We start from the raw sequence: 43,454 nt of genomic DNA on the forward strand, positions 1-43,454 counted from the left end.
ATGGACTGGAACTGATAATTGGGTGGAGTTACTTGAAAAACGTGCTGAAATAAGCGGAAATTTAGTATTGTCTACATCAGCAAAAAATGCATTAAACAAGTTTAAAAAATAGTTTATGTTAGCTAGTTTTATTAATCCTTTACAGGAATTAAATATTGAAGAGAAAATTCAAAATGCCCCAGATAAGGGTTACGAAATAGGAGTGGTAATTGGTACATATTTGCCTTTTGTTGTGTTGGTAGGAGTCGCATATTTTGTGTATTACAAAGCAAAAAACAGAAAAGATTTAGAGGACTAAAGAATTTAATCATGAGTAATATTAGAATAACAAAGCAATTTGATTTTGAAACAGGACATGCTTTGTATGGTTACGATGGAAAATGTAAAAATGTTCACGGACATAGTTATAAACTATCTGTAACAGTAATTGGAATTCCAATTAATGATGTTTCAAATGTTAAATATGGGATGGTTATAGATTTTGGGGATTTAAAAAAAATAGTACTATCTGAAATTGTAGACAAATTTGACCATGCAACAGTTTTTAATAAAAATACTCCACATGTTGAATTAGCTGAAGAATTAGAAAAGCGCGGACACAATGTTATATTGGTTAATTACCAACCTACAAGTGAAATGATGTTAATTGATTTTGCCGAAAAAATTAAAAGCAGATTACCCGTAACCATTAAATTACATTCTTTAAAGTTACAAGAAACGGGAACTTCTCATGCAGAGTGGTATGCGAGTGATAATGCGTAGTTATTTTCCATTGTAAGCGTTCATAGTATTGTTTAAACCGGCAGTACCAAAGGATTTTATAATTTCAGCAGATTTTTCTAAACGTTCGGGTAATAGTTTAAATTCATCTTCGTTCCATTTACCTAAAACATAATCTACTTGTCGTCCTTTAGAGAACTCGTCTCCAACGCCAAATCTAAAACGAGCGTATTTTTGAGTTTGTAGCACGGCGTTTATGTCTTTTAAACCATTGTGACCGCCATCGCTTCCTTTTGCTTTTACTCTAATAACTCCAAAATTTAAGTTTAAATCATCACAAATAATCAATACATTTTCTAGAGGTATATTTTCTTTAGTCATCCAATACTTTACTGATTTTCCGCTTAAATTCATAAAGGTTGAAGGTTTTAATAAAATAAAGGTTCTACCTTTAAATCTGAAAGAAGCAACACTTCCTAATTTACTACTTTCAAAGTTAATTTCTTCTTTAGAGGCAATTTTATCTAAAATTTTAAAACCAATGTTATGACGCGTATCGTCATATTTTTCACCAATATTTCCTAAACCTACAATTAAATATTTTTTCATAAGATCTTCAATAGTTTCTTTTACTTCTTTTTTAAAAAGACTTTTGATAAAACGAATGATTTGCATTTTACAAATGTACTAAAAAGAAAAAGCGTTGCAATTGCAACGCTTTTCTATATTTTGAAAAATAATTTTTATTCTTCTGTAGCAGACTCTTCAGCTCCTTCTTCAGCTCCTTCTTCACCTTCTTCATCTTCGTCATCCTCAGGCATTACAGCACTACGTGCAGTTCTAACTTGAACTACTACTGTGTTTTCTGGGTGAAGTATAGAGAATTTTTCATCAGCTAATTCAGCAACAACTAATTTCATTCCAATTTTTAATTTAGAAATGTCAGCGTTTATAAAGTCTGGTAAATCAGCAGGTAAAGCTCTTACACTTAGTTTACGCATTGCAAAACGTAAAGAACCACCATTAATAACACCAGGAGAAACTCCAACTAATCTTACAGGAATTTCCATTGTTACTAATTTATCATCAAATAACTGGTAAAAATCTACGTGTAAAATTTTATCCGTTACTGGGTGAAATTGAATATCTTGCAAAATAGCATGATATGTTGTTCCTTCTAATTCAATCATTGCAGTATAAACGTTAGCGGTATACACTAAATTTTTGAACGAAATTTCGTCAGCTGAAAAGTGTAATGGTTTATCCCCTCCGTATAATACGCAAGGTACCTTTCCAGCATTACGTAGGGCTTTAGTTGATGCTTTACCCACGCTTTCTCTTTGAGATCCTTTGATTGTAATTGATTTCATTTATTTATATTTATTAATTATTTACATTAAAAATTGTCCGCTAATTGATTTATTATCTTGCACTTTATGCATAACATCTGCGAACAAAGGCGCGCAAGATACAACTTTTATTTTAGAACTCTCTCTTTTTAAAGGAATTGTATCAGAAACTATTAATTCTGTTAATTTAGAGTTTTCTATTTTTTCATAGGCATTACCAGATAAAATAGGGTGCGTACAAACGGCTCTTACACTTAAAGCTCCTTTTTCCATCATTACATCCGCTGCTTTGGCCAATGTTCCTCCAGTATCAATCATATCATCAACAAGTATCACATTTCTACCTTTAACTTCTCCTATTAATTCCATAGAACTAACAACATTTGCTTGTAACCTTTCTTTGTAGCAAATTACTACATCACTTTCCAAATATCTTGAGTATGCGTATGCTCTTTTAGAACCTCCCATGTCTGGAGAGGCCACGGTTATATTATCTAAACCTAGTTGCTTTATGTAAGGTAAAAATATTGTTGAAGCATATAAATGATCTACAGGTTTTTCGAAAAACCCTTGAATTTGATCTGCATGTAAGTCCATAGTCATTATTCTAGTTGCGCCAGCAGCTTGTAATAAATTTGCTACTAATTTGGCTCCAATTGCAACACGTGGTTGATCTTTACGATCTTGTCTTGCCCATCCAAAATATGGGATTACAGCTGTAATATGACGTGCTGATGCTCTTTTTGCTGCATCTAAAATTAATAACATCTCCATTAAATTATCTGAATCTGGGAATGTAGAGCCAATTATAAATATTCTTCTACCTCTTACAGAATCAACCAATGCGGGTTGAAATTCACCATCGCTAAAAGTTGAGATTTTGACATTTCCAAGCTCAAGACCATATGAATCTGCAATTTTCTGAGCAAGATCCTTGCTTTGCCTACAAGCAAAAATTTTTGGAGTAAGTTGATTGTTTACCATTTGTAGTTATGTTGTTGTTTGTTGGGCGCAAATTTAAAACTAAAAATAGAGTTATTAAACAACTTCGTGATTTTTTTAGGATTTTGATGAAAATTATTTATAAATTTGCAAACCTATTCAAAAGGCCTCGATGGCGGAACTGGTAGACGCGCTGGATTCAAAATCCAGTTCTTTCGGGAGTGTGGGTTCGATTCCCACTCGAGGTACAAATAAAAAACCTTAACACTATGATTAATAGTTGTTAAGGTTTTTTTGTTTTATTTCTTATTAATAAATGTTTGAAAAAATATCAAATGTTAATCTCTTGTAGAACTTCTTTTAATAACATTGGTAGGTAGCACAATAGTTTTGTGTTTAATCTTTTTACCTTTTTTAATTGCTTTAATTTCCTTTAATAATAGCTTTATTGCTTTTTTCCCCATTTCATAACCCGGTTGGTCTACAGAGCTAAGTGAAGGTGAAATTACTGAAGCCATAAACCAATTACTAAATCCAATTATAGATATATCTTCTGGAATTTTCACATTAGCTTCATTGAAATATGTTATAGCTCCAATTGCTACCAGATCGGTGATTGCAAAAATTGCATCAACTTTTTTGTTGGATTGGTGTAATTCTTTTGCGAAATTATAACCTTCTTCAAAAGATACCTTTTCACAAGTGTAAACCAAAGATTTATCAAAATGTAATTTGGAATCTTCAAGAGCTTTTTTATAACCTAAAAAACGATCAATTGAATTTTGAGGGTTTAAAGGACCTCTAAAATGAGCTATATCTTTGCATCCAGTATTAATTAAATGTTCAGTAGCTGCATAAGCGGCGTCTCTATCGTTAATAATTACTTTTGAACAATTAATTAATTTAGAAATTTTATCAAATAATACTAAGGGAGTTCCAGATTCAACTATTTTATGAATTGGAGATAAATCTTTTCTATTATTTGAGAGAGATATTAATATGCCATCAACTCTTTTGTTGAGTAGTAGTTCAATTTGTTTCTCTTCTAATTTGTCCGATTCATTGGATTGTAATGTAATAATTAAATAACCTTTTTTTTCTGCATATTCAATTATTGCATTAACAACATTTGAAAAGAAATAATGTACAATTTCTGGAATAATTAATCCAATAACCTTGGATTCTTTAGTTCTTAAATTAACGGCAAAAGAATTTGGGATATAGTTCAACTTTCTTGCTAAATCAATTACAGCCTTTCTAGTTTTTGGACTAACATCAGGATAGTTTTTTAGAGCTTTTGAAGCTGTCGTAATAGATATACCTAATTCTGAGGCTATACTTTTAAGGGTTACTTGTTCCATATGGATCAAATTTAACACATAATTTTTATAAACTAAAATTTATACCGAAATCGTTTTCGGTAAAATCGAAATCGTTTTCGGTAATAAAATTGAAAATAAAATGGTTAAGCGAGCATATATTTGAATGTGAAATTTAATCTTTTTAATCAAAGAAGCATTTAAAAATTAAAAGTATGAACAAAAAAATACTTGTATGGTCAATAACAGCCGCACTAGCTGGGTTTTTATTCGGTTTTGATACTGTAGTTATATCAGGAGCAGATAAAAAATTACAATTATTATGGGGCTCATCAGATGCTTTTCATGGTGCAATTGTTATGGCAATGGCACTTTGGGGAACTGTTGTTGGTGCCATTTTTGGTGGAATTCCTACTAACAAGTGGGGAAGAAAAAATACTTTAATACTTATAGGTGTTTTATATACCATTTCAGCAATTGGTTCTGGTTTGGCAAATGACCCTTGGACTTTTGCTGTTTTTAGGTTTATTGGAGGTTTAGGCGTTGGGGCATCCACAATTGCCGCTCCTGCCTATATTTCTGAAATTGCACCAGCTAATAATAGAGGTAGGTTGGTAGCTTTGTATCAATTTAATATAGTATTCGGAATATTAATTGCTTTTTTATCTAATTATCTTTTAAATGGCTTAGGAGAAAACGATTGGAGATGGATGATAGGAATAGAAGCGTTACCCGCAATAATTTATACATTATTTATGCTTAGCGTTCCCAAAAGTCCAAGATGGCTTATTTCAAAACATAGAATTAGTGAGGCAAAAGATGTTTTGGAAATCATTAATCCTGGAGAGAATGTTGAAAAATTAATGTCTCAAATAACAGAAGAGAATAATAGAGATTTACCAGGAGAAAATATATTTATGAAAAAATATCGTTTTCCTCTTATGTTGGCATTTCTAATGGCTATGTTCAATCAGTTATCAGGAATTAACGCATTCTTGTATTACGCTCCAAGAATATTTGAAGAAGCAGGCTTGGGAGAAAGTACGGCTTTGTTAAGTAGCATAGGTATTGGATTAACAAATCTTGTATTTACTTTATTGGGTGTGTTTTTAATTGATAAACTTGGACGCAAACAATTAATGTATATAGGCTCGGTAGGTTATATCATTTCTTTATCACTTGTAGCAATGGCATTTTTCTTTGGGTGGACAGGAATGGCGGTGCCTATATTTTTATTCTTATTTATTGCGGCACATGCAATTGGGCAAGGAGCAGTAATATGGGTATTTATATCTGAAATTTTCCCGAATCATTTAAGAGCAACTGGTCAATCATTTGGTAGTACAACTCATTGGCTTTTAGCAGCAATAATTCCAGCATTAATTCCAACATTGTTTTCAACTATAGGTGCAAGTGTTGTTTTTATGTTTTTTGCAATAATGATGGTGTTTCAATTGGTATTTGTAATGTTTATGATGCCAGAAACTAAGGGTGTCCCATTAGAAGAGTTAAGTAAAATATTAATTAAAAAAAATGTGAAATAATGAAAAATATAATTTTTGTAATGTTAGTGTTGGTTGCATTTATTGGATGTAAACAAACGTCTAAGAATGATCAAAACACATCACAGAATGTGGAAACTTCTTATTCAGAAGAAGAGCTTTATAGACCAGAGTTTCATTTTACTCCAAAAAAAGCATGGATGAATGATCCTAACGGGATGTTTTTCTATAATGGATATTACCATTTATATTTTCAACACTATCCTGACGGGAATGTTTGGGGACCAATGCATTGGGGACATGCAATTAGTACAGATATGGTTACATGGGTAGAAAAACCAATCGCATTATTTCCAGATGAGAAAGGCTATATTTTTTCAGGAAGTGCAGTAGTGGATTCAAATAATACTTCAGGTTTTGGAAAAGACGGTAAAATTCCAATTGTAGCGATGTTTACTTATCACGATATGGAAAAAGAAAAACAAGGCGACGTTGATTTTCAATCTCAAGCTATAGCTTATTCTTTAGATGAGGGGTTAACGTGGGAAAAATATGCAGATAATCCTGTTATAAAAAATCCAAACATAAAAGATTTTAGAGATCCAAAAATTGTTTGGGATGCTGTAAATAAAAAGTGGATAATGGTATTAGCTGCTGGTCAAGAAATAATGTTTTATAGTTCTAAAAATTTAAAAGATTGGGAGTTTCTATCAAACTTTGGAGAAAATGTTGGTTCGCATAATGGTGTATGGGAATGTCCAGATTTATTTGCTATGCAAACAGAAGGTGCTGATGAGGTTAAATGGATACTTATCGTAAGTGTTGGTAGTGGTGGGTATAATGAAGGTTCCGCAACACAATATTTTGTTGGTGATTTTGATGGAAAAAACTTTTCGATTGATCCTGATTTTAAAAATGATTTAGATATTAATAAAGCTTCTTGGATTGATTATGGAAAAGATAATTATGCAGGTGTAACCTGGTCTAACATACCTGATACTGATGGAAGAAAACTATTTATTGGTTGGATGAGTAATTGGCAATATGCTACAAAAGTTCCTACTGAAAAGTGGAGAAGTTCTATGACGGTTGCCCGAGAACTTAAGCTTACAAAAACCGATAATAAGTATCAATTAAAATCTGTACCAGTAAAGGAAATTTCAAACTACATATCAAAAACAGTAAAGAAAGATATTATAAGTATTGAAAAAGGAAAACAAACCTTACTAACTGATAAAAAACTTGTTAATTTCAAAAGTTTGGATATTCAGTTTACAATTAAAAATTTAAAAGAAGACACATACACGTTTTGTTTTGATAACAAGAATGGTGATACAATAAATTTTGGAGTAAATAATAATGAACAGTTTTTCTTTATTGATAGAACTGCATCTGGAAATGTTTCTTTTTCAAAAGACTTTACTCCAAACATTTCAAAAGCTCCTTATGTTGCTAATGGAAATGACCTTCAAGTTAGACTTTTATTAGATAAAACTTCAATAGAGATTTTTTATAATGATGGAGAAACGGTTATGACAGAAATATTTTTCCCAAAAAATCCTATCGAGGCATTTTCAGTAAAGTCTGAAAATTTCAACTTAGAAATTGAAAACTTGATAATTAATGAACTTAATTTTAACTAAACTATATGAAGAATTATGAAAACTAAATTAACTTTAATTTTAATTTTATTTGCCTCAATTTTAACAATTCAGGCACAAGAATTAGAAGTACAAGGTGTTGTTACATCTTCAGAAGATGGCATGCCTTTACCAGGAGCTTCGGTAACTGTATTAGGAACAACAAAAGGTGTTGTTACTGATTTTGATGGAATTTACTTATTAAGTAATGTTGATAGCAATGCTACTTTGGAATTCAGTTTTATGGGTTTTGCAACTCAAAAAATTGCATTAAATGGAAAAACCAAACTAGATGTTGTTATGGTGCCTGACGCACAATCACTAGATGTTGTGGTATTAACAGGATATACAAGAGAGCGAGCTGTAGATGTTACAGGTGCAATATCTGTAGTTGATTTATCTTCTTTGGAAGGACAAAGCATGAGTTCTGGAAATACGATGCAAGCAATTCAAGGAAAAGTACCAGGATTATTTATTGAAAGATCAGGAGATCCTAGTGGAACAAATGATAGAGTATTGATTCGTGGTGTGAGTACTCTTGGAGATAATAACCCTTTATATGTTATTGATGGTGTGCCAACCACAAGACCAGAGGTTTTTTCAAGTTTAAATCCAAGCACAATAGAATCTGTTCAGGTTTTAAAAGATGCATCTGCATCTACTATTTATGGAGCTAGAGCCGGTAATGGAGTTGTAATTGTAACTACTAAAAACACGGTAAAGGGAGAAGCTGATAAATTAAATATTTCATTTAACTCCAATTTTTCTGTTTTATCTGAAAAGAATCAAAGATATGATATGTTAAATGCTCAGCAAAGAGGTGAAGTACTTTTTCAAGCTTCTGTTAATGATGGTGCAGACCCGAATAGTGGATATGGAGAAATCTATAATTTTGATTGGAATGGAGACTTTAATAACCCTGTACTAAATAGTGTAACTGTACAGCCTTATGTTGGTGGAGATACAAATGTACCGGCAGGAGATACCGATTGGCAAGATGAATTATATGAAACAGGTTTTGTTTTAAATAATGATATATCTATATCTGGAGGATCTGACAAATCATTTACATTATTCAATGTAGGATACTTAAAAAACACAGGAATATTAAAATATACTGGTTATGATAGGTATTCAGCAAAATTGAATAGTAATTACAAGCTTTTTGATGATAAAGTTAGAGTAGGTATAAATACACAGTTTTCTACATCTAAAGAAAGGGTAGCTTCAACTGATGTGGGTAGTGCTCCAACACCAAGTTTATCAATATCTCTTGCACCTACTATTCCTGTTTATACTAACTCTGGTGAATTTGCAGGCCCAATAGGTTCTGGGTATTCAGATAGAAATAACCCTGTTTTAATGCAATATTTAAATAGATGGGATAACAAAAAGAACACATCATTTTTTGGTAATATTTTTGCCGAAATTGATTTAATGAAAAACCTAACCTATAGAACAAGTGTTGGATTAGATTTTAATGACTATAGTAAAAAAGATATTGAACCAACTGTAGCAAATGGTTTTATTACTAGAGCTAATAATAGCTTAACTTATGATACAAACAAATACACTAGTTTAACATTTACAAATACATTAAATTATAATTTAGAAGTAGGTGATCATAAAATAGGTGTATTACTAGGTACAGAATCAATTCAGACAGATTTTAACTCTTTGCTTTCATCAGCAGATGGATTTGCTGTCGAATCTGAATCTTATTTTACACTTTCTGCCGCTACAGGTGCAAGATCTTCAAATGGTATATCAACAGGAAGCAGATTACTTTCTCAATTTGGTAAAGTTAATTATTCATTCTCAGACAAATATTTAGCTTCTTTTACCTTAAGACGTGATGGTTCTTCTCGATTTGGAGAAGATAATAGATATGGAGTTTTTCCAGCTGCAACTGTGGGTTGGAAAATTAGTAATGAAGAATTTTTATCTGATAATGAAATTATATCTAACTTAAAATTAAGAGCGGGTTATGGTACAGTTGGAAACCAATCTATTGGAGATGTTGCTAGATTTGGTTTATATGAAGCCAGATATGGACCTAACCAAAATATTTATCAACCAGATTTCTTCAATATTTATTATAACGTAGGAACAGCCTACGATTTAAACGGATCAAATACAGGAAACCTACCTTCGGGGTTTGTTTCAATACAAGCTGCAAATTCGGGATTGAAGTGGGAAGAAACAAAAGAAATTAATTTAGGTGTAGATTTTGGCCTATTTAATAGTAAAATAATTGGGTCTTTTGATTATTTTACTCGTAATACAGATGGTATTTTAATTCAGCCTCCAATTGCATCAACAGTAGGAGAAGGACAGGTAAGGTTTTTAAATGGAGCTTCAACAAAAACAGATGGTTGGGAACTTTCTTTGGCTCATTCTGGGTCATTGGAAAACGGATTGAATTTTACTGTATCAACAAATTTTGGTGCATTTAAAGATGAAATCACAGATTTGCCTGAGGAAGTAAGAACAGCTTACCCTGGAACGGCAGAAAACTCAATAATTGGACAATCACAATTTTCAATTTTTGGATATAAAACAGATGGGCTATTTCAAAGTCAAGCAGATATAGATTCACATGCTAATCAAATAGGTGCAAGACCAGGAGGAATTAAATTTGTAGATTTAAATAATGATGGTGAAATTAATTCTGATGACAGAGATTTCTTAGGAAATACATTACCAAAATTAGAATATGGTATTCGCTTGGATTTAGATTATAAGAATTTCGATTTCTCAATTTTCGGTTCTGGAGTAACTGGTAGAATAGGCTTAGACCCTTATATTTATTGGAATAATTTTGTACAAGGTAGAGAAAATGCAGGAGTAGGTACATTAAATGCTTGGACACCAACAAATACAGGTTCAGATATTCCTTCTTTATCATTGGTTAATAATGACACGCAAACTTCAGATTATCTTTATAGAAATAATTCATATTTTAAGATTAGAAATATGCAATTAGGATATTCATTACCAAGTGAAATTATCGAAAATTGGGGTGGTATGTCTAGTTTTAGATTGTATGTGCAAGGAGAAAACCTATTTTGGTTTACTCCAAGTGACTACGTAGGTTCAGATCCAGAAAGAACAAGTGTAGATAGAATCCCTAATCCAACATCATTGTCATTAGGACTAAATATTAACTTTTAATAGAAATAATTATGAAAAAATATATAATAACAAGTTACATTTTATCAATTTTATTATTGGTTTCATGTAGTGAAGATTTTTTAGAATACGAACCACAAGGTGTTTTGTCTTCCGATAATGTTGCAACAGCAGAAAATGCAGAATCTCTTGTAGTGGCCGCATATGCTGGAATCGCCAATGATGAAATGGTTGGCCCGTTGACACATCAATGGGTATATGGAAGTGTGCGATCTGATGACGCCTACAAAGGTGGTGGAGGTAGAGGTGATGTAGATATTGTTGATCATTATGAACAATATAATTTAACCAAAGCAGATGATGGTGATTGGATGACTCCAAGAACTTGGACAAACCATTATAAAGCAATATCGCGTGCTAATTTTGCACTATCTGTAATTAATGAAATTCCTGATGCAGAGTATAGTAACAAAGTAATTAGACAAGCTGAACTTCGATTTTTAAGAGCTCACTCTCATTTTATGTTAAAGTTGTTGTTCAAAAAAGTACCTTATATTACTGAAGATTTAACACAAGAACAAATTCTAGAAACATCAAATGATTTATCCAATGATGAATTATGGAATGTAATTGCAGATGATTTCTTATTTGCATACAATAATTTACCACAATCTCAGGATCAAGTTGGGAGAGCTGATAGAAACGCGGCGGCAGCATATTTAGCAAAATTAAGATTATACCAAGCATATGAACAAAATGATAATCACCAAGTAACAAACATTAATAAAACGAGATTACAAGAAGTAATTAATTATGCAAATGAAGTTACAGCAGCTTTGGAAGCTGATTATGGAAATAATTTTTTAGATGGTTTTGATAATGGGCCAGAATCAATTTGGGCAGCACAATTTTCTATAAATGATGGTACTGAAGTGAGCCGTGTAAGTTATGTTACAGGTTTAAATTCTCCGCACGGAACAGGAATATATGGTTGTTGTGGTTTTCACTTGGCAAGTCAAAATATGGTAAATGCATTTAAAACAGATGCAAATGGACTTCCTTTATTAGATACTTTCAATAATTCTGATATTTTTAATTCAATTGATTCGGAAGGTAATGCACCATTGGCTGCAGGAATTACATTAGACCCAAGAATTGACCATACTGTTGGAATTCCAGGAAGACCATTTAAATACAGAAATACAGTAAATGAATCGGGTGATATGATTTATAAATTTTCTTGGGCTAGAGATCCTGGAGTTTATGGATATTTTGGAAACATGAAAGAACAACAAGCGCCTGATTGTGCTTGTTATGTGAAAGAAGGACCATTTGTAGGAACATCGAAAAACGTTGATTTTATTAGATATGCAGATGTGTTATTGTTTAAAGCTGAAGCTATGATTCAATTAGATCAATATGGTCCAGCTACGGATTTAATTAACGAAGTTAGATTAAGAGCAGCGGCAAGTACTTCTTTGCCTATGAATGCAGGAGCAACTGATATTTACAATATTGGAACTTATCCAACTTTCACTTCTAAAGAATTCGCTTTAAAAGCATTAAAGTTTGAAAGAAGATTGGAGTTTGGAATGGAAGGACCAAGATTTTTTGATCTAGTTAGATGGGGAGAAGCTGAGTCCGTTTTAAACGGGTACCTTGCTGTTGAAAAAACAAAAAGAGATTTTCTATCTAATGCTAAATTTACTGCAGGTAGAGACGAATATTACCCTATACCACAGAGAGAAATAGATTTTACAGCTGGTTTATATGTTCAAAACCCTGGTTATTAATGGGTTGAAAAAAATAAATTTGTAATCATTGTTAATGTTTGAGTTTACTGTTGGAAGACAGGTGTTTACTTGTCTTCCAATTTTTATATTCAATTTTAGCAAAACAAGTTATTTAAGAAAAGTCAACAATAAATATTTAATTGAGTTTAGAAGTTTAAGAAGAGATTGTTATGTGCAAATTGTATGTAATAAATTACTTTGAAACTAAAGAATAGTAATATGAAAAATCAAATACAATTAATTACATATATAGATAGGTTGGGGTGTGAAAGTATATCGGATTTAAATCTTTTATTTAAAAATGAGTTAAAAGGACTCTTTGGAGGTTTACACATTTTACCTTTTTACTACCCTATAGATGGTGAGGATGCGGGTTTTGACCCTATAGACCATAATTTAATTGATCCAAGATTAGGTGATTGGAATGATCTAAAAGAATTAAGTAAAGAAGTTGATATTATGGCTGATTTAATTGTAAATCATGTTTCAGCAAAATCAGTTCAATTTCAAGATTATCTTCAAAAAGGAGAAAAATCGGAGTATGCTTCTTTGTTTTTAAATTACAATACAGTCTTTCCAAATGGAGCAACAGAAGCCGATTTGATGACAATCTATAGACCTCGTCCAAATCTTCCTTTTTCAATGTTTAAATTAAATGACGGATCGGTTAAATTAATTTGGACAACCTTTACTAGCAATCAAATTGATATTGATGTAAATAACGAAATTGGAATCAAATATTTGGAAAGTATTTTAAATACTTTTGAAAAAGGTGGAGTTAAAATGATTCGTTTAGATGCTGCCGGATATGCTATTAAAAAGCAAGGAACATCTTGTTTTATGATTGATGAAACCTATGAATTTATAGGTCAACTCACTGAAAAAGCAAAAGCAAAAGGAATTGAAGTATTAGTTGAAATACATTCTTATTATAAAACTCAAATTGAAATTGCAAAAAAAGTAGATTATGTATATGATTTTGCCTTACCAGTATTAGTTTTAGATACCTTATTCAATAAAAATGCATCTAGTTTAAAAAAATGGTTAGAAGTAAGCCCAAAAAATGCACTAACTGTGCTAGATACTCATGATGGAATTGGAATTGTAGATGTTGCAGGTGAAGGTGACTTACCTGGATTGATTGAAAATGAGATTCTAGATGATATTGTAAATCAAATGCATGTAAATAGTAAAGGAAATAGTCTAAAAGCTACGGGTGCAGCTGCTTCAAATTTAGATTTGTACCAAGTAAATTGCACCTATTTTGATGCGTTAGGAAGAGATGAAAACGCTTATTTAATGGCAAGAGCCATTCAGTTTTTTGTACCGGGTATACCTCAAGTGTATTATGTAGGTTTATTTGCAGGTGAAAATGATATGGAATTGTTAGAAAAAACTAATGTAGGAAGAGATATTAATCGTCATTATTTCACTAAAAATGAAATTAAAGAGCATTTAAAAAGACCAATAATAAATGAATTAAAGGAATTGATGCTTTTAAGAAATAATCATCCAGCTTTTAATGGAGTTTTTAATTTAATTGAAACTTCACAAAATGTGCTAAACATTAAATGGGTAAATGGGAATTATTGGGCAGAGCTTTTTATAGATTTAAAAGCAATGAAAATGGAAGTTAAATTTTCATAGTATCTTAAAGAGTCTAACATTTTAATTAGTAATATTATTTAATTTTATACAAATTAATACAAATGGAGAATCAGCAATTTCAAAGTTCAGGATACAACCATAAAAATATAAAATGGTTAACATATTTAATGTTTATGATGTTTGCTATGACAACGGATGCGGTTGGTGTAATTATTCCTGAAGTTATGAAGGAATTTAATTTATCTATGACAGCGGCTGGACTTCTACATTATGGTCCTATGACCGCCATTGCTTTAGCAGGGATTTTCTTGGGATTTTTAGCCGATAAAATTGGTCGAAAAAAAACCATTGTTATTGGACTCGCTTTATTTGCAATAAATTCTTATTTGTTTTTATTGGGTAATACTTTTGGCTTTTTCTTAATGTTATTAGTTATTTCTGGAGCAGCTATTGGTATTTTTAAAACGGGAGCTTTAGCACTTATTGGCGATATGTCAAAATCTACAAACGATCATACTTCAACAATGAATGTAGTTGAAGGCTTTTTTGGAGTAGGAGCAATTATAGGTCCATTTTTAGTAAGTTATTTTTTAACTAAAAATGTCGACTGGAAATGGCTATATGTAGTAGCGGCTACTTTGTGTGTAGTTTTGATTGTTATTGCATTTTTTGTGAAATATCCAGATACTAAAAAATCTGTTGAAGAACCAATAAATATTAAACGAACCCTATTAATGGTGAAAGATAAATATGCATTTGGCTTTTCAATGGCAGCTTTTTTATATGTTGCAGTTGAAGCAGCAATTTATGTTTGGATGCCAACATTAATCGCAGATTATGAAGGTAGCTATATGTTTATTGCGTTATACGCTTTACCTATATTTTTTATTTTAAGGGCAGGAGGGCGCTTTTTGGGTGCTTGGATGTTAAAACGTTTTGATTGGACAGTTGTTATGGCAATCTCAAGTTTTGCAATTCTATTATGTTATGTTTTAAGTTTTTTAAATGAAACGGCAACAGTTGTTTTATTACCACTTTCGGGATTGTTTATGTCTGTAATTTACCCAACAATAAATTCAAAAGGAATTAGCTGCTTTAAAAAATCTAGTCACGGTTCTGTTGCAGGTATTATTTTATTTTTTACTGCTGCAGGAGCTGCCTTTGGACCTCTGTTAATGGGAGTTGTTAGTGATATGTTTGAGTCAAATGCAAAATATGGGTTTATGCTTGCAACTGCTTTTGCCACAATTCTATTTATTGGATTTCTATTAAATATGATTTATAAACCAACGCATATTCGTATTTCAAAATTAAATGAAAGTGAATATAATAATTTAAGCAATATATAATGTCAGATAATAAATTAAAAGCAATATGTTTTGGAGAAATTTTGTTCGATGTTTTTCTTCAACATAAAAAAATAGGAGGAGCACCATTGAATGTAACTTCAAGATTGAAATCATTTGGTGTTGATACTACAATTATTAGTGCAGTAGGGAATGATGAGAATGGAAAGGAATTAATTGAATATTTCGAAAATTTAGAAATACCAATTAATTCGATTCAAGTAAAAGAAAATTATCCAACTGGAGTTGTAAATGTAAGATTAAATGAAAAGGGTAATGCGTCGTACGATATAACTTATCCATCAGCTTGGGATAAAATTAGATTGACCATTGAAGATTCGGAGTTGGTGAAAAATGCAGATATTTTTGTTTTTGGAAGTTTGGCATCTCGAGATGAATCAACAAAGAAAACGTTGCTACAACTATTAAAAATGGCAAATTATAAAATTTTCGATGTAAACCTTCGCAAGCCTCACTATTCACAAGACACACTGGTTGAGTTTATGAATGAAGCAGATTTTATAAAATTAAATGATGAAGAACTTTATGAAGTTTCACGTTTTATGGGATCTAAATTTAACTCATTAGAACAAAATATTGAATTTATTTCTAAGGTAACAAATACGAATTCAATCTGTGTTACTTTGGGATCTCACGGTGCAGTATTATTCATTGAAGGTAAATATTATCATAATTGTGGATATTATGTAGAGGTTGTTGATACGGTTGGGTCTGGAGATTCTTTTTTAGGTACTTTAATTTATAAACTGTTTTCAAAAGTAGATCCACAAGAAGCAATTAATTGCGCATGTGCCGTTGGAGCTATTGTAGCAAAAAACGAAGGTGCTAACCCATTGATTGATCAAAATAGTATTGATGCTTTTATTAATCCTTAATCAATAAAAGATATATCTTTTATTGATATCGCAATTTTACTCATTTAATTCTTTGGTAAAAGTTGTATAAAATGCCCACTTGAGGGACAAAAAAAACTAAGAACAAATTGTTCTTAGTTTTTTCTTTTTCATAGCAATTGTATTTTATTATATAAAAAGTTTTAAGTTAGTTGTTTTATATACCTAAGCTATTAAACAAACCTTTTATATGTTTTGGATATTCTTCTTGTGTTGTAGAGAAATTAATTTTAATGTTTATATTTTTTTTAATTCCTTCAGTATTCTTTTCGTTTTTTAATGTTTCCTTCTTTTCCATTTTTCATAGTTGTTGTAGTAGGGAGTAAAAATAATTGTTTTCTTTTTTTTATTTAGATATTAATCCGTAAAATTAGGAGGGAAAAACCCTACTTTATAATCAAAAAAAAGTGTTAGTTTTGGAATGCTTAATTTGTACCTAACACAAATGAGAAATTATTTAATTATTGATACAGATTCAAAATCTATTCAAATCATAAAAAATGTTTTGGATGACTATATGGATTTTAATTGCATTGGTACTTCAGCCAACTACGAAGATTCAATGAATATAATTTTGAGAGAAAGCCCAGATTTAGTTTTTTTTAATATTGATAAGGATGTGTTAGAAAACCCGTTTGAATTTGCAAAAGAGTTAAACCTATTTAATGAAGACTTTCCGGTATTTATTGCAATTTCATCTTCAAAGAGCAATTTATATGAAGTTATTAAAAGTGGTTTTTTCGATATTTTATTAAAACCTTTGTCTGAACTTGAAATTCGAAAGACAATTTTAAAAGTTTTAAAAAAAATACCTACTCAAGCCAAGAAAAACATTTGTTTAAAATCATATAAAGATTATCAATATTTAAATACCGATGAAATATTATTTTTAAAGGCAGACAATAATACAACAGATTTTTATATGAATGATGGAAATATTATTAATGCATACAAAACATTAAAAACGTTTGAAAGTATGTTGCCAAACAACTTTTATCGAATTCATAAAAGTTATATGATTAATAAAAACTTTATTTCGCGAATTCAATTTGGTAAATTTACTTGTACTATTAAACGAAATAGATATGAGGTTCCTTTTACTAAAACCTATATTAAATCAATAAAATTGATAAATAAATCCTTATCCAACTATTCCTACCTATCAGTTAGTTAGTTTTTTTAAACATACCTTATTTTAGGTTATACTTCTTGTAAACTGTTAAAAGAACCATTACACACATAAATGGTTCTGTTTCACTAACAAACGGCTGTTATTTGCTAATAAATGGAATTTTAGAGTGATATTTATGTAGATCTACTATACTTTTACAGTATCAAAAATGAACATAAAATATAAAAATATAACAAACTTTAAAAAACTATTTATTATGAAATCAATCAAATTATTTTTCGCATTCGTATTATTTACATCATTATTTGTTTCTTGTACTTCTGACAGCATTTCTGCAGATGAACAATTATATGCAAATGATCAAATTGAACAAGCTAACGGAGGTGAAACAACAGGTGATATTATGAGAACTAGAGATTAGTTTTATTGATTATAAAAAATTATTTAAAGGCCTTAAACATTATGTTTAAGGCTTTTTTAGTAGCTTTGTTTTAAATAATCCCCTTTAATTAAGACAATAAAACACATATTAGTTTTAAAGTTTTTGGTAGTTGCCATAATACTACCAATATTAACTTGTTGCACAAATAAGAATCAAAATTTAAAGGAAACTACTTTAATAAATTACGATAGTATTACATTTTGGATTCAACAAGCTAGATTAAAAAAAGCAACTACTAATCAACAAATAGAAACTTTAAAGAAAGCGTATAATTTGACTAGTAAAATAAGTTCCGATTCAATTAGGTCTATTTATTTGAATAAAATTGCAATTGAATCTGAAACTCAAAATATTGATTCGTTATTTTTAAAAGTTAATGCCGAGTCAATTATGTTAGCAACAAAACTTGGAAATTATTCTATACTAGGTGAAGCGCATTGGAATTATGGGAATTATTATACCGATATTGAGGTTATAGATAGTGCATATTTTCATTTTCATAAAGCTTACGAAAACTTTAAGCTTATAAAGCACGAATATTTTATGGCGAAAATGCTATATAATATGGCATACATTCAGAGTAAATTTAAAGATTATACAGGAAGTGAAGTACTTGTATTTGAAGCAATATCGAGATTTGAAAAAGTTAATAAATCGGAAATGTTGTACCATTGTTACAACCAATTAGGTTTAGTATATTATAATTTGGCAGAGTATGATAAAGCAGTTTTTTATCATAACAAAGCATTAGATTATTTAGATAAAATTAGAAATAAACAAATTTATAAAGAAGGGAGCTTAAGTAATTTAGGCTTAGTTTATCAAAAATTGAATAATTTTGAAAAGGCAATTGATAATTTTGAGTCCGCTTTAGAACAAAGGGAGTTAAAAAATCAGAATCCTTATTTTTATGCACGTATTATTGATAATATTGCTTATACAAAGTTTTTAAGGGGAGATACAACTAACATTGAAAATGATTTTTTTAAATCTTTAAAAATAAGAGATAGTCTTAAAGATGTCTCAGGAGTAGTTATAGGTAAAAGACATTTGTCAGAATATTTTGCAGTAAAAAAAGATACATTATCTGCAATTAAAATTGCTAATGAAGCCTTTAATTTAGCAGATAAGGTAGATAATTTTAGAGATAAATTAGAAACTCTATTATTGCTTTCAAATGTAGATAAAACTAATTCTAGTAAATATTTAAAAGAATATGTGCGTTTAAACGATAGTTTGCAAGTTGAAGATCGTAAAATTAGAAATAAATTTACAAGAATACGTTTTGAAACTGATGAGTATATTCAAGAGACCCAAAAACTATCTCAACAAAAGATACTAATTTCTTTGGGAGGTTTAATTGTAACTTTATTGTTGACTTTTGCTTATATTGTAAGAGTTCAAAGAATAAGAAATAAAGAATTAATTTTCGAAAAAGAACAGCAAAAGTCAAATGAAGAAATTTATTCATTAATGCTTAAGCAACAAAAAAAATTAGAGGAAGGAAAAATAAAAGAGCGTCATAGAATTTCTGAAGATTTACATGATGGCGTACTTGGTAAAATATTTGGTACTAGACTAGGTTTAGGATTTTTGAATATTAAAGGAGATAAAACATCAATGGATAAATTGCAATCTTACATTGATGAACTTCAAAGTATTGAAAAAGAAATTAGAGCAATTTCTCACGAATTGAAGAATGAAATATTAACTTCAAAAGAGAATTTCTTTAAAATAATAGAAGATCTAGTTGAAAAAAAATGTAATTTAGAAAATCTAGAATGGGAATTCAATTATGATGAGAAAATTAAATGGAAATCGATAAATGATAACATTAAAATCAATTTTTATAGAATTATACAAGAAGCTTTACAAAATGTAATTAAGTATGCCGATGCTACAAAAATTGATGTTGCAATTAATTTAGTAGATGGAAATTTAGAGTTAGTTATTAAAGATAATGGTAAAGGATTCAATGTAAATGAAAAAAGAAAAGGAATTGGTTTAAAGAACATGAAATCAAGAGCGATTAAAATAGGCGGTTTTATAGAGGTTAATTCATATAAAAATGAAGGAACTACTATATATGTAACATGTCCAATACAAAATTTTTATTATGACTAGTATTTACAAAGTATTATTAATTGATGATCATCCTATAATCGCAGATGCTTATAGGAGCGCATTTGAGTTTGTTAGCTCAGAAGATGAAAATATTGAATTTGAAATATCAATGGCCTCAAACTGCGATGAGGCAGTAGAAGCTATTAATGAAGCTTCTAAAAATGATGGAATAGATATTGTTTTTTTAGATATTTCATTACCACCTTCTAGTGATGGGAAATATTTATCGGGAGAGGATCTAGGAGTTAAAATTAAAGAATTATTACCAAAATGTAAGATAATAGTAGCAACTACTTTTAATGATAATTATCGAATACAAGTAATTTTAAAAAATGTAAATCCAGACGGTTTTTTAATTAAAAACGATATAAATAAGGACGAATTGGTGAATTCAATAAAGAATATTTTAAACGATACTCCTTATTACAGTAAATCTGTGTTAGAATTATTTAGAAAACAAGCTTCAATAGATTATAAGTTAGATAAAATTGATAGACAATTACTACACGAAATGTCTATTGGAACTAAAATGAAAGATCTTCCTAAAATAATACCAATGTCCATGGCTGGACTCGAAAAAAGAAAGAAAAATTTAAAAGGGTTATTTAAAGTTCTTGATAATGACGATCGAGAATTAATATTAAAAGCAAAAGAAAAAGGGTTTATTTAAAATAAACCCTTTTTGCTATAAAGATGTCTTTGGGGTTGAAATTATTTCTATAGCTGTATCAAAAATAACTACAAATATTAATTTAAAAAAACTATTTGTTACCTTATTTAATAGAGTATCAAAACTTTATGGAAAGTACGTTGCCTAGGTAAGGTAAAAACATAAATATTTAAACATTTCGTTGCAATTGAGCATCTTAAGAAATATTTAACATATTAAATTGAGGGGAAATCAGCTATTCAACGTCTTAGTTAGTAATTATCATTAATTTTGAAATCCTTTGTAAAAGCAAATTAACCCAAATTATGAAAAAAATATTTTCACTCCTATCCCTTTTACTCTTGTTTACAGCAAGTTTTGCTCAAATTCATGAACCAGTAAAGTGGTCAACATCTGTTGAAAAAATTTCAGAAACTGAATTTAATTTAGTTGCCACAGCAACTATAGAAACAAATTGGCATTTATATTCTCAAAATGTTCCAGAAGATGGACCAATACCTACAAATTTTGTATTTGAGCCTTCAGACTCGTATGAGATTGTTGGGGAAGTTTCAGAAGAAGAAGGACATACCGTTGACGATCCAATATTTAATATGAAAATTAAGTATTTTGAAATTAAAGCCGTTTTCAAACAAAAAATTAAACTTTTAACAGAAGAATCATTTAAAGTGGCAGGTGAAGTTGAATTTATGGTTTGTGACGATGCCAGTTGTTTACCTCCTACCTTTGTAGATTTAAATTTTTCTATTGATGGTAAAAAGCCAGCAGTAGCTTCCAATAAAATTGAAAAGAATGAAGATGTTAAATCAAAAAAGAAAAAATCTTCAGATAAAAGCTTATTAACAATATTTATTATTGCGTTTTTCTCAGGTTTTGCAGCATTATTAACACCTTGTGTTTTTCCAATGATACCAATGACTGTGAGCTTTTTTACAAAACAAAGTAAAAGTAAAGCTGCTGGAATAAAAAACGCAATTATTTATGGAATATCAATTGTAATAATTTATGTGGTTTTAGGTTTATTAGTAAGTGTAATTTTTGGGGCAGATGCATTAAACGCCCTATCAACCAATGTATGGTTTAATATTATTTTCTTCTTATTATTAATAATTTTTGCAGTTTCCTTTTTAGGAGCTTTTGAAATTACATTACCAAGTTCTTGGGGAACAAAAGTAGATGCGCAAGCAGATAGAGGAGGTATGATTGGTATTTTCTTTATGGCATTAGCTTTAGCAATTGTGTCATTTTCTTGTACTGGTCCAATAGTTGGAACTTTATTAGTTGAAGCAGCAGCAGGAGGAAGTCAAATAGGACCAATTGTTGGGATGTTAGGATTTTCATTAGCCTTAGCAATTCCGTTTGCTTTATTTGCAGCCTTTCCAGGTTGGTTAAATTCATTACCAAAATCTGGAGGTTGGTTAAATACAGTAAAAGTTGTTTTAGGATTTTTAGAATTGGCATTAGCCTTTAAATTCTTATCAAATGCAGATTTAGTATTACAACTTCACTGGTTAGAACGTGAAGTATTTTTAGCTATTTGGATTGCAATTTTTGGAGCTTTAGCATTTTATTTATTTGGAAAGATACAATTACCACATGATTCACCAATAACACATATTTCAGTTGGTAGATTAAGTTTAGGTTTGGTTGTATTATCATTTACAATCTATATGATTCCTGGTTTATGGGGTGCACCTTTAAATTTAATTAGTGCTTTTCCGCCGGCGCAACATTATAGTGAATCACCTTACGGAGTTGGTTTCACAAAACTAGGTTCTGGAGGTTCTGCAGATAATCATGGAGATTTACCAGAAGGGGCACACTTAATGGCTCCACATAATATTTTAGCATTTAACGATTATGACTTAGGTTTAGCTTATGCAAAAAAAGTAAACAAACCTGTAATGATTGATTTTACAGGGCACGCTTGTGTAAATTGTAGAAAAATGGAGCAAAATGTGTGGGCAAAAGACAAGGTTTTACCAATTCTTAAAAATGATGTAGTTTTAATTTCATTATATGTTGATGATAAACGTAAATTAAAAGATGGAGAAGTAATTGAATCTAAATTAAGACCAGGAAAAAAACTGAAATATATTGGTCAAAAATGGAGCGAGTTTCAAACCATTAAATACAAGGCCAATGCACAACCATTTTATGTGTTAATGGATCATAATGAAGAGAATTTAATAGATCCGGTGGCATATACTCCAGATGTGGATGAATATTATAATTGGTTAAAAGATGGGGTTTCTAATTTTCAAAAGTAAAAAACAATGAAAAAAATTATTTATTTAGTTGCAATAGCAATAACAATATTATCATGTAAGGAGGAAGCTCCAAAAGATTATGTAACATTTACAGGGACGATTACAAACATGAATTCTGACTCGTTAATAATTCGTTCTAGAACATTTTCAAAAAAAATAAATGTAAATAAAGATGGGACGTTTTCCGATACTTTAAAGATTAACGAGGGTACTTACAATTTGTTTGATGGTAAGGAAAGTACTTCTATCTATTTAAAAAATGGATACGACATAAATATGACCATTAATACCCAGCAGTTTGATGAAACCGTTTCCTATACAGGTTTAGGAGCTGAAGCAAGTAATTATTTAGCAAAATCCGCATTACTAAGCGAAGAGGAGTTAAATGACCCTGCAATGTATGACTTGGATAAGGAAGCATTTGAGAAAAAAACGAACGGTATTATTTCTAAATTTAATGAATTGTTAAATAGTCAACAAAATTTAGATTCATTATTCAAAGTAGATCAATCTAAACAATTAGAAGGTTTAAGTCAATATTTAACAAAGACTTATGAAGAAAAAGTATATTTAAATACAGTACTTGGTAAAGGTAAAGAATCTCCTAAGTTTGTAAACTTTGAAAACTATAAAGGAGGAACTACTTCTTTAGACGATTTAAAAGGTAAATATGTATACATAGATGTTTGGGCAACTTGGTGCGGACCTTGTAAAAGAGAAATTCCATTTTTAAAAGAAGTTGAAAAAGCATATCACAATAAAAATATTGAGTTTGTGAGTATTTCTGTAGATGTTGCTAAAGACCACAAAAAATGGAAAGAAATGGTTGCTGAAAAAGAATTAGGTGGAATACAATTATTTGCTGATAATAATTGGAAATCTGATTTTGTACAAGGATATAAAATTAATGGAATTCCTCGTTTTATTTTAATTGATGATGAAGGGAAAATAGTATCTTCTGATGCTCCTAGACCTTCATCAGATGAATTAAAAGTATTACTAGACGGCTTATTATAATAGTACTATTGTAGTATATACGGTAGAGGTTAAATTGCAATGCAAATTAATTAACAAAATTAATTAATACTATGAGTTTTTTATCAAAAATATTTTCAAAAGAAGATGCTGTTAAAAAAGAGACTTCCTTAAAAAATAACCCTTCTGAAATGGAAAAATATTTTCAACAATTTAGAGAAAATATTGTTGGAATTAATCAAACTTTTGAGTCTCCATACGGAATAAAAAATATTATATACACCGATTGGACAGCAAGTGGCAGATTATATCGTCCAATTGAAGATAAAATGCTTAATGAATTTGGTCCTTTTGTAGCTAATACGCATACCGAAACATCTATTACGGGTTCAGCTATGACAATGGCTTACCATAAAGCCCGAAAAATTATTAAAACACATGTTAATGCAAATGAAGACGATGTTTTAATAACCGACGGAACAGGAATGACCGGAGTTGTAAATAAATTTCAACGTATATTAGGGTTAAAAGTATCAGAAAATTTAAAGCATCACACAACAATTCCAGATGAATTGAAACCAATAGTTTTTATTTCTCATATGGAGCATCATTCTAATCAAACTTCATGGTTAGAAACTATTGCAGATGTTGAAATAATTCCTTGTCAGGAATCTGGATTAATATGTTTTGAAAGTTTTGAAAAATTGCTCGATGATTACAAACTGCGGCCAATTAAAATAGTTTCAATAACTGCTTGTTCAAATGTTACAGGAATAAGAACTGATTATCACAAAATTGCTAAGATAATCCATCAAAATGGCGGATTGTGTTTTGTGGATTTTGCGTGCTCAGCACCCTATGTAGATATTGATATGCATCCTGAAGATGAGGAAATGTATTTAGATGCAATATTCTTTTCTCCTCATAAATTTTTAGGAGGACCAGGAACCTCAGGAGTATTATTATTTAATAAAAAATTATATAAAAATCTAATACCAGATAATCCGGGAGGAGGAACAGTAAATTATACCAACCCTTGGGGAGATCACGATTACGTCGATGATATAGAAACTAGAGAAGATGGTGGTACTCCTGGTTTTTTGCAAAATATTAGAATAGCACTTTCAATCCAATTGAAGGAAAAAATGGGAATTGAAAATATTTTAGCAAGAGAACATGAAATTAATAATATTGTTTTCGATAAAATATCTAAAATTCCAAACTTAAAAATTTTAGCACCACAACATACCAATCGATTAGGAATATTTTCATTTTATATAGAAAATGTTCATTTTAATCTCATTGTAAAGTTATTAAACGATAAATTTGGTGTTCAAACAAGAGGAGGATGTTCTTGTGCGGGTACTTATGGCCATTTTTTACTACACGTAAATCATGAAACATCTAAAAGTATTGAAGAAAAAATATTAGAAGGCTGTATGGTTGAAAGACCTGGGTGGATACGTATGTCAATTCATCCAACTATTACAAATGAAGAAGTGTTATTTGTTTGTGAAAGCATAAAACAAGTTGCTGAAAATTACGAGGAATGGGGTAAAGATTATGAGTACAATGCGCTTAAAAATGAATTTATCCATAAAACTGCAAATTCAATTGAAATTTCCATTGTAAATAAATGGTTTCAGCAATAAACTAAGAATAAAGTTTTTTATCTTTGAGTGCTTATAATTTAATAACTTAATGGATAATCTTATTTTTTTTGGTAGAGAAGGCCTATTTCATGTGCTTGATTGGGGTGCGTATGATCATATTTTATTTTTAGTAGCACTTGCCGTAGTTTATGATTTTAACAATTGGAAAAAGGTAATTTGGTTAATTACATTATTTACAATTGGGCACACATTATCCTTAATTTTAGCAACTTATAAAGTTGTTTCTGTTGATTCTAAATGGGTTGAATTTTTAATACCTGTTACCATACTAATAACAGCACTTTTTAATATATTTTATGTTAGAAAAAGCACAAAAAACCTTAAAACAAACACAAATTTAGTGTTTGCCCTATTTTTTGGGTTAATCCATGGATTAGGATTTTCAAGTTATTTTAAAATGTTGGTAGGGAAAATTGAATATAAATTTATTCCATTATTAGAGTTTGCCTTAGGTGTGGAAATAGCTCAAATTATTGTTGTATTGATAATACTTATTTTAGGATTTATTGCTCAAACAATATTTCGATTTTCGAAGCGAGATTGGATTCTTATAATTTCATCAATAGTAATTGGTGTTGTCTTACCTATTCTTAAATCTGCCATATTTTGGTAAAATTTTAACGTGTTGTTAAACATAATCTTTTTACTTTCGTCATTATCGTAAATAACTATGAAGAAAAAACAGCTAAAATACGATCAGGCCTATATGAGAATGGCTTTAGAATGGGCAAAATTATCATATTGTAAGCGTAAACAAGTTGGAGCTTTAATTGTAAAAGACCGGATGATAATATCTGATGGTTATAATGGAACCCCTTCAGGATTTGAAAATTGTTGTGAAGATGAAGAGAAATTTACAAAATGGTATGTATTACACGCCGAAGCTAACGCAATTTTAAAAGTTGCTAGTTCAACACAATCTTGTAAGAATTCAACGTTATATATTACATTATCACCTTGTAAAGAGTGTAGTAAATTAATTCATCAATCAGGAATAAATAGGGTTGTATATGCGCAACAATATAAGGATACTTCTGGTTTAGAATTTTTAGAAAAAGCAGGGGTTGAATTAACACATCTTAAGGAAATAAAATAATGAAAAGAAAAGCAAGCTTACCCATTTTTATTGGTTTAGCAGTGGCTATAGGTATATTTATTGGTAGTTCAATTAACTTTAAAAATAAGGCTGTTTTATTTAGTTCTAATACAAATGAAGCAAAAATTAAAAAGTTAATTAACTACATTCAATACGATTACGTTGATAAAGTTGATACTGACAGTCTGTTGGATGATGCAATAACTAATATGCTTGTAAAATTAGATCCTCACTCCGTATATATTCCAAAGGAAGAAATGAAGCAGGAAACGGAAAGAATGCAAGGTAAATTTGTAGGAATTGGAGTTACTTTTTTAATGCATAAAGATACAGTTACAATAACTGGTGTTATAGAAGGAGGACCAAGTTTTAAGGCAGGTTTAAAAGCAGGAGATAGAATAATTGCGGCAGATAAAGATTCGTTGTTTGGTGAATATATTGAAGAAAGAGCAAATTTAAAAGAAAACGAAAAAGGTACTTTTTTGGGCAACAGAAAAATTACCGATGTTGTAATGAAATCGTTAAAGGGAGAAGCAGCAACAGATGTTCTTGTGTCGGTTTATAGACGTTCTGCCAACGAAATTTTAGAAATCACAATAAATAGAGATGAAGTTCCTCTTAAAAGTGTTCCGGGCTATTATATGGTAAATGAAACTTTAGGTTATGTTAACATTGAACGATTTGCCCGAACCACTTACGATGAATTTAGAGAGGCGCTTTATAATTTAAAATCAAAAGGAATGAATTCCGTAATTTTAGATCTTAGGGGGAATCCCGGAGGCTATATGGATATTGCCAATAGTATTATTGATGAGTTTCTTGAAGATGGAAAACTAATTGTTTTTACAAAAAATAAAAATGGTAATGAAGATAAGATGTTCGCTACATCTTATGGGGGGTTTGAAGATGGAAAAGTATATGTTTTAATTGATCAAAATTCGGCTTCGGCAAGTGAAATAGTTGCAGGTGCATTGCAAGATAATGATAAAGGAACCATAGTTGGTCGCCGTTCGTTTGGAAAAGGATTGGTACAACAACAAATGGATTTAGGAGATGGTTCAGCAGTTAGATTAACAACATCAAGGTATTATACACCCACAGGAAGATCTATTCAAAAGCCATACGACCATGATAATACTTCAAAATACGATAGTGATTATTTAACAAGGATTCATAGTGGTGAGTTAATTTCAAAAGATAGTATTAAAGTTAATGACTCTCTTAAATTTACCACTCCAAAAGGAAAAATTGTATACGGTGGAGGTGGAATTATTCCCGATGTATTTGTTCCATTGGATACAACAAGAAACTATAATAGTAAATTTTATAGAGGTTTAAATGGTTTTGTATTTAAATATATAGACGATCATAGAAAGGATTTTTCTAAGTGGGAATTAAATGATTTTGTTAATAATTTTGATATTGACGGTAAGATTTTTGATTCATATATAGATGAAATTGATCTTAAAACCATCTTAGGACCTAAGATTAAAGAGGATTTAAAGTTGTATTTTAAAGCTTTTTTTGCAAGAGATCTATTTGGGCAAACAGGATATTTTATGGTTACCCAAAAGAAGGATAATATGATTCAAAAGGTGATTGAATTAGATAGCACTAAATAGAACTTTTAACTTCTAAACTAATATGTATCTTTGTGAAAATCTAATTCACAATAATTTTGACATCCAATAAAAAAATATATTTTGCCTCAGATCAACATTTTGGTGCGCCTACAGTTGATAAGAGTAGAATTCGAGAACAGAAATTTATTAATTGGTTAGATTCAATTAAAGAAGATGCTGGTGTTATATTTTTGTTAGGAGATTTATTCGATTTTTGGTTTGAGTATAAAAAAGTAATTCCAAGAGGGTTTATTAGAGTTTTAGGAAAGCTAGCAGAGTTAAAGGATAGCGGAATAGAAATTCATTTTTTTGTAGGAAATCATGACCTTTGGATGAAAGACTATTTTCAAACAGAATTAAATATACCAGTATACCATAAGCCAAAAGAATTTACTTTTAACAATAAAATTTTTTTAATTGGGCATGGAGATGGTTTAGGACCTGGAGATACGGGTTTTAAAATAATGAAGAAGGTATTTACTAATCCAATTTCAAAATGGTTGTTTAAGTGGTTACACCCAGATATAGGAATTCGAATTGCACAGTATTTATCGGTTAAAAATAAGCTTATTTCAGGTGAAGAAGATGTAAAATTTCTTGGAGAAGAAAATGAGTGGTTAGTATTGTATTGCAAAGGAAAACTACAACAAAAACACTACGATTATTTTGTTTTTGGACATAGACATTTACCGCTCGAAATTGCTATTGAAAAAAAATCTAAATATATAAATACAGGCGATTGGATTACACATTTTTCATATGCAGAATTTAATAATAACCAACTTTCTTTAAATTATTTTAAAATTTAATTTCTCAGATTTTAATTTAAAAGAATTGTAATAAAAAGTAAGTTTTAAATAGTACCTTTTCCACAAGAAGATAACTGTATAAAATTTCTTAAAATTCTATATTTTACAGTTGTTTTAACCAATTTTTAACAGCATATAAAAAAATATTTATGCTACTTGCGTTGTCTTAGAAAGCATGTTAAATTCACGCGGTAAAAAACAATAAAAATGATTGAAGAAAATAACGTTTCAGTTGATATTAAAGCTATCAATGAAAAAATTGAAAAGGAAAGCGCATTTGTTGATTTATTAATGATGGAGATGAACAAGGTAATTGTTGGTCAGCGTCATATGGTCGAAAGATTACTTATTGGTTTACTTGGAAACGGACATATTTTATTGGAAGGTGTACCGGGTTTAGCAAAAACATTAGCAATTAATACGCTGGCCAAGGCCGTACATGGTGATTTTAGTAGAATTCAATTTACTCCAGATTTATTACCTGCAGATGTTGTTGGTACAATGATTTATAGTGTAAAAGATAACGATTTTACAATTAAAAAAGGACCTATTTTTGCAAATTTTGTATTAGCTGATGAAATTAACCGTGCACCAGCAAAAGTACAATCAGCGTTGTTAGAAGCAATGCAGGAGCGTCAAATTACCATTGGAGATACAACATTTAAATTGGAAGAACCCTTTTTAGTAATGGCTACTCAAAATCCAGTTGAACAAGAAGGAACCTATCCGTTACCAGAAGCGCAAGTAGACCGTTTTATGCTTAAAACAGTTATTGACTATCCTAAATTAGAGGAAGAGCAACTTATTATGCGTCATAATTTACAAGGAAGTTTTGGATCCATTAATGCTGTTGCTTCACTAGATCAAATTCGAAGAGCCAGAGCTGCAGTAAAAGAGGTTTATATGGATGAAAAAATTGAGAAATATATTCTTGATATTATTTTTGCAACCCGTTATCCGGAAAAATACAATTTACCAGATTTAAAAGGCCTTATAAGTTTTGGAGCCTCTCCTCGTGGAAGTATAAACCTTGCAATGGCAGCTAAATGTTACGCATTTATAAAACGAAGAGGTTATGTTATTCCTGAAGATGTTCGCGCCGTAGTGCACGATGTTTTACGTCATAGAATTGGAATTACTTATGAAGCCGAAGCCGAAAACGTAACTTCTGAAGATATTATTAACCAAATTGTGAACGAAGTAGAGGTACCTTAAAAAGTCTTTGATTATTAGCGAAAAGCTAAAAGCTTGAAAAATGGATACTAAAGAAATACTTAAAAAAGTTCGTAAAATTGAGATTAAGACACGTCGATTGTCTGATCATATTTTTTCTGGCGAATATCACAGTTCGTTTAAGGGACGTGGTATGACTTTTTCTGAAGTTAGAAAATATCAATACGGAGATGATGTAAGAGCAATTGACTGGAATGTTACAGCACGTTATAACGAACCATATGTAAAGGTGTTTGAAGAAGAGCGTGAGTTAACAATGATGTTAGTGGTGGATATTAGTGGTTCCGAATTTTTTGGTACAACTCAACAATTTAAAAGAGATACAATTACCGAAATTGCTGCAACATTAGCATTTTCAGCAATACAAAATAACGATAAAGTTGGTTTATTGCTTTTTTCAGATGAAATAGAATTGTTTATTCCACCAAAAAAGGGGAAAGGACATGTACTTAGGATAATTAGAGAATTAATTGAATTTAAGCCAAAAAGTACAAAAACAAGCGTTAATGAGGCTTTAAAATACTTATCTAGCGTAATGAAAAAGAAAGCTATTGTTTTTGTGCTTTCCGATTTTATGGATTCGCATTACGAGCATACGCTTAAAATTGTTGGTAGAAAACACGATGTTACAGGTATAAGAATTTACGATAAACACGATGTTGCTATACCTAATCTTGGAATGGTTCCAATGTTAGATGCTGAAACCGGTAAAACAATGTTGGTTAATACAGCTTCAAAAAGTGTAAGAGATGGATATTCACAGCATTACAAAAGCGTTGTTGATTATTTTGAAAAATCCTTTACCCACAGTGGAGCAGGAGTTATAAGTTCTCGAATTGATGAAAGTTATGTAAAAAAATTATTGGGGTATTTTAAACATAAAGGAGCAAGATAGATAGAGATTTGAAAATGAAGAAAAAGTTAGTTTATATATTATTTTTAATTGGTTTAATTGGATTTGCACAAAAAAGCCCAATTTCAATTGCTTCGGATACAACTTTTATAAGAATTGGTGAACAAATTCAATATAAAATTTCTGTTGATGAAACTAACAATGTAGTTTTTCCTGAATTTAAAACAGATAGTTTAGGAAAGGTTGAAGTTGTTGAATCCTTCAAAATAGATACGTTAAAGAATAAGCTTGAAAAAAGGTATTTGTTAACCAGTTTTGATAGTGGCCAATACATTATTCCGCAACAACAAGTTTTAATTAATAATAAAAAATTCTTAACAGATTCCTTATTAATTAATGTAGCTTCAGTAAAAGTAGATACTACTAAGCAAAAAATGCATTTAATAAAATCAATTAAAAGAGAACCAAAAACTTTTGATGATTATAAGCATTTGTGGTGGTGGATTATTCCTATTTTATTGTTAATTGGGGTAATCTTGTATTTTGTTTTAAGAAAAAAGAAAGAAAAAGAACTTCCTAAAGTTTATGTTGCTCCAATTAAAGAAGCAATGCAAAGGTTAAAAGAGCTCGATGAAAAAGAACTTCTTAAACACAATAAAATTAAAATATATTATTCAGAATTAACAGACATTGTAAGAACTTATATAGAAAAAGATATTAAAATTCCGGCATTAGAATCTACAACCAATGAGTTAATTGAGACTATTGAAGATTTTAATGAATCGAGTAAATTGGGAATTTCAAAAGAAACAATTAAACAACTTAAAGAGGTTTTACAAAGCGCAGATTTGGTAAAATTTGCCAAGTCCAAACCAATTATTGAAGAAATTAGAACAGATAGAACTAGAGTAGAAGAAATTCTTAAAAATACCCAATCTGCGGTACATATAAATAATTTAAAAAAAGCAGAAGAGAAAACTGAAAATGCAGTTTTAATAGAGCAACCAATTAAAAAGAAAAACCCAATTATTAAGTATTTGTTAATTGGAGGTTTATTAGCAGTTATTGGCGTAGGAACAATAGGCTATTTTGGTTATAGATATGTTAAAGATAATTTTTTAGGAAAAACAACTACCGAAATGTTGGATGAACAATGGTATAAAGCGTCATATGGAAATCCCGCTATTTCTGTTGAAACTCCTGAAATTTTGACAGTTCAATCAATGCAATTACCAAGTAGTAGTGTTTCAACAATTGGAGATTTTTCTATTTTCACTTATGGAAGCCCAATAAGTAATTTTTATATAGCAGTGGCATCCACAAAATTTTTGAGTGATATGCAAGCAATTGACATGGATGCTGGAATTACAGGTTCGTTAAATGCTATGGAGGCTCAAATGAACACTACCTTTACAAATATTAAAAAGAAAAATGTAAAAGTAGATGGTATTAAAGGGAAAAGAGCAGATGTTGAATTTAAAAGATTAAATGAAACAACAAATTTAAAAGAAGACTATAAATTAACGATGTTATTTTTTGCAGATAAAGAAGGTATGAGACAAGTGTATATTTCTTCCTTATGGAGCGATGATTCTGCCGAAGCAGTTGTGAAAAGAATAGTTAAATCAATATCATTAAAACCATAAATATGTGGCAAAATTTTGAGTTTTTACACCCTCAGTTTTTATGGTTATTAATTTTAATACCATTATTAGCTGTTTGGTTATTTTTAGTTAGAAATAAGGAAGGGGCAACTTTAACAATGGCAAGTACAAAAGGTTTTGAGGTTAAGCCTTCAATGTTGGCAAAACTGAAACCCTTATTAAATGTGTTGAGACTGCTAGCGCTAACACTTTTAATTATTGCATTAGCTCGCCCTAGAAATGTTTCGGTAAGCAAACGCACAAAAACAAATAAGGGAATTGATATTGTTATGGCAATTGACGTTTCGGCAAGTATGTTGGCTCGCGATTTAAAACCAAATAGGTTAGAAGCTTTAAAAAAAGTAGCTACAAATTTTGTAAATCAAAGGCCAAATGATAGAATAGGGATTGTAGTTTATGCAGGTGAAAGCTTTACTAGAACACCAATTACCAGTGACAAAAGAATTGTTAGAAATACCATTTCTGAAATTAAATGGGGAGATTTAGATGGTGGTACCGCAATAGGAATGGGTTTAGGTTCTGCGGTTAACCGTTTAAAAGAAAGCAAAGCTAAAAGTAAAGTTATTATTTTATTAACCGATGGGGTAAACAATACTGGTTTTGTGGATCCAAAAACAGCTACAGAATTAGCAGTTGGATTGGGAATTAAAGTATATACCATTGGATTAGGAACAAATGGAACGGCGTCATTTCCCTATGCAAAAGATCCGCGTACAGGAAAACTTTTATTTAGAAGTTCACCAGTAGAAATTGATGAAGAATTATTAAAATATATAGCTAAGGAAACACAGGGAACTTATTTTAGAGCAACCGATAATTCTAAATTAAAAGCTATATATAATGAGATTAATAAACTAGAGAAAACAGAAATAGAAGAGTTTAAATATTATAACTATCAAGAAAAATATAGATTACTAGTATTATTAGCGGGCTTATTTATTTTAATTGAAGTGCTATTAAGAAATACGCTATTTAAAAGCTTTATTTAACAATAATTATGTATCAAATAGAAGAACCAACATATTTTTTATACCTAGCAATTATTCCGGTAATATTTGTGTTGTTTTTGTTGGTATTTTGGTGGAAAAAAAGAAAACAAAAACAATTTGCGGATATTGGGTTAATAGATAAATTAAGTCCAGAACGATCAACGTTTAAATCGTTCTTAAAAATTATTGCAATTTGTATTGGAATGGCCTTTTTAGTTATTTCATTAACAAATCCAAAGATGGGGACAAAACTGGAAACTGTAAAACGCGAGGGAGTAGATATAGTATTTGCACTTGATGTTTCTAAAAGTATGTTAGCCGAAGATATTGCTCCTAGTCGCTTAGATAAAGCCAAACAAATTATAACTAGAATAATTGAAAAATTGGGAAGCGATAGAATTGGCATAATAATTTATGCCGGAAATTCATATCCTTTATTGCCTATTACAACAGATCACGCAGCAGCAAAAATGTTTCTGCAAAATGCTACACCAGATATGGTTAGCAGCCAAGGAACAGCTATTAATGAAGCAATTGAAAGAGCAATCTCCTATTACGATAATGAAGACCAAACCAATCGATTTCTTTTTATAGTTTCCGATGGTGAAGATCACGAAGAAAATACGGTTTCTTTAGCTCAAAAAGCAAGAGAACAAGGAATAAAAATTTATACAGTTGGAGTAGGTTCAGCAAATGGAGGACCAATACCTATTAAAAATAATGGCGCAGTTGTTGGATATAAAAAAGACAATAAAGGTGAGGTTGTTATTACTAGGTTGGTTGAAAATGTTCTAATGAACATTGCTAATGAAGGAAATGGTAAATATATTAATGGAAATAAAACTCAAGAAACAATTGATATTATTGAAGATTTATTATTAAAGGCAGAAAAAAGTGAGTTCGAAACAAAGAAATTTGCCGATTATAAAGATCAATTTCAGTGGTTTGTTGGATTTGGACTGTTGTTTTTATTGATAGATTCGTTAATGTTGGAAAGAAAAACAAAATGGATTCAAAAGTTAAATTTATTTAATCAAACTGAAAAGAATGAAAAATAGATTAGTACTATTATGTTTATGTATTACAAGCTTCATTTTTTCTCAACAGAAAAATGAGGAGCAATTAATGCGTGAAGCTCGAGAAGATTTAAGAGAAGGAAATAAATTGTATAATCAATTAAAATTTGACGAAGCCGAAATTTCCTACAAAAAAGCTTTATCTAAAAATCCAAATTACCCAAAAGCTTCCTATAATTTAGGGAATGCAATTTATCAACAAAATAGAAACAAAGAAGCAATAGCACAATTTGAATTGGTTGAAAAAACCATTAAGGATAAGCAAAGTAAGGCAGAAACTTATCATAATATGGGAAATTCATTTATGAATGAAAAACAATATCAATTGGCACTGGAATCTTACAAAAATGCTTTGCGAAATAATTCGAAAGATGATGAAACACGTTATAATTTAGCCCTGGCTAAGGAAATGATAAAACAGCAAAACAAAAATAACGAGAATAATGAAGGAGATAAAGATATTAAACCGTCGGAATATGCAAAGATGATGAAGAAAAAAGCGGATGATGCTATGTCAAAATTTCAGTTTAATAATGCATTAAATTTAATGAAGGAATCTCTGAGAAATGATAAAACGACAAAACATTATCAAGATTTTTTAACACGATTAGAGAGTATAACTAAAATTCAGAATCAATGAAAAAATATATAATTGTTTTTACTGTTTTTTTAGGTTTTGTAGTTTCATTAAAAGCCCAAAATTCTGCTAAAGATTACTTTAATAATGGAGCTCATTTGTATACTTACAGTAAGTTGCAGCCAGCGAAGGAAATTGTTAATGAAGGGTTAAGTAATTTTCCAAATGACATTTACTTAAATGCATTAAAGAAAAAAATTGAGGAAGAGCAAGAAAAACAAAACAAGGATAATAAGAATAAAGATAAAGAAGAGGGCGAAAACGATAAAAAGGACGATAAGAATAAAGAAAAAGACGATAAAAAGGATCAGGGTGAGGACAATAAAGATGAAAAAGGAGAAGGTAAAGATGATGAAAAAGGAGATCCTAAAAAGAATGACGAAAAGAAAGATGAAGAGAAAAAACAAGACCAAAAACCTCGACCAAGTCAATTGTCTCCAGAACAAATGAAACAATTGTTAGAGGCTATGAATAATGAAGAAAATAAAACACAAAAAAAATTAAATGCTGAAAAAGCAAAAGGTAGACAAGTTAAACAAGAAAAGGACTGGTAAAAATGAAATTTCTTAAAATTTACATACTTGGTTTTTTAATTTGCTCATCGCAATTGTTATTTGCTCAAATCGAGTTTAAAACTGACGTGAGTAAAAATAAATTAGGGGTAAATCAACGTTTTAAAATTCAGTTTTCTGTTAATAAACAAGGTGCTGATAATTTTGAACCACCTGCTTTTAGTAATTTTAAAATTGTTGGAGGTCCAAGCTCCTCGATTAATCAATCATGGATTAATGGAAAAGCTAGTTATACACAATCCTATATTTATATTCTAGAGCCTAAAAATATAGGTGAATTTACAATCCCTCCTGCTTCAATAGAATATGAAGGAGAAATTGTTAAATCTAATTCTGTTAAAATTACTGTTTTAAAAGCAGTTGAAATTCCTAAAGATCCTAATAATCCAGAATATATAGCACAGCAGAATATACATTTAGTTGCAGAAGTTTCTAACTTAAGACCTTTTGTAGGAGAAGGAATATATGTTGTTTATAAACTTTATGTTAGTGAAAATATAAGTGTTAATGATTGGAGAGTTACAGAATCTCCTCAATATAACGGGTTTTGGAATCAAGACATTGAAGTAAAAGAAATTAACGTTAGGAAAGGAAAATATAATGGTGAAGACTATAGATATATTGTTTTAAAAAGAGCTGTTTTAATTCCTCAGCGAGACGGAAAGCTTAAAATTGAACCAATGAAAATGGATTTTTCTGTTGGTATTCCTACAGGAAGAGGTGATTTTTTTGGTAACATGATAACAAAAAACATAAACTATTCTACAAGTTCAGCAATTAGATCGTTAAATGTAAAAGCACTTCCAGAAAAAGGAAAACCTATTGATTTTACTGGAGCAGTAGGTGAATTTGAATTTGTAGTTGCTGCAAATAAAAATGTGTTAAAAGCTAATGATGCTGCTCAAATAAAAGTAGAAGTTTCTGGTAAAGGAAATTTAAAATTGTTTGAGATTCCAAAAATTACAACTCCAGCAGAATTGGAAGTATATACACCCGAACATAAAGAAAATGTAAGTACAGCATTATCGGGATTAAGAGGTAGTATTTCAGATACTTACACAGTAGTACCACAATACAAAGGAAAATATAAAATTCCTGCGGTATCTTTTTCTTATTTCAACCCAATAGATGAGAAGTATAAAACTATAAAAGCAGAAGCAATTGTTGTTGATGTTATTGATGGAAAGGAATTACCTTCTTCATCAAATGGAAGTGTTGCAGTAACTCCTAAACAGCGGGTTACAGGTTCAGATAATAATTTTAGATTTATAGCTTTAAATTCTGAATTAAAACCAAATTCAAAATCGCAATTTTTAGACTCTAACCTATTTTATTTACTGTTGTTTTTACCATTTTTAGCCATTCCAATAGGAATAATTATTGGTAAAAAACGCGCAAAACGCGCCGGAGATGTGTTTGGAAATAAAATTAGAAAGGCCGATAAACTAGCTAGAAAATACTTATCGGAAGCTAAAAAACAATTAGGAAATCAAGAAGCATTTTATATTGCTTTGGAAAGAGCATTACATAATTTTCTGAAAGCAAAATTACAGGTAGAAACTTCAGATATTTCAACCGAAAGAATTTCAGAATTATTGAATAATAGAAATGTTGATTTAGATACAATTAAACAATTTGTTGATGTATTAAATAGTTGCAATTTTGCACGTTATACACCTACAACAAATGTTATGATGGAGCAAGAGTTTGAGAAAGCTAAAGAAGTTATTACAAATATTGATAAGCAGTTATAATATGAAAAAGTTAGTTAGCATAGTAGTATTGCTTTTGAGCTTAGTTGCTTATTCACAAGAAGCTAATAAGTTATTTGCTGAGGGCAATACGTTTTATAAAGAAGAAAATTATTCTAGAGCTGTAGAGGTTTATTTAGCAATTGAAGAGCAAGGTTTAGAATCGGGAGATTTGTATTTTAATATAGCTAATTGTTATTATAAAATGAACAAAGTAGCTCCTGCTATTTATTATTACGAGAAGGCGTTAAAAATAGATCCTTCACATGAAGATGCATTGGTAAATATAGAATTTGCAAAGCGAATGACTATTGATGTTATTGAGGAGTTACCTAAAACATTTTTTCAACGATTTTCGGCAAACATAATTCAAAAATATTCATTTGATACTTGGGCAATTATTGCAGTTATTGCATCCTTTCTGGCAGCAATAATGTTTTTATTGTACTATTTTTCTTTCTCTTCAAGAAAAAAACTAATTTATTTTAACACATCTATTTTAGCCGTATTTGTTTTAATAGTTACTGTGTTTTTTGCATTTAAAAATTTAAAAACAGTTCAAAAAAATAGAACTGCAATTATTTTTTCTTCAAAAGTGGAAATAAAAAATGCACCCTCAACAACAAGTGATGAAGTTTTTGAATTACACGAAGGAACAAAAGTAATTGTACTTGATGAGCTTGATAATTGGAAAAAAATTAAAATTGCCGATGGTAAAATCGGATGGATTTATGCAGATTATTTAAAAGAAATCTAAAATTAGTTTTTAAATAAACTAGTAATTAAGTCTTCCAATTTTTTACCGTGAACATTTGTCGCAATAATTTTACCTTCAGCATCAATTACCATATTTGTTGGTAAAGATGTAATTCCATATTCTAAAGAAACAGGAGTTTTAAACCCTTCAGCAGTAGATACATTTATCCAATTACGTTGATCTTTATTTAATGCGTTTAACCATCTATCTTTATCAGAATCTAGCGATATACCATAAATTTGAAATCCTTTAGTATTGTAGCTCTTATAAAGTTTGTTGAGCATAAAACTTTCTGTTCTGCACGGAGGACACCAACTTGCCCAAAAATCTATAAGTGTATATGTTCCTTTAATAGAATCTAGTGATACTAAATCATTTACATGATTTGGCATTTTTATTGTTGAAATAAAACTACCTATACTTGTTTTGTTAAGAATATCTATTTTTTGTTTTAAGTGTTTGGTTATTTCAATTTCACCATATTTTTCAGAAAATTCAGATACTAAATCCTTAAAAATAGGTAGGTTTTTATTATCCCATCGAACAGCTGTTGCATAAAGTGCTACAGAATTTCTCATTTTATCATCAATAAACCCAGCCAATTCATCTAAATGTTTGGAGTAATTTTCTACTTCGAGTTCTCTTAATTTGGTAATTTTTTCAATGGAATAATTTGTTGAATCTAAATTTTTTATAGTATCTCTTACCGATTTTACCAATCGGTTTAACGATTCATTTCTAAAATCGATGTAAGCATAAAGTATTTTTGAATCTTTAGATCCGCCGACCTTTATTTTTTCAATAGAAATTCCTTTAAATTTAATGTTTTGACCTCTATTTGCTGCAATTTGAATGGTTTTTTTATTGTCAAAGTTTAGCGAATAAATTCCTGGTTCTAAAAAATATACTGAATTAAATTCACCTTTTTCATTTACCATAATAGAGTCAATAAAAACAGATTTATTTAATTGAATATTTTCAATTTTAGATAATAAAATATAATTTTTTTTTAAGGATGGTACTTTTCCTGAAAGAATAAATGAATTTTCTTTGTTAGAATTACATCCAATAAAAAATAAGCTAATAATTAATATTCCGAAGAATGTAAGATTTTTGTATTGCATAATTAATTGTTAATTAACTTTTTTGACGTACAAGGTAGCATTAACTAACATACATTATTAAATGTTTGTTATTCTGTTTCCTTTTCTACAATAGTTAAAAAGTTAGGGAAAAGTGTTGGAGCAAGATTTTTTATGGGTTCATATAAAATAGATTCCTCTTTTTGTTCATCGGAAATAAAAGGAATAGTGTCATTTAATTTTGTAAAAACAATTAGTACAACACTTAAAATTAAACCTATTTTAAGCGCTCCAAAAACGCCACCAAGTATTTTATTTAATAATCCCAGTGATGCAAAATCGGCTATTTTGGTAAATAATTTACCTAGTAAACCAATAACCAATACAATTATTGCAAATGTAATGGCAAATGAAACTATGGTAATATATTTTTCTTCCCACGAAACGTGATTTGCTAAGAAATTTCCAACAAAAAATGAGAAATGAATTGCGCCATAAATTCCAGCAATTAATGCAGCTAAAGAAGCAACTTCAACAAATAATCCTTTTAAAAGTCCACGTACAAATCCAAACACTAAAAGTGCAGCAATTATAATGTCAAAAGTGTTCATATAAATGTTTTTGTAAATATACATGAATCGATTTGTATATTTGCAACCTAACTATAATTTTCAAATGTCAAGAGATCAAAAATTAAAAGAAGAATACGATGAAATAATTTCCATATTATCATTAAAATTTGGTGATGGAGAACAACTTAATTTAGATGCAATTATTTATTTAATTGGAGTTCAAGAGTTAGGAAAAGGGGTAATTGAATTTAAAAAAGATGATAAATTAAATTTAATGCATATAGCAATTTGCAGGTTGTTGGAACCTTTTGGTTATTACGAATTCGATTTTTTTGATGATGATGGCTGGCCTCATTATAAGGTTTTAGAGGAACTTCCTCCACTAAAATCAGGTGAACAAACAGTTTTAATGAAAGAGGCAATTGTTTTGTATTTTAAAGCTCAGGAGCTTATTTAGTGGCCAATTATTTTTAGAAAATAATTTTAAAATAAAAATAATTACTTTTGGTCTAATTGTTGAATTAAACTTCATAAAAACATAATGCTAAAAAAATTTCTTGTTTTATTTTTAATTTCAGCTACAGGTTTTAGTCAAAATTTTGTGAAAGGAACTATGGATCCTTACATAGAAAACTATGAAAATGCTATTATTTATCAACTAAAGGGTGCTAAACAGTTGTATGTAAATTATGCTTCTATAGACAAAACAAGTGGAAATTTTTCGATTGAAATGCCTGAAAAATCAGAAAATGGAATATATAGATTAATGTATGATTTTGAAAATAATGGCTATGTTGATTTTATGTACTCAAATAAAAATGTCAATTTTAAATTTGATCCAACATTTCCTTCAGGAACGGTAGTTTTTGCAAATTCTTCAGAAAACACCTTGTATACAAATTATTTAAACGAATCAACAAATATATTGCACAAGCTAGATTCTATTCAATTAGTATATTTTAATTTGAATGAGGAACAACTGAAAAAAAAGACCCAAAAAGAGTATAATTCAACTAGGAAAAAGTACATAAAAGTTCAAACTGAATACGAAGAAAAAACGAACAATAGTTTTGTAAATAACTTTATAAAAGCTTATAAAAAAGTCTACGCAGAAAATCCAGTTGAAACCCCTCAAGAGTATTTAAATTTTGTAGGAAGCCATTATTTTGATGCTATTGACTTTAATGATGAAACGCTCTTGAATTCATCATTTTTAAGTGAACGCGTTATTGAGTTTGTTTTTTATTTAAATGGATCAGACGATACTGAGGTTCAAAATTTACTATATAAAACTTCTGTAATTAAAGTAATGGAGCTAATTAGTAATCCAATCGCAAAAAATGACGTGTTAATATCTCTATTGTACGCTTTTGCCAATAAAGAAAATCATAAATTATTGGATTATACTATTGAAGAGTATTACAATAAACTACCAGCGGAATTAATAAGTAAGGAAGTTATTGATGAGGTTCAAGATAAAGTTCGATTGTCTATAGGAAAAAAAGCTCCAGATTTTTCATTTGAAAAAGGCAAAGAACTTGTAAAATTATCTGATTTAGACAAGGCAGAAAGATTTATTTTGGTTTTTTGGAGTACTACTTGCTCGCATTGTTTAGAAGAAGTTCCAGATCTTTACGAGTACATTAAAAATGATTCAAAAACTCAGGTAATAGCAATTGCTTTGGAAAAAGATGAACTTGGTTTTAATCATCATACGGAGAAATTTACAAAATGGATTAATGTATTGGGATTAGAAAAATGGGAAAATCCAATTGCACGTACATATAAAATTCATTCAACACCTTCCTATTTTATTTTGGATAAGGATAAAAATATTATTTCAAAACCTGATTATTTTTCCGACGTTAAAAAATATTTTGATGAAATTAGAGTTGAGGAAGCAAAAGCTGAAATTACAAGTCCTAATTTAAAAGAGGAAGTAAAACAAGTTTACACGCATACAGTTGTAAAAGGTGATACTCTATTTTTAATTGCAAAAAAATATAATGTTACTATTGAGGAACTTAAAAAAATAAATAAGATTAGCTCAAATAATTTAACAATTGGTCAAACATTAAAAATAAAAACTAATGAATAAGAGATTTGCATTATTTTTAATAGGAGTTTTTACAATGTTAAATGTAAACGCACAAATGGTATTTACAGGAAATAAAGCTCCAGATTTTAATTTATATAATTTAAAAGGAGAAAAAACTTCACTAGATAGCTATGCCAATAAAATTGTTGTAATTAAAATGTGGTTTACAACTTGTGCGCCTTGTATACAAGAAATTCCAAAAGTTAATAAATTAGTTGAAAAATATAAAAATAATAAGGATGTTGTTTTTATTGCACCTGCTCCAAACGATAAAAAAACATTGAAAAAGTTTTTGCGAAAAGTAGACTTTGATTATCAGGTAATGTCCAGTTCTTATGAAATGCTAAAAGTTTACAATCCAGTTAAATTATATCCTTCACATGTTATTATAAATAAACAAGGAATAATATCATATGTATTAGAAGGTTCATCGGAAAATATTGATGAATTATTAACAACAGAAATTGAAAAATTACTTTAATTAAAAATATAAAAAAGCATCTTCTAAATGTTCTATTTTAGAAGTATTTTTGTTTTCAATAATTGCTATAATATCAAATCTAACTTCTACATCTAAATCCTTAGAAACTACATATTCATTTAAAGCTTCAACTAATAATTGAATTTTTTTTTGATTTACAAAATCTTGTGGATTTCCAAAGTAATTAGAAGTTCTTGTTTTTACCTCTACTGCAATTAAAATATCATTTTTTATAGCAATAATATCAACTTCAGCTTTTTTAAATCGCCAATTGCGTTCCAAAATTTTGTAGTTATTTTTTTGAAGAAATTCAACTGCTAGTTGTTCTCCTTTTTCACCTAAATCGTTGTGTGTAGCCATTTTTTTGTTTTTTTATCATTCTAATCAATAGGAAGAACCTCACGTTTTGATTGAAAACAGATTCTTCATTACGTTGCTCTTCATTCAGAAAGACAGTTTACGAGTGTCATTCTGAGCGGTAGCGAAGAATCTCATGTATTGCTTAGCAGAAGATTCTTCATTCCGTTGCTCTCCATTCAGAATGACAGATTACAAGTGTCATTCTGAGCGGTAGCGAAGAATCTCATGTATTGCTTAGCAGAAGATTCTTC

The 43,454-nt window shown here is 29.7% G+C and carries 41 protein-coding genes and 1 tRNA gene (1 of these 42 only partly in view); 34 read left to right on the forward strand and 8 right to left on the reverse strand.

Annotated features, from left to right (window positions below; translation table 11 throughout):
• The 3 genes in view from Q0776_RS03460 to Q0776_RS03470 are tightly spaced (at most 11 nt apart) and all read left to right on the forward strand, a layout consistent with a single transcriptional unit that may run on beyond the window.
• Nucleotides 1-112, forward strand: the end of a protein-coding gene (locus Q0776_RS03460; protein ID WP_298365046.1) for an enoyl-CoA hydratase/isomerase family protein. Its footprint begins 644 nt before the window's first position; the window shows 112 of its 756 coding nt (coding positions 645-756); its start codon lies beyond the left edge, outside the window; its stop codon occupies nucleotides 110-112.
• A 3-nt stretch (nucleotides 113-115) separates the two neighbouring features.
• The gene (locus Q0776_RS03465; RefSeq protein WP_298365047.1) at nucleotides 116-298 is read left to right on the forward strand and encodes a hypothetical protein; all 183 of its coding nucleotides are present in this window, start codon (nucleotides 116-118) and stop codon (nucleotides 296-298) included.
• A gap of 11 nt (nucleotides 299-309) precedes the next feature.
• Nucleotides 310-762, forward strand: a complete 453-nt coding sequence (locus Q0776_RS03470) for a 6-carboxytetrahydropterin synthase (RefSeq protein WP_298365048.1) — start codon at nucleotides 310-312, stop codon at nucleotides 760-762.
• On the opposite strand, the gene pth is transcribed toward Q0776_RS03470, so the two are convergent.
• From pth to Q0776_RS03485, 3 genes are all read right to left on the reverse strand, one after another.
• Nucleotides 763-1,395: an aminoacyl-tRNA hydrolase gene (gene pth / locus Q0776_RS03475; RefSeq protein ID WP_298365050.1), complete on the reverse strand. Its 633-nt coding sequence runs from the start codon at nucleotides 1,393-1,395 to the stop codon at nucleotides 763-765.
• 68 nt (nucleotides 1,396-1,463) lie between these two features.
• Nucleotides 1,464-2,090 (reverse strand): 50S ribosomal protein L25/general stress protein Ctc, encoded by a 627-nt coding sequence (locus Q0776_RS03480; protein WP_298365052.1) that lies wholly within the window; start codon nucleotides 2,088-2,090, stop codon nucleotides 1,464-1,466.
• A gap of 21 nt (nucleotides 2,091-2,111) precedes the next feature.
• Nucleotides 2,112-3,053: a ribose-phosphate pyrophosphokinase gene (locus Q0776_RS03485; protein WP_298365053.1), complete on the reverse strand. Its 942-nt coding sequence runs from the start codon at nucleotides 3,051-3,053 to the stop codon at nucleotides 2,112-2,114.
• 124 nt (nucleotides 3,054-3,177) lie between these two features.
• On the opposite strand from Q0776_RS03485, the gene Q0776_RS03490 reads away from it, so the two are divergent.
• Nucleotides 3,178-3,259 (forward strand) — tRNA-Leu (locus tag Q0776_RS03490).
• Between the two features lie 90 nt (nucleotides 3,260-3,349).
• Here Q0776_RS03490 and Q0776_RS03495 read toward each other — a convergent pair.
• The gene (locus Q0776_RS03495; protein WP_298365054.1) at nucleotides 3,350-4,372 is read right to left on the reverse strand and encodes a LacI family DNA-binding transcriptional regulator; all 1,023 of its coding nucleotides are present in this window, start codon (nucleotides 4,370-4,372) and stop codon (nucleotides 3,350-3,352) included.
• A 173-nt stretch (nucleotides 4,373-4,545) separates the two neighbouring features.
• On the opposite strand from Q0776_RS03495, the gene Q0776_RS03500 reads away from it, so the two are divergent.
• From Q0776_RS03500 to Q0776_RS03530, 7 genes are all read left to right on the forward strand, one after another.
• Nucleotides 4,546-5,874 carry a sugar porter family MFS transporter gene (locus tag Q0776_RS03500; protein WP_298365055.1) on the forward strand — a complete coding sequence of 443 codons (1,329 nt, stop codon included), beginning with the start codon at nucleotides 4,546-4,548 and terminating at the stop codon, nucleotides 5,872-5,874.
• Nucleotides 5,874-7,475, forward strand: coding sequence for a glycoside hydrolase family 32 protein (locus tag Q0776_RS03505; protein ID WP_298365056.1), 1,602 nt, complete (start codon nucleotides 5,874-5,876; stop codon nucleotides 7,473-7,475). Before Q0776_RS03500 ends, Q0776_RS03505 begins: the two co-directional genes overlap by 1 nt.
• 15 nt (nucleotides 7,476-7,490) lie before the next feature.
• Entirely contained in the window at nucleotides 7,491-10,646 is a 3,156-nt protein-coding gene (locus Q0776_RS03510; RefSeq protein WP_298365057.1) for a TonB-dependent receptor, read from the forward strand.
• An 11-nt stretch (nucleotides 10,647-10,657) separates the two neighbouring features.
• Nucleotides 10,658-12,397, forward strand: coding sequence for a RagB/SusD family nutrient uptake outer membrane protein (locus Q0776_RS03515; RefSeq protein WP_298365058.1), 1,740 nt, complete (start codon nucleotides 10,658-10,660; stop codon nucleotides 12,395-12,397).
• Between the two features lie 219 nt (nucleotides 12,398-12,616).
• The gene (gene gtfA, locus Q0776_RS03520) at nucleotides 12,617-14,044 is read left to right on the forward strand and encodes a sucrose phosphorylase (protein ID WP_298365060.1); all 1,428 of its coding nucleotides are present in this window, start codon (nucleotides 12,617-12,619) and stop codon (nucleotides 14,042-14,044) included.
• 62 nt (nucleotides 14,045-14,106) lie between these two features.
• On the forward strand, nucleotides 14,107-15,354 hold the full coding sequence (locus Q0776_RS03525; protein WP_298365062.1) for an MFS transporter: 1,248 nt from the start codon (nucleotides 14,107-14,109) through the stop codon (nucleotides 15,352-15,354).
• Nucleotides 15,354-16,247 carry a carbohydrate kinase gene (locus Q0776_RS03530; RefSeq protein ID WP_298365063.1) on the forward strand — a complete coding sequence of 298 codons (894 nt, stop codon included), beginning with the start codon at nucleotides 15,354-15,356 and terminating at the stop codon, nucleotides 16,245-16,247. The genes Q0776_RS03525 and Q0776_RS03530 overlap by 1 nt, the downstream gene beginning before the upstream one ends.
• A 175-nt stretch (nucleotides 16,248-16,422) precedes the next feature.
• On the opposite strand, the gene Q0776_RS03535 is transcribed toward Q0776_RS03530, so the two are convergent.
• On the reverse strand, nucleotides 16,423-16,563 hold the full coding sequence (locus Q0776_RS03535) for a hypothetical protein (RefSeq protein WP_298365064.1): 141 nt from the start codon (nucleotides 16,561-16,563) through the stop codon (nucleotides 16,423-16,425).
• A gap of 147 nt (nucleotides 16,564-16,710) precedes the next feature.
• Between Q0776_RS03535 and Q0776_RS03540 the strand changes: the two genes are divergently transcribed.
• The 20 genes from Q0776_RS03540 to Q0776_RS03635 all read left to right on the forward strand — a co-directional run bounded on the left by Q0776_RS03540 (nucleotide 16,711) and on the right by Q0776_RS03635 (nucleotide 38,610).
• Nucleotides 16,711-17,439, forward strand: a complete 729-nt coding sequence (locus tag Q0776_RS03540) for a LytTR family DNA-binding domain-containing protein (RefSeq protein WP_298365065.1) — start codon at nucleotides 16,711-16,713, stop codon at nucleotides 17,437-17,439.
• Between the two features lie 214 nt (nucleotides 17,440-17,653).
• Nucleotides 17,654-17,818 (forward strand): hypothetical protein, encoded by a 165-nt coding sequence (locus Q0776_RS03545; RefSeq protein WP_298365067.1) that lies wholly within the window; start codon nucleotides 17,654-17,656, stop codon nucleotides 17,816-17,818.
• Nucleotides 17,819-17,941: 123 nt separating this feature from the next.
• Nucleotides 17,942-19,963 (forward strand): sensor histidine kinase, encoded by a 2,022-nt coding sequence (locus Q0776_RS03550; RefSeq protein WP_298365070.1) that lies wholly within the window; start codon nucleotides 17,942-17,944, stop codon nucleotides 19,961-19,963.
• Nucleotides 19,956-20,633 (forward strand): response regulator, encoded by a 678-nt coding sequence (locus Q0776_RS03555; RefSeq protein ID WP_298365072.1) that lies wholly within the window; start codon nucleotides 19,956-19,958, stop codon nucleotides 20,631-20,633. The genes Q0776_RS03550 and Q0776_RS03555 overlap by 8 nt, the downstream gene beginning before the upstream one ends.
• Nucleotides 20,634-20,938: 305 nt before the next feature.
• Complete coding sequence (locus Q0776_RS03560; RefSeq protein ID WP_298365074.1) at nucleotides 20,939-22,903, forward strand: cytochrome c biogenesis protein CcdA; 1,965 nt, start codon at nucleotides 20,939-20,941, stop codon at nucleotides 22,901-22,903.
• 6 nt (nucleotides 22,904-22,909) lie between these two features.
• Nucleotides 22,910-23,920: a redoxin family protein gene (locus Q0776_RS03565; protein ID WP_298365075.1), complete on the forward strand. Its 1,011-nt coding sequence runs from the start codon at nucleotides 22,910-22,912 to the stop codon at nucleotides 23,918-23,920.
• 149 nt (nucleotides 23,921-24,069) lie between these two features.
• Nucleotides 24,070-25,530 carry an aminotransferase class V-fold PLP-dependent enzyme gene (locus Q0776_RS03570; RefSeq protein WP_298365121.1) on the forward strand — a complete coding sequence of 487 codons (1,461 nt, stop codon included), beginning with the start codon at nucleotides 24,070-24,072 and terminating at the stop codon, nucleotides 25,528-25,530.
• Nucleotides 25,531-25,579: 49 nt separating this feature from the next.
• Complete coding sequence (locus tag Q0776_RS03575; RefSeq protein ID WP_298365077.1) at nucleotides 25,580-26,164, forward strand: HupE/UreJ family protein; 585 nt, start codon at nucleotides 25,580-25,582, stop codon at nucleotides 26,162-26,164.
• A 57-nt stretch (nucleotides 26,165-26,221) separates the two neighbouring features.
• Nucleotides 26,222-26,647 (forward strand): dCMP deaminase family protein, encoded by a 426-nt coding sequence (locus tag Q0776_RS03580; protein WP_298365079.1) that lies wholly within the window; start codon nucleotides 26,222-26,224, stop codon nucleotides 26,645-26,647.
• Nucleotides 26,647-28,269, forward strand: coding sequence for a S41 family peptidase (locus tag Q0776_RS03585; protein WP_298365081.1), 1,623 nt, complete (start codon nucleotides 26,647-26,649; stop codon nucleotides 28,267-28,269). Before Q0776_RS03580 ends, Q0776_RS03585 begins: the two co-directional genes overlap by 1 nt.
• A 56-nt stretch (nucleotides 28,270-28,325) precedes the next feature.
• Nucleotides 28,326-29,078, forward strand: a complete 753-nt coding sequence (locus Q0776_RS03590; protein ID WP_298365082.1) for a UDP-2,3-diacylglucosamine diphosphatase — start codon at nucleotides 28,326-28,328, stop codon at nucleotides 29,076-29,078.
• 207 nt (nucleotides 29,079-29,285) lie between these two features.
• On the forward strand, nucleotides 29,286-30,293 hold the full coding sequence (locus Q0776_RS03595; protein WP_298365083.1) for a MoxR family ATPase: 1,008 nt from the start codon (nucleotides 29,286-29,288) through the stop codon (nucleotides 30,291-30,293).
• A 40-nt stretch (nucleotides 30,294-30,333) separates the two neighbouring features.
• Entirely contained in the window at nucleotides 30,334-31,206 is an 873-nt protein-coding gene (locus Q0776_RS03600) for a DUF58 domain-containing protein (RefSeq protein ID WP_298365085.1), read from the forward strand.
• A 14-nt stretch (nucleotides 31,207-31,220) separates the two neighbouring features.
• Nucleotides 31,221-32,810, forward strand: a complete 1,590-nt coding sequence (locus tag Q0776_RS03605) for a hypothetical protein (protein ID WP_298365086.1) — start codon at nucleotides 31,221-31,223, stop codon at nucleotides 32,808-32,810.
• Between the two features lie 2 nt (nucleotides 32,811-32,812).
• Complete coding sequence (locus Q0776_RS03610) at nucleotides 32,813-33,817, forward strand: VWA domain-containing protein (protein ID WP_298365087.1); 1,005 nt, start codon at nucleotides 32,813-32,815, stop codon at nucleotides 33,815-33,817.
• 8 nt (nucleotides 33,818-33,825) lie between these two features.
• On the forward strand, nucleotides 33,826-34,875 hold the full coding sequence (locus tag Q0776_RS03615) for a VWA domain-containing protein (RefSeq protein WP_298365088.1): 1,050 nt from the start codon (nucleotides 33,826-33,828) through the stop codon (nucleotides 34,873-34,875).
• Entirely contained in the window at nucleotides 34,865-35,533 is a 669-nt protein-coding gene (locus Q0776_RS03620; RefSeq protein WP_298365090.1) for a tetratricopeptide repeat protein, read from the forward strand. The genes Q0776_RS03615 and Q0776_RS03620 overlap by 11 nt, the downstream gene beginning before the upstream one ends.
• Nucleotides 35,530-36,084 (forward strand): hypothetical protein, encoded by a 555-nt coding sequence (locus Q0776_RS03625; protein WP_298365092.1) that lies wholly within the window; start codon nucleotides 35,530-35,532, stop codon nucleotides 36,082-36,084. The genes Q0776_RS03620 and Q0776_RS03625 overlap by 4 nt, the downstream gene beginning before the upstream one ends.
• A 2-nt stretch (nucleotides 36,085-36,086) precedes the next feature.
• Entirely contained in the window at nucleotides 36,087-37,856 is a 1,770-nt protein-coding gene (locus Q0776_RS03630) for a BatD family protein (protein WP_298365093.1), read from the forward strand.
• A 1-nt stretch (nucleotide 37,857) separates the two neighbouring features.
• Complete coding sequence (locus tag Q0776_RS03635) at nucleotides 37,858-38,610, forward strand: tetratricopeptide repeat protein (RefSeq protein WP_298365094.1); 753 nt, start codon at nucleotides 37,858-37,860, stop codon at nucleotides 38,608-38,610.
• Between the two features lie 2 nt (nucleotides 38,611-38,612).
• Here Q0776_RS03635 and Q0776_RS03640 read toward each other — a convergent pair whose 3' ends face one another.
• On the reverse strand, nucleotides 38,613-39,734 hold the full coding sequence (locus Q0776_RS03640) for a TlpA disulfide reductase family protein (protein WP_298365095.1): 1,122 nt from the start codon (nucleotides 39,732-39,734) through the stop codon (nucleotides 38,613-38,615).
• 68 nt (nucleotides 39,735-39,802) lie between these two features.
• Nucleotides 39,803-40,303 (reverse strand): CvpA family protein, encoded by a 501-nt coding sequence (locus tag Q0776_RS03645; protein WP_298365096.1) that lies wholly within the window; start codon nucleotides 40,301-40,303, stop codon nucleotides 39,803-39,805.
• 64 nt (nucleotides 40,304-40,367) lie between these two features.
• On the opposite strand from Q0776_RS03645, the gene Q0776_RS03650 reads away from it, so the two are divergent.
• From Q0776_RS03650 to Q0776_RS03660, 3 genes are all read left to right on the forward strand, one after another.
• Nucleotides 40,368-40,721 (forward strand): hypothetical protein, encoded by a 354-nt coding sequence (locus Q0776_RS03650; protein WP_298365099.1) that lies wholly within the window; start codon nucleotides 40,368-40,370, stop codon nucleotides 40,719-40,721.
• An 84-nt stretch (nucleotides 40,722-40,805) separates the two neighbouring features.
• Nucleotides 40,806-42,362: a LysM peptidoglycan-binding domain-containing protein gene (locus Q0776_RS03655; RefSeq protein ID WP_298365100.1), complete on the forward strand. Its 1,557-nt coding sequence runs from the start codon at nucleotides 40,806-40,808 to the stop codon at nucleotides 42,360-42,362.
• The gene (locus Q0776_RS03660; RefSeq protein WP_298365101.1) at nucleotides 42,355-42,843 is read left to right on the forward strand and encodes a TlpA disulfide reductase family protein; all 489 of its coding nucleotides are present in this window, start codon (nucleotides 42,355-42,357) and stop codon (nucleotides 42,841-42,843) included. Before Q0776_RS03655 ends, Q0776_RS03660 begins: the two co-directional genes overlap by 8 nt.
• Here the strand turns inward: Q0776_RS03660 and Q0776_RS03665 are convergent, their stop codons facing one another.
• Entirely contained in the window at nucleotides 42,844-43,203 is a 360-nt protein-coding gene (locus Q0776_RS03665; protein WP_298365102.1) for a YraN family protein, read from the reverse strand.
• Nucleotides 43,204-43,454: the final 251 nt, after the last annotated feature.

The sequence above is a fragment of the uncultured Lutibacter sp. genome, assembly GCF_947495725.1.
GTDB lineage: Bacteria > Bacteroidota > Bacteroidia > Flavobacteriales > Flavobacteriaceae > Lutibacter.

Coding starts and splice junctions, on each gene's coding strand:
- Q0776_RS03610 (WP_298365087.1), top strand. CDS start 32,813: ATGTGGCAAAATTTTGAGTTTTTACACCCTCAGTTTTTATGGTTATTA.
- Q0776_RS03565 (WP_298365075.1), top strand. CDS start 22,910: ATGAAAAAAATTATTTATTTAGTTGCAATAGCAATAACAATATTATCA.
- Q0776_RS03650 (WP_298365099.1), top strand. CDS start 40,368: ATGTCAAGAGATCAAAAATTAAAAGAAGAATACGATGAAATAATTTCC.
- Q0776_RS03505 (WP_298365056.1), top strand. CDS start 5,874: ATGAAAAATATAATTTTTGTAATGTTAGTGTTGGTTGCATTTATTGGA.
- Q0776_RS03615 (WP_298365088.1), top strand. CDS start 33,826: ATGTATCAAATAGAAGAACCAACATATTTTTTATACCTAGCAATTATT.
- Q0776_RS03575 (WP_298365077.1), top strand. CDS start 25,580: ATGGATAATCTTATTTTTTTTGGTAGAGAAGGCCTATTTCATGTGCTT.
- Q0776_RS03560 (WP_298365074.1), top strand. CDS start 20,939: ATGAAAAAAATATTTTCACTCCTATCCCTTTTACTCTTGTTTACAGCA.
- Q0776_RS03500 (WP_298365055.1), top strand. CDS start 4,546: ATGAACAAAAAAATACTTGTATGGTCAATAACAGCCGCACTAGCTGGG.
- Q0776_RS03495 (WP_298365054.1), bottom strand. CDS start 4,372: ATGGAACAAGTAACCCTTAAAAGTATAGCCTCAGAATTAGGTATATCT.
- Q0776_RS03640 (WP_298365095.1), bottom strand. CDS start 39,734: ATGCAATACAAAAATCTTACATTCTTCGGAATATTAATTATTAGCTTA.
- Q0776_RS03630 (WP_298365093.1), top strand. CDS start 36,087: ATGAAATTTCTTAAAATTTACATACTTGGTTTTTTAATTTGCTCATCG.
- Q0776_RS03625 (WP_298365092.1), top strand. CDS start 35,530: ATGAAAAAATATATAATTGTTTTTACTGTTTTTTTAGGTTTTGTAGTT.
- Q0776_RS03660 (WP_298365101.1), top strand. CDS start 42,355: ATGAATAAGAGATTTGCATTATTTTTAATAGGAGTTTTTACAATGTTA.
- pth (WP_298365050.1), bottom strand. CDS start 1,395: ATGCAAATCATTCGTTTTATCAAAAGTCTTTTTAAAAAAGAAGTAAAA.
- Q0776_RS03530 (WP_298365063.1), top strand. CDS start 15,354: ATGTCAGATAATAAATTAAAAGCAATATGTTTTGGAGAAATTTTGTTC.
- Q0776_RS03600 (WP_298365085.1), top strand. CDS start 30,334: ATGGATACTAAAGAAATACTTAAAAAAGTTCGTAAAATTGAGATTAAG.
- Q0776_RS03515 (WP_298365058.1), top strand. CDS start 10,658: ATGAAAAAATATATAATAACAAGTTACATTTTATCAATTTTATTATTG.
- Q0776_RS03555 (WP_298365072.1), top strand. CDS start 19,956: ATGACTAGTATTTACAAAGTATTATTAATTGATGATCATCCTATAATC.
- Q0776_RS03480 (WP_298365052.1), bottom strand. CDS start 2,090: ATGAAATCAATTACAATCAAAGGATCTCAAAGAGAAAGCGTGGGTAAA.
- Q0776_RS03605 (WP_298365086.1), top strand. CDS start 31,221: ATGAAGAAAAAGTTAGTTTATATATTATTTTTAATTGGTTTAATTGGA.
- Q0776_RS03635 (WP_298365094.1), top strand. CDS start 37,858: ATGAAAAAGTTAGTTAGCATAGTAGTATTGCTTTTGAGCTTAGTTGCT.
- Q0776_RS03595 (WP_298365083.1), top strand. CDS start 29,286: ATGATTGAAGAAAATAACGTTTCAGTTGATATTAAAGCTATCAATGAA.
- Q0776_RS03525 (WP_298365062.1), top strand. CDS start 14,107: ATGGAGAATCAGCAATTTCAAAGTTCAGGATACAACCATAAAAATATA.
- Q0776_RS03655 (WP_298365100.1), top strand. CDS start 40,806: ATGCTAAAAAAATTTCTTGTTTTATTTTTAATTTCAGCTACAGGTTTT.
- Q0776_RS03620 (WP_298365090.1), top strand. CDS start 34,865: ATGAAAAATAGATTAGTACTATTATGTTTATGTATTACAAGCTTCATT.
- Q0776_RS03510 (WP_298365057.1), top strand. CDS start 7,491: ATGAAAACTAAATTAACTTTAATTTTAATTTTATTTGCCTCAATTTTA.
- Q0776_RS03570 (WP_298365121.1), top strand. CDS start 24,070: ATGGAAAAATATTTTCAACAATTTAGAGAAAATATTGTTGGAATTAAT.
- Q0776_RS03645 (WP_298365096.1), bottom strand. CDS start 40,303: ATGAACACTTTTGACATTATAATTGCTGCACTTTTAGTGTTTGGATTT.
- gtfA (WP_298365060.1), top strand. CDS start 12,617: ATGAAAAATCAAATACAATTAATTACATATATAGATAGGTTGGGGTGT.
- Q0776_RS03465 (WP_298365047.1), top strand. CDS start 116: ATGTTAGCTAGTTTTATTAATCCTTTACAGGAATTAAATATTGAAGAG.
- Q0776_RS03580 (WP_298365079.1), top strand. CDS start 26,222: ATGAAGAAAAAACAGCTAAAATACGATCAGGCCTATATGAGAATGGCT.
- Q0776_RS03545 (WP_298365067.1), top strand. CDS start 17,654: ATGAAATCAATCAAATTATTTTTCGCATTCGTATTATTTACATCATTA.
- Q0776_RS03535 (WP_298365064.1), bottom strand. CDS start 16,563: ATGGAAAAGAAGGAAACATTAAAAAACGAAAAGAATACTGAAGGAATT.
- Q0776_RS03585 (WP_298365081.1), top strand. CDS start 26,647: ATGAAAAGAAAAGCAAGCTTACCCATTTTTATTGGTTTAGCAGTGGCT.
- Q0776_RS03540 (WP_298365065.1), top strand. CDS start 16,711: ATGAGAAATTATTTAATTATTGATACAGATTCAAAATCTATTCAAATC.
- Q0776_RS03665 (WP_298365102.1), bottom strand. CDS start 43,203: ATGGCTACACACAACGATTTAGGTGAAAAAGGAGAACAACTAGCAGTT.
- Q0776_RS03470 (WP_298365048.1), top strand. CDS start 310: ATGAGTAATATTAGAATAACAAAGCAATTTGATTTTGAAACAGGACAT.
- Q0776_RS03485 (WP_298365053.1), bottom strand. CDS start 3,053: ATGGTAAACAATCAACTTACTCCAAAAATTTTTGCTTGTAGGCAAAGC.